Source organism: uncultured Flavonifractor sp. (assembly GCF_944387675.1).
In the GTDB taxonomy this organism is placed as follows: domain Bacteria; phylum Bacillota; class Clostridia; order Oscillospirales; family Oscillospiraceae; genus Flavonifractor.
This window is the reverse complement of record NZ_CALXFV010000004.1, coordinates 1-44,381: the sequence shown is the minus strand read 5'-3', so window position 1 is coordinate 44,381 and position 44,381 is coordinate 1. Positions and strand designations below refer to the sequence as shown.

General features: G+C 63.3%; 42 protein-coding genes and 2 riboswitches. Of the genes, 24 read left to right on the top strand and 18 right to left on the bottom strand.

Annotated elements, in window-relative coordinates; genetic code table 11:
- Positions 1-246 precede the first annotated feature (246 nt).
- Both Q0J74_RS01010 and Q0J74_RS01005 read left to right on the top strand, forming a co-directional pair.
- Positions 247-870, top strand: a complete 624-nt coding sequence (locus Q0J74_RS01010; RefSeq protein ID WP_297209246.1) for a TetR/AcrR family transcriptional regulator — start codon at positions 247-249, stop codon at positions 868-870.
- Between the two features lie 135 nt (positions 871-1,005).
- On the top strand, positions 1,006-1,491 hold the full coding sequence (locus Q0J74_RS01005) for a hypothetical protein (RefSeq protein ID WP_363315542.1): 486 nt from the start codon (positions 1,006-1,008) through the stop codon (positions 1,489-1,491).
- Positions 1,492-1,586: 95 nt separating this feature from the next.
- Here Q0J74_RS01005 and Q0J74_RS01000 read toward each other — a convergent pair whose 3' ends face one another.
- The 12 genes from Q0J74_RS01000 to Q0J74_RS00945 all read right to left on the bottom strand — a co-directional run bounded on the left by Q0J74_RS01000 (position 1,587) and on the right by Q0J74_RS00945 (position 10,841).
- Positions 1,587-2,642, bottom strand: a complete 1,056-nt coding sequence (locus Q0J74_RS01000; RefSeq protein ID WP_297209240.1) for a sulfate/molybdate ABC transporter ATP-binding protein — start codon at positions 2,640-2,642, stop codon at positions 1,587-1,589.
- Positions 2,642-3,340 (bottom strand): molybdate ABC transporter permease subunit, encoded by a 699-nt coding sequence (gene modB, locus Q0J74_RS00995; protein WP_297209237.1) that lies wholly within the window; start codon positions 3,338-3,340, stop codon positions 2,642-2,644. Before modB ends, Q0J74_RS01000 begins: the two co-directional genes overlap by 1 nt.
- Positions 3,341-3,383: 43 nt before the next feature.
- Positions 3,384-4,250, bottom strand: a complete 867-nt coding sequence (gene modA / locus Q0J74_RS00990; RefSeq protein ID WP_297209234.1) for a molybdate ABC transporter substrate-binding protein — start codon at positions 4,248-4,250, stop codon at positions 3,384-3,386.
- Positions 4,243-4,372, bottom strand: a riboswitch (molybdenum cofactor riboswitch). (Overlaps the previous gene by 8 nt.)
- 4 nt (positions 4,373-4,376) lie before the next feature.
- Entirely contained in the window at positions 4,377-4,589 is a 213-nt protein-coding gene (locus Q0J74_RS00985) for a TOBE domain-containing protein (protein ID WP_297209232.1), read from the bottom strand.
- 63 nt (positions 4,590-4,652) lie between these two features.
- Positions 4,653-5,138 carry a MogA/MoaB family molybdenum cofactor biosynthesis protein gene (locus Q0J74_RS00980; RefSeq protein ID WP_297209229.1) on the bottom strand — a complete coding sequence of 162 codons (486 nt, stop codon included), beginning with the start codon at positions 5,136-5,138 and terminating at the stop codon, positions 4,653-4,655.
- A gap of 5 nt (positions 5,139-5,143) precedes the next feature.
- A complete protein-coding gene (locus Q0J74_RS00975) occupies positions 5,144-5,581 on the bottom strand; it encodes an MOSC domain-containing protein (RefSeq protein WP_297209226.1) in 438 nt (145 codons plus the stop codon).
- A 4-nt stretch (positions 5,582-5,585) separates the two neighbouring features.
- Entirely contained in the window at positions 5,586-6,560 is a 975-nt protein-coding gene (gene moaA / locus Q0J74_RS00970; protein ID WP_297209223.1) for a GTP 3',8-cyclase MoaA, read from the bottom strand.
- Positions 6,553-7,059 (bottom strand): molybdopterin-guanine dinucleotide biosynthesis protein B, encoded by a 507-nt coding sequence (gene mobB / locus Q0J74_RS00965; protein WP_297209220.1) that lies wholly within the window; start codon positions 7,057-7,059, stop codon positions 6,553-6,555. The genes moaA and mobB overlap by 8 nt, the downstream gene beginning before the upstream one ends.
- The gene (gene moaC, locus Q0J74_RS00960; RefSeq protein WP_297209217.1) at positions 7,052-7,531 is read right to left on the bottom strand and encodes a cyclic pyranopterin monophosphate synthase MoaC; all 480 of its coding nucleotides are present in this window, start codon (positions 7,529-7,531) and stop codon (positions 7,052-7,054) included. Before moaC ends, mobB begins: the two co-directional genes overlap by 8 nt.
- Positions 7,532-7,544: 13 nt before the next feature.
- Positions 7,545-8,735 carry a molybdopterin molybdotransferase MoeA gene (gene glp, locus Q0J74_RS00955; protein WP_297209214.1) on the bottom strand — a complete coding sequence of 397 codons (1,191 nt, stop codon included), beginning with the start codon at positions 8,733-8,735 and terminating at the stop codon, positions 7,545-7,547.
- A complete protein-coding gene (locus tag Q0J74_RS00950) occupies positions 8,736-9,761 on the bottom strand; it encodes a molybdopterin-binding protein (RefSeq protein ID WP_297209210.1) in 1,026 nt (341 codons plus the stop codon).
- 89 nt (positions 9,762-9,850) lie between these two features.
- Positions 9,851-9,967: riboswitch (molybdenum cofactor riboswitch) on the bottom strand.
- A gap of 49 nt (positions 9,968-10,016) precedes the next feature.
- Positions 10,017-10,841 (bottom strand): MBL fold metallo-hydrolase, encoded by an 825-nt coding sequence (locus tag Q0J74_RS00945; RefSeq protein ID WP_297209206.1) that lies wholly within the window; start codon positions 10,839-10,841, stop codon positions 10,017-10,019.
- 94 nt (positions 10,842-10,935) lie between these two features.
- On the opposite strand from Q0J74_RS00945, the gene gluQRS reads away from it, so the two are divergent.
- Positions 10,936-11,877 (top strand): tRNA glutamyl-Q(34) synthetase GluQRS, encoded by a 942-nt coding sequence (gene gluQRS / locus Q0J74_RS00940; RefSeq protein ID WP_297209203.1) that lies wholly within the window; start codon positions 10,936-10,938, stop codon positions 11,875-11,877.
- Positions 11,878-11,891: 14 nt separating this feature from the next.
- Here gluQRS and Q0J74_RS00935 read toward each other — a convergent pair whose 3' ends face one another.
- Complete coding sequence (locus tag Q0J74_RS00935) at positions 11,892-12,464, bottom strand: uracil-DNA glycosylase (RefSeq protein ID WP_297209199.1); 573 nt, start codon at positions 12,462-12,464, stop codon at positions 11,892-11,894.
- Positions 12,465-12,872: 408 nt separating this feature from the next.
- On the opposite strand from Q0J74_RS00935, the gene aspS reads away from it, so the two are divergent.
- The 5 genes from aspS to spoVAC are packed head-to-tail and all read left to right on the top strand — an operon-like array spanning position 12,873 to position 17,854.
- Positions 12,873-14,171, top strand: a complete 1,299-nt coding sequence (aspS, locus tag Q0J74_RS00930) for an aspartate--tRNA(Asn) ligase (protein WP_297209196.1) — start codon at positions 12,873-12,875, stop codon at positions 14,169-14,171.
- A gap of 12 nt (positions 14,172-14,183) precedes the next feature.
- The gene (gene gatC / locus Q0J74_RS00925) at positions 14,184-14,471 is read left to right on the top strand and encodes an Asp-tRNA(Asn)/Glu-tRNA(Gln) amidotransferase subunit GatC (RefSeq protein ID WP_297209194.1); all 288 of its coding nucleotides are present in this window, start codon (positions 14,184-14,186) and stop codon (positions 14,469-14,471) included.
- Positions 14,472-14,481: 10 nt separating this feature from the next.
- Positions 14,482-15,942 (top strand): Asp-tRNA(Asn)/Glu-tRNA(Gln) amidotransferase subunit GatA, encoded by a 1,461-nt coding sequence (gatA, locus tag Q0J74_RS00920; RefSeq protein WP_297209192.1) that lies wholly within the window; start codon positions 14,482-14,484, stop codon positions 15,940-15,942.
- Entirely contained in the window at positions 15,943-17,361 is a 1,419-nt protein-coding gene (gatB, locus tag Q0J74_RS00915) for an Asp-tRNA(Asn)/Glu-tRNA(Gln) amidotransferase subunit GatB (RefSeq protein ID WP_297209189.1), read from the top strand.
- 58 nt (positions 17,362-17,419) lie between these two features.
- The gene (gene spoVAC, locus Q0J74_RS00910; protein ID WP_297209186.1) at positions 17,420-17,854 is read left to right on the top strand and encodes a stage V sporulation protein AC; all 435 of its coding nucleotides are present in this window, start codon (positions 17,420-17,422) and stop codon (positions 17,852-17,854) included.
- 49 nt (positions 17,855-17,903) lie between these two features.
- Here spoVAC and Q0J74_RS00905 read toward each other — a convergent pair whose 3' ends face one another.
- The 3 genes from Q0J74_RS00905 to Q0J74_RS00895 all read right to left on the bottom strand — a co-directional run bounded on the left by Q0J74_RS00905 (position 17,904) and on the right by Q0J74_RS00895 (position 21,656).
- Positions 17,904-19,943, bottom strand: a complete 2,040-nt coding sequence (locus Q0J74_RS00905) for a hypothetical protein (protein WP_297209184.1) — start codon at positions 19,941-19,943, stop codon at positions 17,904-17,906.
- A complete protein-coding gene (locus Q0J74_RS00900) occupies positions 19,943-20,281 on the bottom strand; it encodes a histidine triad nucleotide-binding protein (protein WP_297209180.1) in 339 nt (112 codons plus the stop codon). Before Q0J74_RS00900 ends, Q0J74_RS00905 begins: the two co-directional genes overlap by 1 nt.
- Positions 20,282-20,993: 712 nt before the next feature.
- A complete protein-coding gene (locus tag Q0J74_RS00895) occupies positions 20,994-21,656 on the bottom strand; it encodes an HD domain-containing protein (protein WP_297209177.1) in 663 nt (220 codons plus the stop codon).
- A gap of 273 nt (positions 21,657-21,929) precedes the next feature.
- On the opposite strand from Q0J74_RS00895, the gene larE reads away from it, so the two are divergent.
- The 11 genes from larE (at position 21,930) to Q0J74_RS00840 (ending at position 31,736) form a co-directional block, all read left to right on the top strand.
- A complete protein-coding gene (gene larE, locus Q0J74_RS00890) occupies positions 21,930-22,673 on the top strand; it encodes an ATP-dependent sacrificial sulfur transferase LarE (protein WP_297209174.1) in 744 nt (247 codons plus the stop codon).
- A gap of 4 nt (positions 22,674-22,677) precedes the next feature.
- Positions 22,678-23,436 (top strand): nickel pincer cofactor biosynthesis protein LarB, encoded by a 759-nt coding sequence (gene larB, locus Q0J74_RS00885; RefSeq protein WP_297209171.1) that lies wholly within the window; start codon positions 22,678-22,680, stop codon positions 23,434-23,436.
- A complete protein-coding gene (locus Q0J74_RS00880) occupies positions 23,433-24,710 on the top strand; it encodes a LarC family nickel insertion protein (RefSeq protein WP_297209167.1) in 1,278 nt (425 codons plus the stop codon). The genes larB and Q0J74_RS00880 overlap by 4 nt, the downstream gene beginning before the upstream one ends.
- Positions 24,711-24,721: 11 nt before the next feature.
- Positions 24,722-26,290 carry an ABC transporter substrate-binding protein gene (locus Q0J74_RS00875; RefSeq protein WP_363315541.1) on the top strand — a complete coding sequence of 523 codons (1,569 nt, stop codon included), beginning with the start codon at positions 24,722-24,724 and terminating at the stop codon, positions 26,288-26,290.
- A gap of 26 nt (positions 26,291-26,316) precedes the next feature.
- A complete protein-coding gene (locus tag Q0J74_RS00870) occupies positions 26,317-27,309 on the top strand; it encodes an ABC transporter permease (RefSeq protein WP_363315540.1) in 993 nt (330 codons plus the stop codon).
- Positions 27,306-28,130: an ABC transporter permease gene (locus Q0J74_RS00865; RefSeq protein WP_297209164.1), complete on the top strand. Its 825-nt coding sequence runs from the start codon at positions 27,306-27,308 to the stop codon at positions 28,128-28,130. The genes Q0J74_RS00870 and Q0J74_RS00865 overlap by 4 nt, the downstream gene beginning before the upstream one ends.
- Before the next feature lie 12 nt (positions 28,131-28,142).
- A complete protein-coding gene (locus Q0J74_RS00860) occupies positions 28,143-29,075 on the top strand; it encodes an ABC transporter ATP-binding protein (RefSeq protein WP_297209162.1) in 933 nt (310 codons plus the stop codon).
- The gene (locus tag Q0J74_RS00855) at positions 29,072-29,668 is read left to right on the top strand and encodes an ABC transporter ATP-binding protein (protein WP_297209159.1); all 597 of its coding nucleotides are present in this window, start codon (positions 29,072-29,074) and stop codon (positions 29,666-29,668) included. Before Q0J74_RS00860 ends, Q0J74_RS00855 begins: the two co-directional genes overlap by 4 nt.
- 79 nt (positions 29,669-29,747) lie before the next feature.
- Complete coding sequence (locus Q0J74_RS00850; protein ID WP_297209156.1) at positions 29,748-30,182, top strand: MarR family winged helix-turn-helix transcriptional regulator; 435 nt, start codon at positions 29,748-29,750, stop codon at positions 30,180-30,182.
- Positions 30,179-30,859 (top strand): YczE/YyaS/YitT family protein, encoded by a 681-nt coding sequence (locus tag Q0J74_RS00845; protein WP_297209153.1) that lies wholly within the window; start codon positions 30,179-30,181, stop codon positions 30,857-30,859. Before Q0J74_RS00850 ends, Q0J74_RS00845 begins: the two co-directional genes overlap by 4 nt.
- A gap of 88 nt (positions 30,860-30,947) precedes the next feature.
- The gene (locus Q0J74_RS00840) at positions 30,948-31,736 is read left to right on the top strand and encodes a ZIP family metal transporter (protein ID WP_297209150.1); all 789 of its coding nucleotides are present in this window, start codon (positions 30,948-30,950) and stop codon (positions 31,734-31,736) included.
- 51 nt (positions 31,737-31,787) lie between these two features.
- Here Q0J74_RS00840 and Q0J74_RS00835 read toward each other — a convergent pair whose 3' ends face one another.
- The gene (locus Q0J74_RS00835) at positions 31,788-33,779 is read right to left on the bottom strand and encodes a fructose-1,6-bisphosphatase (protein WP_297209147.1); all 1,992 of its coding nucleotides are present in this window, start codon (positions 33,777-33,779) and stop codon (positions 31,788-31,790) included.
- Positions 33,780-33,947: 168 nt separating this feature from the next.
- On the opposite strand from Q0J74_RS00835, the gene Q0J74_RS00830 reads away from it, so the two are divergent.
- From Q0J74_RS00830 to Q0J74_RS00820, 3 genes are read left to right on the top strand one after another with little or no spacing between them, the layout of a single operon-like run.
- The gene (locus Q0J74_RS00830; RefSeq protein ID WP_297209144.1) at positions 33,948-34,382 is read left to right on the top strand and encodes a MarR family winged helix-turn-helix transcriptional regulator; all 435 of its coding nucleotides are present in this window, start codon (positions 33,948-33,950) and stop codon (positions 34,380-34,382) included.
- Positions 34,379-36,142, top strand: a complete 1,764-nt coding sequence (locus Q0J74_RS00825; RefSeq protein ID WP_297209142.1) for an ABC transporter ATP-binding protein — start codon at positions 34,379-34,381, stop codon at positions 36,140-36,142. Before Q0J74_RS00830 ends, Q0J74_RS00825 begins: the two co-directional genes overlap by 4 nt.
- Positions 36,108-37,916, top strand: a complete 1,809-nt coding sequence (locus tag Q0J74_RS00820) for an ABC transporter ATP-binding protein (RefSeq protein WP_297209139.1) — start codon at positions 36,108-36,110, stop codon at positions 37,914-37,916. Before Q0J74_RS00825 ends, Q0J74_RS00820 begins: the two co-directional genes overlap by 35 nt.
- A 202-nt stretch (positions 37,917-38,118) precedes the next feature.
- On the opposite strand, the gene Q0J74_RS00815 is transcribed toward Q0J74_RS00820, so the two are convergent.
- Positions 38,119-40,482, bottom strand: coding sequence for a phosphoketolase family protein (locus Q0J74_RS00815; RefSeq protein ID WP_297209249.1), 2,364 nt, complete (start codon positions 40,480-40,482; stop codon positions 38,119-38,121).
- Positions 40,483-40,735: 253 nt separating this feature from the next.
- Between Q0J74_RS00815 and Q0J74_RS00810 the strand changes: the two genes are divergently transcribed.
- Positions 40,736-41,584: an undecaprenyl-diphosphate phosphatase gene (locus Q0J74_RS00810; RefSeq protein ID WP_297209137.1), complete on the top strand. Its 849-nt coding sequence runs from the start codon at positions 40,736-40,738 to the stop codon at positions 41,582-41,584.
- A 42-nt stretch (positions 41,585-41,626) separates the two neighbouring features.
- Complete coding sequence (locus Q0J74_RS00805; RefSeq protein ID WP_297209134.1) at positions 41,627-44,299, top strand: FtsK/SpoIIIE family DNA translocase; 2,673 nt, start codon at positions 41,627-41,629, stop codon at positions 44,297-44,299.
- Positions 44,300-44,381 lie beyond the last annotated feature (82 nt).

Here is a 44,381-nt window from a genome sequence, read left to right as displayed (position 1 = left end):
CAGTACCGGTCCGCCGGTACCTGCACCTCGCCCATGGAGTCGTGTTCCACGCGGTACTCCATTTCTTCTGCTCCTTTGCATTGGGATAAATTTGATTTTATCATGGTTTTAGAAAAAGGGAAGGGCCACCGGAAAAATTTCCGGATATACCCCTCTGAAAACCTTCCCGCGGCACTTGCGTGGGCCGGATTGCTGTGGTAAAATAAAAACAAATAAGTGAAATTATTTTTATGGGTGGGGTGTGGAATGCCGAAGGTGTCGTACTCGGAGGAAGAGCGGGAGCGAATTCGCGGGCTGCTGCTCACCGCCGCCCTGGAGCGGATGGCGCGTCAGGGAATTCAGCACACCACAGTGGAGCAGATTTACAGGGCGGTGGGGATTTCCCGCACCTTTTTTTATACCTTTTTTCCCACAAAAGAGGATCTGATTGTGGAGGCCCTGTATCTTCAGCAGCCCCGGATTTTGTCCTATGCCAGACAGCTGATGGCCGACCCGGCCCTGACCTGGCGGGAGGGGGTGGAGGAGTTCCTTCGCGCCTGCTGCTATGGGGAAAAGCACGGAATTGCCGTCCTGAGCGTGGAGGAGCAGCAGCTGATTTTCCGCCGCCTGTCGGCGGAGGGGAACAGGATCTTTCGGGAGCGGCAGCTGAAGCTGTTCGGCGATATCCTGACCTGTTTCGGGGTGCCGGCGGATCGGGAGACAATCAGTCTGTTCATCAACCTGAGCCTGGCGGCCATGGTGATCCGCCGGGCCATTCCACACACCATGCCCTTTCTCGTGCCGGAGGCGGCCGATGAGACGGTGCGCTTCCAGATTCGGGCCATTGCGGATTGCCTGGAGGAGCTGCGGGCTTCCGGCTCCGGCGGATAGCGTGCCGTTCAATCTGCCCGAAACCGGCGGCTGGATTCGGGCGGATTATTTTCCCCAAAATAAAGATAATTAGACGAAATAGTTTTTATTTTGCTCCTGCCATGGAGCGTATTTGAAAATCAGGAGGAGACGGCTATGGGATTGTTCAGCAAGCTATTGAAAGGACCGGAGGTAGACATGGAAAAGAGCAGCGCCAACGCGGCAAAGATGCGGACGCTGTTTGATCAGGTGGTGGAGGACGGAGAGCGATACCGGCTGATTTTTGGCTACACCGAGGATGTGAGCCGGTTCAACTTTGGGTTTGTCCACGGCAGCAGAACCAAAATCGGCAATCTGATTGTGGGCTGGGATGAGGACAGCCGCACCATTGTGGTCGTCCCCACCGTGCCTGACCTCTCCGGCTGCGGTGAACCCACCTACTATCGCCGGGATCAGATTCTCAAGGCCTATCGAAATAAGTATCCCACCGAGGCCTTTATCATCTATCCAGACCGGAAGGGCTACATCGGCATCAACGCCTACGACTGGCTGGAGGACGAGTCCCTGTATGTCTATGTCGCTCAGAAGGAGGAGCTGGCGGCCTTTACTGACTTCTTTCTGAACCGGTTTGCCACCAAGTAGGGCGGTTTTTTTGAAGAAGAGGCGGACAGAGAAACGGAGACCGCGCAAACGGCCCAACTCCGCGTGCGGAGTTGGGCCGTAAATCCGGGGTGCCGTTATTGGGCAGTGAGCAGCAGCAAGTCCTTGGCGGGCAGCTCCAGCCACAGGGGATCTCTGCCTGCCAGGGCGGGCCAGGCGTCCTTTTCCAGCTCGATGCGCAGCCGGGAGAAGCCCTGGTTGCCGCCGGGGGTGGACAGCATCACCACCGTGGAAAATACGTTCTCCACCACCCGCTCTACCCGGCAGGGCAGCCGGTTGGGACCCGGCCCATCCACCGGGCAAATGTAGTGCGCCCGTACGCCCAAATGGGTGAGATGCTCGGGCAGGGGCCGGCCGGGGTTCAAAACCACACCCCAGTCCAGGGCCTCCACCTGGCCGTCCCCTGCGGCCCTGACCCGGGAGATGTTCTTGCACCCGGACAGCAGGCAGGCGGAGAGGGTATGGGGCGCCTCAAAGAGTTGGTTCACCGGCATCACGGCCTGGGAGGTTCCCTGGTCCAGTACGCACACCCGCTGACACAGCCGCCGCACCTCGTCCCGGCTGTGGGTGACAAAGAGCACCGGACCGGGGAAAGTGGTGAGCAGGTCGGCCAGCTCCAGCTCCACCTGCCATTTCAGATAGCTGTCCAGAGCGGAAAAGGGTTCATCCAGCAGCAGCACCTCCGGCGCACTGGCCAGAATCCGGGCCAGAGCCACCCGCTGCTGCTGGCCCCCGGAGAGCTGTCTGGGGTATTTGTCCTCCTGCCCCTCCAGATAGAGGGTGCGCACCAGCCGTGCCACCGTCTCCGCCCTGGTCTTCTTGTCCGCCACCCCCACGGCGATGTTCTGGGCCACGGTCATGTGGGGGAAGAGGGCGTAGTTTTGGAATAAGTAGCCCACCCGCCGCTTCTGGGGCGGGAGATTGATTCCCCGTTCCCGGTCGAAGAGCACCCTGTCGTCCAGGGTGATGCGGCCCAGATCGGGTGTTTCGATGCCTGCGATGCACCGCAAAGTCATGCTCTTGCCGCAGCCGGAGGCCCCCAGCAGGCCGGTGAGCTGTCCCCGCTCCGTCTCAAAGGCCACGTCCAGCCGGAAGGTGCCGAAATCCTTATGGATATCCACCGACAGGGCCATCACGCCACCTCCCCGGATACGGGAACCGCCGTACGGCGGCTGCGCCGGTCCTTTTTCTCCAGCATATTGACGCTCAGCAGCACCACGGCGGAGATGGCCAGGTTGACCAGCACCCATTTCATGGCCCCCGCGTCGTCCCCGGTGCGCCAGAGCTGGTACACCGTGGTGGAGATGGTGGCGGTTTTGCCCGGCGTATACCCGGCGATCATGGCGGTGGCGCCGTATTCTCCCAGCGCCCGTGCAAAAGCCAGCACCGTTCCGGCAATGATCCCCTGCTTGCAGCATGGCATCATCACCCGCCAGAAAATCCAGGTGTTGGAGCGGCCCAGGGTGCGTCCGGCGTGAGCAAGGGTGTGATCAAAGGACTCGAAGGCGCCGCGGGCGGTGCGGTACATCAGGGGGAAGGCCACCACCGCCGAGGCAAAGATGGCGGCATACCACACCATGGTGAGCCGCAGATCAAATACCTCCAGAAACCACAGGCCAAGCACCCGCTTGGGACCCATCAGCCGCAGCAGAAAGTAGCCCACCACTGTGGGGGGGAGTACCAGGGGCAGGGTGAGCACCACGTCCAGCACGCCCTTCACCAGCCGGGGCAGCTTTGCCACATAATAGGCGGCGAAGATCCCCAGGAAAAAAATGATGAGGGTGGAGATGGCGGCAATGCGCAGAGAATTGAAAAGAGGATACCAGTCCAAGACCATTCACCGTCCTGTCAGATAGGTGTAAGGCATGGCCCGTTTACAGAACGGTAAAACCAACGCCCTCCAGCACCGCTACAGCGCTTTCATCGGTGTGCAGATAGTCCAGGAAGGCCTGGGCGGCGGTCTGGCTGGTCTCGCTGCCGCCGCATTTCATCACGGCGGCGGGGTAGATGACCTGGTCGCACATGTCGGCGGTGGCCTGGTCCACCACATTGAGCTCATAGGTAAAGGCGTCGGTGGCGTAGATGATGCCGCAGTCCACCGCCCCCTCCTTCACCTGGGTAGCCACCTCGGACACGTTGGAGGCGTAGGTCACTTTTCCGTCGGCCTCCAGACCGGCGATGTCAATGCCCAGGGTATCCAAAATCTGGAGGGAGTAGGCCCCTACCGGCACGTCGTCGTTGCCCAGGCAGAGCAGCTCCAGCTTATCGCTGCTCAGATCCTGGAAGTTCTCAATTCCTTTGGGGTTGTCGTCCGGCACTGCCAGCACGACTTTATTCTCCACAAAGTCGATGCGGGTGTCGGACAGCACAAAGTCCAGCCCCTCGTTGGTGCCGGTGGTGTCGGCGCTGTCCAGCTGGTTCATCTGTTTCTGAGCCGCCGAGATGAACAGGTCGCACACCGCCCCCTCCTCAATCTGGGTTTTCAGAGTACCTGAGGAATCAAAGGTGAAGATCAGGTTTACATTGGGGGCCACATCCTGGTAGAGTTGGGCGATTTGGGTGAGGGTGGCCTCCATGGAGGCGGCGGCGAACACCACCACGTCCACGGTTTCCGCCTGAGCTTCCGGGGTCTCACTGCTCTGGGCTGCCGGGGTGTTGGCGGTACCGGTGTTACCGCTTCCGCAGGCGGCGAGACCCAGAGCCAGTGTCAGGGCCAGGGTCAGGGACAGTACTTTCTTCATGGTGAAAACTCCTTTACAAATACGGTAGGCATATCCGTTTCCAGATATACCCCGGCCCGCCGCCGTAGGCGCGCCGGACAGGCGCGCCCTTAGGCGATACGGGCTCGAAGTGAGCTTTACGGGAAGTTAGTCGTCTACAGCCATCATGACTGAAGTGGCTTTGATGACGGCGTAAGCTGTGCAGCCAACCTTTAGGCCAAGCTCTCGGATAGAGGCCATGGAGATGGTAGAGGTGATCACATTTCCACCGCCGATATCCAGCTTGACAATGCCGTTGACTGCGCCTTCCTCCACGGATACGACTGTACCCTTCAGCTGATTGCGCGCACTGAGCTTCATTTTGACCCTCCTTTCTTTGGGGTGATTATTCCAAACCCCGATATTCCGGGGGCGGAACCAAATCTATCGGGCGCAGTTGTGGGCCGTCTCCCTTAAAATCTCCAGGCCGTGGCCCAGGGCGGGGAGTGCGTATTCCAGGCATTCCCGCACCGCCTTGGGGCTGCCCGGCAGGTTCACGATTAGGGTGCGTTTGCGGATGCCCGCGGCGGCCCTTGAGAGCATGGCTCTGGGAGTGATCTGGAGGGAGCGGTACCGCATGGCCTCGGCGATGCCGGGAGCGGGGCGCTCCGTCACGGACCGGGTGGCCTCCGGGGTCAGGTCGGTGGGAGAGAAGCCGGTGCCGCCGGTGGTGAGAATGAGGTCGGCGATATCCCCGTCGCACAGCCGCTTCAGTTCGGAGGCCAAGGGTTCCATCCCGTCGGGCAGCAGGGCGGTGTACACCACCCGGTAACCCGCCGCCTCCACCAGTTTCCGGATGGCCGGGCCGCTTTTGTTCTCCCGGACCCCGGCATAGCCGGAGTCGCTGAGGGTGAGAATAGCCACTCGCATACTTATTATCTCTCCTCCACAATGTCGAGGGTATCCCCCACAGAGATGGTACCCCCGTGGAGCACACGGGTAAAGACCCCCTCCCGGGGCATAATGCAGTCTCCCATTACCTTGTAAATTTCACAGTGGCTGTGGCACTGTTTTCCCACCTGGGTCAGCTCCAGCACCACATCGTTGCACCGGAATTTCGTCCCGATGGGCAGGGTCTTGAAGTCGTACCCCGTCACCACCAGGTTTTCCCCAAAGGCACCATCATCTACCACGGCCCCTCTGGCCCGGAAGGCCTCCACCTGTTCGTGGGAGAGCAGGGATACCTGCCGGTGCCACTTGCCAGCGTGGGCGTCTCCCTGGATACCCCAGTCCTCCACAAAGTGGGCCGAGCCTACGTTTTGCTTTTGGGTACCCTTTTCCCTGCTGACGCAGACGGCAAGTACCTTACCCATAGCATTAGCCTCCAATTTGATTCATATTCCGGCCCTCGTCCCGGCGGGTGGGGGCCTGCCCGAAGTGATGCCCCTCCGGCTTTTGGGCAATGGCCCTCCGAATGGCCGCCGTGAGGGCGCCGTTGTCGGCGCCGGCGTCCAACAGAGCTTTCAGATCCACCCCGCAGTCGTATTGCAGGCAGGTTTTGAGAAATCCCGCGGCGGTAAGCCGCACCCGGTTACAGCTCTGACAGAACTGGTGGCTCACCGCACTGATGAAGCCCACCTTGCCCTGGAAGCCGGGAAAGGTGACATACCGGCCCGGCCCGCCGTCTCCCTCCTGGGAACAGGGGAGGGCGGGGCCGAAGGCCTGCTCCAGCATGGTCAGCACCTCTTCCTCGGTACGGCGGGGGAGGGCGGACCCCAGACCGATGGGCATCAGCTCGATAAAGCGCACCGACAGCGCCCGGTCTCTGGCCAGGGCGGCCAGGGGGACCAGCTGACGGTCGTTTTCCCCACAGGGGACACAGTTGACCTTTACCCGCAGGCCGGGGGCGGCCAGGGCGGCCTCCAGCCCCTCCAGCGCCCGGGGCAGCTCATCCCGGCGGGTAAGGGAGGCGTACTGACTCCGGTCCAGGGTATCCAGACTGAGGTTGACCCCGTCCAAACCCGCTGCCAGCAGGCCGGGCAGCTGCCCGGCCAGCAGCAGGCCGTTGGTGGTGAGGTATACCCCTTTGATGCCCGCTACTGCCTTGATGCCCGCCACCAGCCGGTCCAGTCCCCGGCGCACCAGGGGTTCCCCGCCGGTGAGGCGCACCTTGTCCACGCCCAGGGCGGCGAACAGGCCGGTCAGGCGCACCACCTGCTCGTAGGTGAGAATGGCGGTGTGGTCCACCCAGGCCACCCCCTCCGCTGGCATGCAGTAGCGGCAGCGCAGGTTACACCGGTCTGTGACGGAAATGCGCAGATAGCGGATGTTCCGCCCCAGGGCGTCAAGCATGGCGTTTTCTCTCCTTTTGGATATAATCCAGCAGCAGGCCGGCAGCCGCCTTCGGATTCCCCAGGGGCAGGGTGGGGATGCCGGGCAAATGCAGCTCCAGGTCGGTGACCAGGGCCAGCAGGGTGGCGGGATCGGATATCGGGGCCTGGGATACCGCCCCCCGCACCACTTCCACCTTGGGCCAGGCGGTGTGCTTGAAGCCCTCCAGCAAAATCAGGTCGGCTTCCGGGAATTGGCTGATAAGCATATCCGCCGCCACCGGCTGCTTTTTCACAATTTTGAATTTCTCGCCGTCAAAAATGGCAGTACCCGCCGCCCCGGCGGCCATAAACCGGCCGGTATCGGTGCCGGGCGGGTCCGGGTCAAACTGGTGGCCGTCATGCTTGATGACTGCCACGGTAAGCCCCGCCTCTGTCAGCTGCGGGAGCAGAGCCTGGATCAGGGTGGTTTTGCCCGCATTTTTCACCCCGGAAACGGCGACTACCACGGGCCTATTCACGGTCATACACCCCCGACTTGCCGCCCTGCTTGTGAACCAGGTGAATCTCCCCCAGCTCCATGCCCTTACCCATGGCCTTGCACATATCGTAGATGGTGAGCAGAGCCACAGAGACTCCGGTGAGAGCCTCCATCTCCACCCCGGTTTTACCGGTGAGCTTGGCGGTGCAGGTGGCCTGGACGGCACATTCCGCCTCCAGAACTTCAAAGTCCACCGACAGATGGCTGAGGGCCAGGGGGTGGCACAGGGGGATGAGCTCGGAAGTGCGCTTGGCGGCCAGGATGCCGGCCACCCGGGCCACACCCAGCACGTCTCCCTTGGCGGCGGCGCCTCCGGTGATGGCATCCAGAATGGGCCGGGTGACGAAAATTTTCCCCTCAGCCACCGCGGTACGGAAGGTGGAGCTTTTCTCGGTGACATCTACCATAATGGCGTTGCCCGCCTTGTCAAAGTGATTGAAACCAGGTTCCATAACAACCTCCAGATTACAGCAGCAGGATTCGTACCCGCGTACCCGCCTCCGCCGGCGGGGACCCCGCCGGCAGCTCCGCCAGGCAGTTGCATCCCACCAGGGAGGAGAGCATCCCGGAGGCATGACCCTCCGGCAGGGTGACGTGTCCATGCACATATGTTCCCCGGACAAACCGCCGCCTGGGGCTGGCCTTGGGGAATGGGGTGTCCAGCACCCCCTCCGTCCACCGGGGACCCTCCTCGCCGGACAGGGCGGCCAGCAGGGGCCGGGCCAGCAGTTCAAAGGTGGTAAAGGCGGCAAAGGGATTGCCGGACAGGGATAAAATGGGCTTCCCCCGCCAGGTGGCGTACATGGCTGGGGTACCCGGCTTCAGGTCCACCCGCCAGAACACCCGCTCCGCCCCCAGCAGGGGGAGAGCCTGGTGGAAGATATCCCTGTCCCCCACCGAAACGCCCCCGGTGGTGATGAGCACGTCGCAGTTTTGCAGCAGTTCCCGCATGGCCTCCGCCACCATATCCGGATTGTCTCCTTGATGGGTGGCCTGTACGGGAAACCCAAGCTCCGACAGCCGGGCGGCCAGCAACACCTGGTTGGCCCCGTAAATCTTTCCGGCGGGGCGGGGACTTCCAGGGGAGATCACCTCGTCGCCGGTGGTGAGCAGACCCACTTTGGGTCTGCGGCAGACCTCCACTTCTGTGAGTCCGGCACCGGCCAGCACCCCCAGAGCGGCGGCGTCCAGACGGGTGCCTGCCGCCAGCAGCAGGGCGCCCCTTCGGTAGTCCTCGCCTTGGTAGACATAATTCTGAAAGGGTTTCAAGGAGACAAACACCGACACCGGGCTGCCCCGGTCGGTGTCCTCCTGGGCCGCCACGCAGTCACAGCCGGGAGGCAGCATGGCCCCTGTCATAATGCGGATGGCCTGACCGTTCTCCAGGGGCCGGCGGGCCTCGTCTCCAGCGTATAGAGTGTCCACCACCGGCAGGCGGACCGGATGCGCCCGGTCCGCCCCGGCGATGTCGGCGGAGCGGAGGGCGTAGCCGTCCAGGGGAGAGCGGTCAAAGGGGGGCTGATCCAGAGGGGCGGCAAGATCCACCGCCAGGGTGCGGCCCAGGGCCTGCCCCACCGGCACGGCCTCTGTCCCCAGAGGGGAGAGGGGGGCGGTTATCCGGGCCACCGCCTCTTCCAGCGAAATCCCGGTGACCACTTACACACCCTTCCCGAAGGGGCAGATGGGATAGCGGCACTCCCCGCAGCCCAGGCACAGCCCGCCGTGGCCCAGACCCCGCAGCTCCGCTCGGCTCACCCGCACTCCCGCGGCGATTCGGGGGAGCATCAGGTCGAACACCGTGGCCTTGGCGTACATGACGCAGCCGGGCAGGCCCAGAATGGGGGTGCCGTCCTGAAAATAGCCCAGCAGGAACATGGCCCCCGGCAGCACCGGCGCACCGTAGGACACGATTTCCGCCCCGGTATCCCGGATGGCGCCGGGCGTACGGTCGTCCGGGTCCACACTCATCCCCCCGGTACACAGAATCAGGTCCACGCCCCTGGCCTTGTAGTCCAGGGCGGCGGCGGTGATAGCGGCCCGGTCGTCCCCGGGCAGGCAGTGCTCTGTCACTTCAATGCCGTAGGATGCCAGCTTCTGGACAATAACCGGGGTGAAGCTGTCTGCAATCAAGCCCTTGGCCACCTCGCTGCCGGTGGTAATAAGGCCGCAGGTTTTCAGCTTCCAGGGGGTGAGGGTGAGCAGGGGGGCCTCCCCCGCCAGCGCCTCCGCCGCCCGCAGCTTCTCCTCAGCAATGACCAGGGGAATGATCCGGGTGCCGGCCAGCTTGTCCCCCTTGTGAACGGCGGTATTGGTGTGGCGGGTGGCAATCATCAGCTCGTCCGCCCCGTTGACGGCATTGAGCCGCTCCACATCCACCTGGAACAGGCCGTCGCAGTCGGCGATGAGTTCAATCTTGCCCTCCTTCACCGCCGTGGGGTGCATGTGCTCATTTTGGCACAGCGCCCGCAGCCGCTGGGCCGCTTCGTCCTCATGGAGCATGCCCGGCTGCTTTTCCCACACATAGAGGTGCTCCTTCCCCATGCTCAGCAGCACCGGAATGTCCGCCTGGGTGACCACATGGCCCTTGCGGAACCGGGCGTCCTTGGTGACGCCGGGGATGATCTGAGTCAGGTCGTGACAGAGCACATGACCCGCCGCCTGCCGGGTTTCAATCAGCTTCATGGATGAAGATACCTCCTTATCACGATCACGTCAAAAGGGGAGCGCCGCTCTCAAAACGGCGCTCCCCCTGAGGAGGGCATACGCCCCCCTGGCAGATGAAAGCGGCCCCTTTTCAAAGCGGAAGGTCGGCCCGTTTCCAGGCCGGCCCAGGCGGCGCGTCATAGGCGACAGCCCTTAGACGGAGCCGCTCGGAGCGGATATGGATCTGATGTTGTCTAGTATATCAGATATGGAGGAAAAAGCAACTGAAAACGTTCAGTTCTGATACACGGAGGGATAAAGTGCCATCACCGCCTCCGCCCGGTCCGCCATCAGGGCGGGCCACACCTCCGGGTCCACAAAGGGGGTGAAGTCCATAGGGTCCTCCGGCAGGTTAGCGGCCAGATTGATCTGGTTCAGATGGCTGGGCAGGCAGATGTCCACCGGCTCCCGGGCCAGCTCCCGGCAGGTGCGGACAAAGGTGTGGGCCAGGGACTGGGGCAGGTCCAGCGCCGCCAGGGCTGCGGGACGCATGGTGTCAATTCCCACCCCGCCGTGCATGGCCAGCCGATAGGTCCGTCCGGTGGTCTCATCGGTATCCGTAAAGAAAAAGGAAGTGGTGCCGGGGGTGTGGCCCGGAGTAAAGCGGGTGCGGATCTGAAACCGGCCCAGGGAGAAGCAGCCGCCGTCCGTATAGTGGTGGTGGACGGGGAAGGGGACCACGCCCAGCTCCGCAATGGGATGCTGCTGATAGAAGCGCTCATCCACCGCGCTCAGCCAGATTTCCGCCCCGCTGAGGGCGTGGAGCGGCATGGCCCCGTTGCAGTGGTCCCCATGTCCGTGGCTGAGAAGAATGGCCCGGATGTCTCTGGGGTCAAAGCCCAGCCGGTGGATGGAGTCCACGATCAGATAGAGCAGCTCCCGCATGCCGGTGTCCAGCAGGATCAGTCCTTCTCCGCTGTCCAGCAGATAGACGCTCACATCGTTGTTGCCGCCCACTCCGTAGACATGGGGTGCCATGCGATAGGGGGGCAGGGCATAGTTCCAGATATGCTCCAGGTCGTGGATCGCCCCGGAGGGGGGTACCCGGGAAAACTTCATAGGTCTGCACCTCCTGTCCGGTCAAGCCGGTCTGTGTCCAGTATGGCGGAACGGGGAACCCTGTGGTAAAATAGCGCAAGAAGGAGGGAGCGGTATGAAAAAGCTGCGGGGACGGTTTGCCCCCAGCCCCAGCGGGCGGATGCACCTGGGCAACCTGTTTTCCGCCCTGCTGGCCTGGCTGTCGGTGCGGGCCGCCGGAGGCGTCATGGTGCTGCGGATGGAGGATTTGGACCCGGACCGGTGCCGGGAGGAGTACGCCGCTCAGTTGGCCGACGATCTGCGCTGGCTGGGCCTGGATTGGGACGAGGGATATGAAAGGGGAGGCCCTCACGGCCCGTACCGCCAGAGCCAACGCACCCGGCAGTACGCGCAGGCCTTCCAAAACCTGGCCAGCCAGGGGCTGGTCTACCCCTGCTTCTGCACCCGGGCCGAGCGCCTGGCCGCCTCCGCCCCTCATCGCGCCGACGGACAGGCGGTTTATTCCGGAAAGTGTAAATACTTGACAGATGGAGAGCGGAAGGTGCTGTCCAAAACGCGCCGCCCCGCCTGGCGTTTGAGCGTACCAGACAAGGAAATTTGCTTTACAGATGGAGTGCAGGGAAACTTTGGGGAAAACCTGCTGCGGGACTGCGGGGACTTCATCCTCCGCCGCTCCGACGGGGTATATGCCTATCAGCTGGCGGTGGTGGTGGACGACGGCGCCATGGAGATCAATCAGGTGGTGCGGGGCGGGGACCTGCTGGACTCCACGCCCCGGCAGCTTTACCTGTATGGGCTGCTGGGGCTGACCCCGCCCGCCTTTTGCCACGTTCCCCTGCTGGTGGCCCCAGACGGGCGCCGGCTGTCCAAGCGGGAACGGGATCTGGATCTGGGCGCGCTGCGGCGGCGGTACACCCCCCAGGCCCTCACCGGGCTGTTGGGGTATTGGGCCGGCCAGCTGGACCGGCCGGAGCCGGTGGAACCGGCGGCGCTGGCAGCGGCCTTCTCCTGGTCCAAGGTTCCCAGGGGTGACGTGGTGGTGGGGCCAGAGATCTGAGGGGGAAGAACGGTTCAGCCCGGATAGGTGTGGGTGCAGCACTCCCGGATTTTACGCTGGAGGATTTTCAAGTCCACGAAGGCGTCGGGCCGCTTGGACGGATCCCGAAGCAGGGCGGAGGGGTGGTAGGTGGCCATCATCCACACCCCCGCCTTTTCCATCCACTGGCCGTGCTCCCGGGTGATTTTAAAGTCCTCCCGCATCAGCTTGAGGGCGGCGATGCGGCCCAGGCAGACGATGATTTTGGGCCGGATCAGGGCCACCTGATTGCGCAGGTAGCCGATGCAGGCCTCCTGTTCGATATTCAGCGGGTCCCGGTTTCCCGGCGGGCGGCATTTGACAATGTTGCCGATGAATACCCGCTCCCGCTTCAGGTCGATCATGGTGAGCATGTTGTCCAGCAGCTGGCCCGCCCGGCCCACAAAGGGGCGGCCGGTCAGGTCCTCCTGCTCGCCGGGACCCTCCCCGATGAACATGACCTCCGCATCCCTGGCCCCCTCGCCGAAGACCACATGGTGTCTGGTGTCCGCCAGGGCGCAGTTTTTGCAGTTCATGCACGCGCTGTACAGCGCATCCCAATCTCTCATCGTGTTCACCGCCTGTTTGCCCTTTTTTGACATTGTACCATAGGCGGCCCCAGGATACAATGCGGGGATTCTGTCAAAATTGACAGTTGCAATTTGACGGGAAAGCGCATATACTACCCACATCAAAGGCAATGAGAACGACCGCCCCCCGTGAGAGCCGCCAGAGAATCCGGGTCACCGACTGAGAGCCCGGTTCGGCAGGATGGGACGGCGCAACACGTTTGAGCCGGCGGCCCGAGTCCCGCCCGGGAGGTAGGTCCGCCCGTCCCGCCTGCGTTAGGGGCTCCGAGTGGCGCGCGTTGCACACGACGGCGCAATTTTGGGTGGTACCGCGGAGTTTGTTCCGTCCCGAAGTCGTATTGTACGGCTTCGGGATTTTTTATTTTACTCGGAAAGGTTGTGAACGGTATGGTATTCTTGACCAAGCAGAAAAGCGTGCGGGTGGGGGGCCGGAATAACCAGGCCGTCACCCTGCACGGGGCGGTACACGCCCTGCGGGATATGGGAGGCATCACCTTTTTCACCCTGCGCACCCGCTCTGGACTGGTCCAGTGTGTGTGTACCCGCCGGGAGGCGCTGGACGGCGCCGCCGAGGGCTGCGCCGTGTCTGCCGCTGGCCACTGGCGGGCTGAACCGCGGGCGCCCGGGGGGCGGGAACTGGCCGACGCGGCCGTTACCGTGCTCTCCCGCCCCGCAGCCCCCGCTCCGGTGCCGCTGTCCAGGCCAAAGCTGGAACTGCACCTGGACACCGAGCTGGCGCTACGGCCGGTGGTGCTGCGGACCCCCCGGCAGCAGGCGGTGTTTCGGCTCCAAGCCGCCATCTGCCGGGCCTTCCGGGACTATCTCCAGGCGGAGGGCTTTACCGAAATCCACACCCCCAAAATCGTACACGCCGGGGCGGAGGGGGGCGCCAACATCTTCCGCCTGGACTACTTTGGGAAAAAGGCCTTTCTGGCCCAGTCCCCCCAGTTTTACAAACAGACCATGGTGGGGGCCTTCGAGCGGGTGTACGAGGTGGGTCCGGTGTTCCGGGCGGAAAAGCACGCCACCCCCCGCCATCTGAACGAGTACACCTCCCTGGACTTTGAGATGGGCTATATCCAATCCTTCACCGACGTGATGGAGATGGAGCAGGGCTTTCTCCAAAATCTGATGGGACTGCTGAGACGGGAATACGCCGCCGAGCTGGACCTGCTTGGGGTGGAGCTGCCCCGGGCGGACAAAATTCCCGCCGTCCGCTTTGACGAAATCAAGGCTATGGCGGCGGAGCAGTACGGATACTCCATCCGGGACCCCTACGATCTGGAGCCGGAGGAGGAGCAGGCCATCGGCCGGTATGTCAGGGAGCGGTGGGGGAGCGAGTTTGTGTTTGTCACCCACTATCCCAGCAAAAAGCGGCCCTTCTACGCCATGGACGACCCGGAGGACCCCAGGTTCACCTTGTCCTTCGACCTGTTGTTCCGGGGCATGGAGGTGACCACCGGCGGCCAGCGCATCCACGACTATGCCGCCCAGGTGGCCAAAATGGAGCGGCTGGGCATGGACCCGGCGGAATTTGAGAGCTATCTGATGATTCACAAATACGGTATGCCCCCCCACGGGGGTCTGGGTATCGGGCTGGAGCGGCTGACCATGCAGCTGTGCGGGCTGGACAACATCCGCCGGGCCTGCCTGTTTCCCAGAGACCGCACCCGGCTGGAGCCATAAGGAGGAAGAAAAATGAAAATTACCGAAGCATTGGTGGACTATATCTCCCAGCTCTCCCGACTCCGGCTGCCGCCGGAGGAGAAACGGGCCATGACGACGGAACTGGAGGGTATTGTGGCCTATATGGACGTACTGGACGGCCTGGACACCGCCGGGGTGGAGCCCATGAGCCACGTCTTCCCCCTGAAAAACGTCACCCGGCCCGACCAGACCGCCCCTTCTCAGGATGGGGAAGAGCTGCTGGCCAACGCGCCGGCGTCCAAGGAGGGGGCCTTCCTGGTCCCAAAAGCGGTGGAATGAGGTGAAAAGCATGGAACTGTGGAAGCTGACAGCCCTGGAACTGGGGGAGGCGCTTGGCTCCGGCTCAGTGACCCGGGCGGCGGCGGTGCAGGCCGCCCAGGCCCGGATTGCCTGGATTCAGCGGAGCTGCAACGCCTTTCTCACCGTTACCGATCCCCAAACTCCCCAGAAAGCGGGGGACTCCCCCCTGGCGGGGGTTCCCATGGCCTATAAAGACAACATCTGCACCAAAGGGGTCCGCACCACCTGTGCCAGCCGGATCCTGGAGAATTTCATCCCCTGCTATGACGCCACAGTGGTGGAGCGGCTCGCCGCCGCCGGGGCGGTGAGCCTGGGCAAGCTGAACATGGACGAGTTCGCCATGGGCTCCACCTCCGAGACCTCCTGCTTCGGACCGGTACGCAACCCCTGGGATCTGACCCGGGTAGCGGGCGGCTCCTCCGGCGGGGCGGCGGCGGCGGTGGCAGCCGGAGGGGTGTGGTACGCCGTCGGATCGGATACCGGCGGCTCCATCCGCCAGCCCGCCGCCTACTGCGGGGTCACCGGAATGAAGCCCACCTACGGTACTGTGTCCCGGTACGGCCTTGTGGCCTACGCCTCCTCCCTGGACCAGATAGGTCCCATCGCCCGCTCCGCCGCCGACTGCGCCGCCGTACTGGACGTAATGATAGGGCGGGACGCTCGGGATTCCACCAGCCTGGATCGTCCGGCGGACGGCCTGCTGGCCGGCCTTACCGGCGAGCTCCGAGGGAAGCGGATCGGTCTGCCCGCCGACTGCTTTGGAGACGGTCTGGACCGCCCGGTGGCCTCTGCCGTGCTGGCCGCCGCCGATGTGCTTCGGGCGCGGGGGGCGGAGGTGGAGGAGTTTCACCTGCCGGTGATGAAATATGTGGTGCCGGCCTATTATATCATCGCCTGCGCCGAGGCATCCTCCAACCTGTCCCGGTTTGACGGGGTGAAATACGGCTGGCGGGCGGAGTCCTATGGGGATCTGGGAGAGCTGTACACCAGCACCCGCACCCAGGGCTTCGGTACCGAGGTGAAGCGGCGGATTTTGCTGGGTACCTTCGTGCTCTCCTCCGGCTACTACGATGCCTACTACAAAAAGGCCCTTCAGGCCAAGGCGGTAATCAAGGCGGCTTTTGACCGGGCGTTTGCGCGGTACGACCTTCTGCTCACCCCCGTAACGCCCTCCACCGCCCCCCGGCTGGGGGAGAGCCTCAGCGATCCGCTGAAAATGTACCTGAGCGATATCTACACCGTGTCGGTGAATCTGGCGGGGCTGCCCGCCCTGTCCATGCCCTGCGGCTTTGATCCCCAGGGACTGCCCATCGGCGCCCAGCTCATCGGACCGCCCCTGGGGGACGGGGAGGTGCTGAACGCCGCCCACGCCTTCCAACTGGAGACCGACTGGCATCGCCGCCATCCGGGCGGACAGTATGCGCCCGCCGCGGCGGAAGGGGGGATTTAAATGACCTGGGAAACCGTGATCGGCCTGGAGACCCACGTGGAGCTGGCCACAAAAACAAAAATCTTCTGCTCCTGCACCACGGAATTCGGCGGCGCGCCCAACACCCACTGCTGCCCGGTGTGCATGGGCATGCCCGGCACCCTGCCGGTACTCAACCAGAAGGTGGTGGAGCTGGCGGTTACCGCCGGACTGGCGCTGAACTGCGCCATCACCCCCCACAGCCGGTTTGACCGGAAGAACTATTTCTATCCCGATCTGCCCAAGGCCTATCAGATCTCCCAGCTCTATCTGCCCATCGCCCGGAACGGGCGGGTGGACATCGGCGAAGGCAAAACCATCCGCATCCATGAGCTGCACATGGAGGAGGACGCGGGCAAGCTGGTCCACGACCCCTGGCTGGATCAGACCCTGGCCGACTACAACCGCTGCGGAGTCCCCCTCATCGAGATCGTCACCGAGCCGGATTTTCGCTGCGCCGAGGAGGTCATCGCCTACCTGGAAAAGCTGAAGGAGACCCTGCAATACCTGGGGGTGTCCGACTGCAAGATGCAGGAGGGTTCCCTGCGGTGCGACGTAAACCTGTCGGTGCGCCCGGCGGGTTCGGCGCAGCTGGGCGTCCGCACGGAGATGAAGAACCTCAATTCCTTCAAGGCCATCTCCCGGGCCATCGTCTACGAGGCCCGGCGGCAGATCGAGCTGCTGGAGGAGGGAAAGCCGGTAGTACAGCAGACCCGCCGGTGGGATGAGAACAAGGACGCCACCTACGCCATGCGCTCCAAGGAGAACGCCCAGGATTACCGCTACTTTCCCGACCCGGATCTGCCCCCGGTGGAGTTGAGCGGAGCATATCTGGACCGGCTGCGGGCCGCCCTGCCCGAGCTGGCGGAGGCCAAGCGGGTCCGGTACCAGACCCAGTGGGGCCTGCCCGCCTATGACGCCAAGATGATTACCTCCCAAAAGCCCCTGGCGGACTTTTTTGAGGCGCTGGTGAGCCTGGGGACCAAGCCCAAACAGGGGGCCAACTGGATTATGGGCCAGGTGCTGGGCCAACTCTCCGCCCACGGCCTGGAGGCCGGGGACATGGCCCTCACTCCGCCCACCCTGGCCCGGCTTATCGCCCTGGTGGAGGCGGGAAAGCTCAACCGCAACACCGCCGTCAAGGTCTTTGAGGCGGTGTTTGAGACCGATGGCGATGTGGACGCCTACGTGGCGGCGCACGGGCTGGAGCAGGTCTCCGATGCCGGACTGGTGGCGGAGGCGGTGGAGCAGGTGCTCGCCGCCAACGAAAAATCCGTGGCGGACTACAAGGCGGGCAAGGAGAAGGCCTTCGGCTTTTTGGTGGGCCAGGTGATGCGCCGGCTGAAAGGGCAGGCCTCCCCGGCGATGGTGAATCAGGTTCTGCGGGACCGGCTGGGCTGACCGCCGCTGCATAGCTTTTCCCAAACTGGGAAAGCTGTGGGTAAAAGGAGGCGGAAGCATGACCAATGAAGAATATCAGCGCCTGGTGGATGCCAAGGCCAGGCCGTCCCCCATGGGGAAAAACCTGCTGTGGGCCTTTCTGGTGGGAGGCGCCATCTCCACCCTGGGCCAGGGTCTGCTGAATCTGTACCTGGGCTGGGGGCTGGACCGGGATCAGGCTGGTACCGCCGTGTCGGTGACGCTGATCTTTCTGTCCGCCCTGTTCACCGGACTGGGTTGGTTTGACAGGCTGGCCAAGCACGCCGGGGCGGGTACCCTGGTACCCATCACCGGCTTTGCCAACGCGGTGGTGTCCCCCGCCCTGGAGTTCCGCAGCGAGGGCCTGGTGATGGGGGTGGGCGCCAAGCTGTTTGTCATCGCCGGTCCGGTGCTGGTGTATGGCATTTCCGCCAGCGTGGTCTACGGCCTGCTGCTGGTACTCTTCGGCGGCTGAACGAAGCAGCAGCGCCCGTCCCGTTTGGGATGGGCGCTGCTGCTTCTGCTCAGGAAAACAGTCCGGCGGGTACCGCGTAGAGGTCGGCGTAGTCCGGATAGAGGGCGGTGAGGGTGAGGGAGATATCCTGGTATTCCGCCTGGGTGAGATCCCGGGTCCGCTTATAGACGTAAACGGTGACCCCGTCCTCCAGAGGGAAGGATGTCTCCAGCCGCCTGTAGGCGGTGCCGATCCCCGTACCGTCCAGCACCGGCTGGGCCAGCACGGTGAGGATGTGCTGGTTGTCCGCCCCCAGATGGGTCTGCACCGGGTCGGCCACGATGAGGTAGTCGGCGGTAAGGCAGGACCAGGAGAATCCGTCCCGCTTGTCCACCGTGGCGAAGTAGAGCAGGGAAGTGGCGGGTCCGCCGGAGGAGGGAATATTCAGAGAACGCAGGGTATTGTCATAGATGCTGGAATTAAAGGTAAAGGAGGAGGCGATCACCGCCGCCGTCTTCTGTTCCTCCGCCGACAGGCTGTCCACATACACCCGCAGGGCCACCAGCTGGGCCAAATCAGTGCGCTGGCCGGGGACATAGGTGAAGGCGGGCAGGGGGTCTGGTACCGCGATTTCCGAGGGATGGGAAGGCTGTGGACGGGGCAGCAGGGAACTGACCAGTGCGCTCAGAGCCAGCGCCCAGGGGACCCACCTCACCGCCGCCCTTTGGGGCAGCAGCTCCGCGCCCCCCGCCAGGGCATAGCAGAAGGCGGGCAGGTAGAGCAGCAGGTGCTGCTGCCCGTGGGACTGGATGCGGGTGAAGAGGAACAGGCACAGCACCGGCTGACACAGGCAGAGCAGGGCGCCGTACCGGCTTTTGGGCCGGAGCAGCAGACAGATGACGCACACCAGGGCGGCGGCCAGCAGCACATAGCCGTAGTAACGGCACAGCATCACCAGATCAATCCACCGGCCCTGGTTATAGGCGGAGTAGGTGTCGGCATAGTTGGCGGAGAGCACCTGACTCACCACAAAGCTCTGGCCGAAGAAGAGACTGAACCCCAGCCCCGTCACCGCCAGGGCGAGAAAGGACTTCCACTGGCTGCGCCGGACCGCAAGGGCCAGCAGAGCCGCCAGACCGAAGGAGACGGTAAAAAAGAAGAAGTACCGCCGGAGCAGAAAGACCAGGGTGAGCAGACCGCCGGCAAGGATGCCCCGGGCGGTCTGGGGCCGGGACTCGTCCGTATAGAGGAGAAAGGCCCAGATTCCCGCCCCGGCGGCGGCCACATCTACAAAGCCGGTGAGGGCGGTGTAAAGCAGCATGGGGGTGGCGCAGCACAGGAGAATCCCGCCCTGGCGGGTCCGTCCGCCCAGCACCAGCATACCCAGCAGAGTGGGCAGAACATACAGGTTGACCGCGGCGAAGAGGAAGACGTAGCGGTTGGTTCCCAGTACCCGCATCACCAGGGAGAGCGGGAAAGAGAGCAGATAGTTGTACTCCTGGGTGATGACGCTCTCCGCCACCAGCCGCAGCTGGGCCAGGCCCAGGCTCTGCTCCGCCAGCATGGTGCTGGAACTCCAGTAGATATTGGTATCCCAGTAATACACCGTGGCACTGCCGGTGCAGTAGAGGGCGGTGACGATGTTGACCACCAGCGCGATGGTCAAGAAAACGGTTCCCCGCGGCATGGACAACCTGCCGAAGGACCTGCCCGCCTGTATCAGCGCCAGAACCGCGCAGGCCAGAAACAGTCCGCTGCCCGCGCCGCACAGCAGGCGGAAGGGGAGATGCCCAATGGCCATGTCCCCCACGGAAAACAGCTGATAGCTGGTGTCCAGCATCAGGCCGGCGGCAAAGGCGGCCCCGGCCGGCAGGGCGGTTTTCCAGGTGGGACCAAAGGGGAGGAGAAACCGGCGTACCACCCCCAGACGCCGACCGGCCAGTAGCGCCGCCCCGGTCAAAAGGGCAGCCAGAGCCGGAATGGCCAGGCTGGGGACGCGGCCGTAGAGCAGCGCCCACAGCCGCACCAGGACAAGGCCGGACAGACAAACCCAGGCCCCTCCCCAAGCCAGGCATGGGAGGGGCCGGATGGAGAAGCCGCGCTTGTTCATCAGCCGGGAGGCCAGGTCATATCCCGCCCGGCCAGGACGTGGAAATGGAGGTGGGGGACGCTCTGCCCCGCCTGAGGACCGCAATTGGAAACCACCCGGAAATCAGTGATGCCCATCTGACGGGTCACCTGGGAGATGATCTCAAAGGCATGGGCCACCACCGCGGAATTCTCCGGGGTAATCTCCCCGCAGGAGCCGATGTGGGCCTTTGGAATCACCAAAAAATGGGTGGGCGCCTGGGGATCGATGTCCAAAAAGGCATAGACTAAATCATCCTCATAAACCTTGCTGGACGGGATTTCACCCGATGCAATCTTGCAGAACAGACAATCGCTCATAAGCAGCCTCCTTTTACCGGAATTGGGGAGAAAAAAGCCCCGCTTTTTTTATTTTATACCAAATCCGGCCAAAGAGCAAGAGCAATAAACAAAAAGGGATAGGAAGAAAAAATAAGTAAATTCATACAAAAAGGTATTGACAAACCAGGAGCAAGGTAGTACAATATAGCCAGAAAGAAAGAGAAAGAGGTGTCCCCGATGTACTAAGAAATCTGAGCTCCCAAATGAGAGAATGGAGTTCATCTCTTGTGAAAGGCAGACCGGTTGCATCTTTTCAGGAAACAGCCAGTGGCTCAGTTCAAATGAAAGAATCATTCAGGAACCTTTCAAAAGACAATGAGTTAAATCTCATATTGGGCAAGCAGATTTCAAACCTCGATCTCCTTCTTTTTTATATACCGGATCGCGGCGGTCGGAGAAACCTGAAGTTCCAGTTTCCCACGTATTCCCAACCGATTCATTGAAGAGAAGCGCACCAAAGGAAAACCTCTGACGCGAAGTTTGCTGAAGACGGAATCCAGTGCCAAGGCGTTGTGAGAAACAAGAGAACCGTGGAAATTTCAAGGAATCTCAACCAAAGCGCGGTAAATCTGCAGAAAGTAAGAGGTAGCAAAAGTGATTGAACCCCAGGTCGAAAAGTAACCCCCCGGTCACGTTGGATGGCCGGGGGGTTGTGCTGTGTATTGGGAGTTTGCCGGGGGACACTCGCTTTTTATAGAAGGGCCAGACCGTTGATGTCCAGCTTGAAGGTGAGCTTTAGGTGGGCGGCGGCCCGGCGGCACAGGAGCATCCGCTCCAGAAAAATTTCGAAGTAGTCCATCACGGCGCAAAACTCGGTATTGATGGACAGGGAGAGGGTGATGGTGCGGGCGTCCGGGTCCAGGGTGAGCTGGGAGCGCTCGGCGGCGAAATTCACCCGGTCGTGGATGTCGAAGCTCTTGTGGTCCTTGTTGCGTACCCGGCTGCGGCGTACATCGGTCTTGTCGGCCAGAATGAGGGCGGCGGCCACCGGGTTGACCGGGAAGGCGGTGGGGTCGTCATGGTGTCCGATAGCGGTGATGACAGCGGCCACCCCCGCTGGTTCCATGCCCATCTTGTCCAGGATGCGGAAGGCCATCACCGCGCCGGTTTCGGCGTGGTCGTGGCGGTTGACCACGTTGCCGATGTCGTGCATAAAGCCGGCGATGCGGGCCAGCTCCTGCTCCTGCGCGCTGTACCCCAGCTGCTCCAGAATGTGGGCGGCCAACTGGGCGCAGCGGGTGACGTGGGGAAAGCTGTGCTCGGTAAAGCCCAGAGCGGAGAGAGACTGGTCGGCCTGGGTGATATAGGTGCGGATCTCTTCCGACTGGCGCACCATGTCGTAGGTTACATGCAAGGAACGGCCCCTCCTTTTTTGGTGGTTGTGTATTCTATGATAGCGAAACCCGTCCTGCTTTGCAACTGCTTTTAGGGGAAAAACAGCACTTGCCAGGGCGGGGAGAAGCTGGTATAATAAAGCTCTCAGCTGAAGCTGGGAAGGGGATCTGAAGATCCCGCGGCAGAAATTTAAAATGTGATTGTTGCTTGTATCCGTCTGGAACGGCGGGTGTGATGCCAGAAGGCATACCGGATTTTGGTATGCCTTCTTTTTTTGCAAAGGAGCGGCGCGATGACGTTAGAGGAATTTTTTGTCCGCAATTCCAAGGCGGCGGTGGCCTTCTCCGGCGGGGCCGACTCCGCTCTGGTGCTGTGGGCGGCCCGGCAGTACGGCCGGGAGGTGGGGGCCTACTATGTGCATACGGCCTTCCAGCCTGCCTTTGAGCTGGCGGATGCCCGGCGGCTGGCGGCGGAGCTGGAGGTCCCCCTGAAGGTGGTGGAGGTGGATGTACTGGCGGTGCCGGAGGCGGCGGCCAATGGACCCGGACGCTGCTACTACTGCAAGCGGACGCTGTTTAGCGCTCTGCGGCAAGCGGCGGAAGCGGATGGATACACGGTGCTGCTGGACGGCACCAACGCCTCCGACGACGCCGGAGACCGACCGGGGATGCAGGCCCTCCGGGAGTTGGAGGTGCGCTCCCCTCTGCGGGAGTGCGGCCTGACCAAAGACCAGGTGCGGCAGCTGTCCCGGCAGGCAGGGCTGTTTACTTGGGACAAGCCGGCCTATGCCTGTTTGGCCACTCGGGTTCCCACCGGCACGGCCATTACGGCGGAGACTCTGGCCAGGGTGGAGCGGGGGGAGGAGGTCCTGTTCCGGCTGGGCTTTACCGACTTCCGGCTGCGCCTGCTGGGGGACGCCGCCCGGGTCCAGGTGCCGGCGGACCAACTGGAGCGGGCCGCCCGGCTGAACCAGGAGATCACCCGGGGGCTGGCGGCGGACTTTTCCGCCGTACTGCTGGATCTACAGGGGAGGTAGCGAGATGGACAACAAGCATGAGATTCTGGAGCTGCTCCGGGGGGTGCAGCGGGGGACGACCACACCGGAGCAGGCTCTGCTGGAGCTGAAACGACAGCCCTTTGAGGACCTGGGCTATGCCAAAGTGGACTTTCACCGCACGGTGCGCCAAGGGGCGGCGGAGGTCATTTACGGCGCGGGCAAGACGGCGGAACAGATCGCGGGGATTGCCGCCGCCATGGGGGCGCGGGGATGCAAAAACATCCTCATCACCCGCATGGGGGAGGAGGCCGCCCAGGTGGTGGAGCAGTCGGTCCCCCTGGACTACCGGCCCATCCCCAGGCTGGGTATCGCCTTCCCTGGGGAGCGGACGGAGCTGGGCCACATTGTGGTGGCCACCGGCGGTACCAGCGACATGCCGGTGGCGGAGGAGGCCGCCCTCACCGCCCAGGTGATGGGGAACAAAGTCACCCGCCTGTATGACGTGGGGGTGGCGGGACTGCACCGGCTGCTGAGCAACCTGGAACCTTTGATGAGCGCCCGGTGCGTGGTGGCTGTGGCAGGCATGGAGGGGGCGCTGGCCTCGGTTATCGGGGGCCTGGTGGACTGTCCGGTGGTTGCGGTCCCCACCAGCGTGGGCTACGGAGCCAGCTTCGGCGGCCTGTCCGCCCTGCTGGCCATGCTCAATTCCTGCGCCTCCGGGTGCAGTGTGGTCAACATCGACAACGGGTTCGGCGCCGGCTATCTGGCCAGTATGATCAACCAAATGGAGGGGTTACAGTGAAAACACTTTACATCGAATGCCATATGGGCGCGGCGGGGGACATGCTCCTGGCCGCTTTGTATGAACTACTGGAGGACAAGCAGGGTTTTCTGGACACCATGAACGGCCTGGGCCTGCCCGGGGTGAGGGTGGAGGCGGAACGGGGTGCCTCCGGCGGTATCGCAGGTACTCATATGCGGGTGAGCGTCCACGGCCTTGAGGAACTGGAGCACGAACACGGCCATGAACACTCCCACGATCATGAACATCCCCACGATCATGAACACCCCCATGGCCATGAACATCCTCACGATCATGAACACCCCCATGATCACCAGCATCCCCACCACCATGCCACTCCCGGTCAGATTGGCGGACTGATTGATACCCTGCCGCTGCCGGAGGAGGTGCGGGCCAATGCCCGTGGGGTATACGACGCCATTGCCCGGGCGGAGGCCAAGGCCCACGGCTGTCCGGTGGGTGAAGTCCACTACCATGAGGTGGGGGCGCTGGACGCGGTGGCGGATGTGACGGGGGTGTGCTATGCCATGTATCTGCTCCGGCCGGACCGGGTGGTGGTTTCACCCGTCCACGTGGGCAGCGGAACAGTGCGCTGCGCCCACGGGATCATGCCGGTGCCTGCCCCTGCCACCGCCAATCTGTTGGCTGGCGTGCCGGTATACGGCGGGGAGGTGATGGGGGAGCTGTGTACGCCCACCGGGGCGGCGCTGCTCACCCACTTTGCCCAGTCCTTCGGCCCCATGCCCTCCATGGCGGCGGGGGCAGTGGGCTGCGGGGTGGGCAGCAAGGTGTTTGCCGGCCGGGCCAACTGTGTTCGGGCTTTCCTGGGAGAGGAGGAGGGCGAAGCCAACGGCCGGATCAGTGAGCTGGTGTGCAACATCGACGACATGACTCCGGAGGCCCTGGCCTTTGCCGCCGCCCGTCTGCTGGAACTGGGCGCCCTGGATGTGTACACCATTCCAGGCACCATGAAGAAGGGCCGTTCCGGCCACCTGCTCACTGTGCTGTGTGAGGTGGAGAAGGAGGGAGAGCTGGCCCGGGCAGTGCTGGCGCAGACCACCACCAACGGCCTGCGGGTGCGCCGGTGCGGCAAGTATTTTCTCACCCCCGGCGCCCGGACGGCGGAGACCCCCTGGGGTACGGTACAGATGAAAACCGCCAGCGGCTTCGGCGTGAACCGGGTAACCCCTGAGTACGAGTCGGTGGCCGCCCTGGCCAGGGCCAACGGCCTGCCCATCCAGACTGTACTCCATGAAGTGAACAAGAGCCTGTGAAAGGAGCTGCTGTGAGACGTTTTTTTTCGCTGAGCCTGGCCGCTCTGGTTGCCCTTGGCCCGCTGTCCGGCTGCGGCGGCGGACCTGCGCAGGAGCAGGAGGGCGGAGTGGGGAAGGATCAGGTGGTCATCGCCATGCCCACCACCTCCGAACCGGAGGCGGGCTTTGACCCAGCCTACGGCTGGGGGGCGGGGGAGCATGTCCACGAGCCTCTGATCCAGTCCACCCTGACGGTGACCAACGCCGATTTGACCATCGGCTACGATTTAGCCACCGGGGTGACGGCCAGCCAGGACGGCCTGACCTGGACGGTAACCATCCGGGACGACGTGGTGTTCACCGACGGTGTTCCCCTGACCGCCGCCGACGTGGCCTTTACGTACAACACCGTCAAGGAGGCCAGCTCGGTGAACGACTTCACCATGCTGGATTACGCTGAGGCTGTCGATGACACCACCGTAATCTTTCATATGGCAACCCCCTTTTCCATCTGGCCCTACACCATGGCCAATGTGGGCATTGTCCCCGAGCACGCCTATGACCCCGCCACTTACGGCCAGAATCCCATCGGCTCCGGACGCTACCTCCTCAAGCAGTGGGACCGGGGCCAGCAGGTGATTCTGGCGGCCAACCCGGACTACTACGGCCAGGCCCCTCAGATGAAGCAGGTGACCATTCTCTTCCTGGAGGAGGACGCCGCCTTCCTGGCGGTCCAGGCGGGCCAGGCGGATGTGGCCTACACCTCCGCCACCTATTCCGAACAGGACCCCGCCGGGTACGTTCTGGCCGCCTATACCAGCGTGGACAACCGGGGCTTCAACCTGCCGGTCATCCAGGGCGCCCTCACCGGGGATGTGCTGGTGCGCCGGGCCATCAACATCGGGATTGACCGGCAGGAGATGATTGACCATGTTCTAAGCGGCTACGGCACTCCGGCCTACAGCGTGTGCGACGGCCTGCCCTGGTACAGCGAAGCCTCGGAGGTAGCCTATGACCCCGCCGCTGCCGCCGCGCTGCTGGAGCAGGCTGGGTGGGTGCTGGGGGCCGACGGGGTCCGGGAAAAGGACGGGGAGAGGGCGGAGCTGAATCTGCTCTATCCCACCGGAGACTCCGTGCGCCAGGCCTTGTGCGCCGACTTCGGCAACCAACTGGGGGAGCTGGGCATCTCCTGCACCATAGAGGGGGTGGGCTGGGACACCGCCTATGACCGGGCGCTGACTCAGCCGCTGATCTGGGGCTGGGGCGCCCACACCCCCATGGAGCTGTATAACCTCTACCACACGGAGGAGGATACCGGCTCCGCCCGGTACTCCCCCTACGCCAATGCCGCCGTGGACGAATGGATGGACCAGGCCCTGGCCTGTACCGATTTGGAACAATCCTACGCACTGTGGCAGAAGGCCCAGTGGGACGGCACCGCCGGTGTCACCCAGGACGGGGACATCCCCTGGGTGTGGCTGGTGAATGTGGACCATCTGTACTGGGTACGGGCGGGCCTCCAGGTGGCCCAGCAGAAAATCCACCCCCATGGCCACGGCTGGTCCATCGTCAACAATGTGGACCAGTGGAGCTGGACCTGATATCCAACCGGAAAGAAGGAATCTCCTTGAAACACCGCCTGCTCTTTACAGGCAAAAAGTTCTTCCGTATGGCGCTGCTGCTGCTGGGCGTCAGTCTGGCGGCCTTTCTGCTCATGTCCGCATCTCCCCTGGACCCGCTGCAAACCAACGTGGGCCAGGCCGCCCTGGGGACCATGAGCCAGGAGCAGATTGCCCGGCTGGAGGAGTACTGGGGGGTGAACGAGCCGCCCCTCCGGCGCTATCTGGGCTGGTTGGGGGACGTGATCCGGGGCGATCTGGGCGTCTCCCTTCTCTACCGCCAGCCGGTGACTCAGGTGATCGGCCAGCGGCTGCAAAACTCCCTGTGGCTGATGGCCGCCGCCTGGGTGCTCTCCGGGCTGTTGGGCCTGACTTTGGGGGTGTTGGCGGGCGCCCGCCGGGGCAGGGCGGTGGATAAGCTGATCCGGGGCTGGTGTCTGCTGCTCTCCAGCACGCCGGCCTTCTGGCTGGCGCTGGTGCTGCTGATGATATTTGCGGTGTGGCTGAAGGTGCTGCCCAGCGGTCTGGCGGTTCCCATCGGGGTGGACGCCGCCAGCGTCACCCTGGGGGACCGGCTGTATCACGCCGTACTTCCCGCCCTCACCCTGAGCATGACGGGGATGCCCGGCATCGCCCTCCACACCCGGGAAAAGATGATTGACGTGCTGGAGTCGGACTACGTGCTCTTCGCCCGGGCCAGGGGAGAGTCGAACCGCTCCATTCTTCTGCGCCACGGCCTGCGCAACGTGGCTCTGCCCGCCATCACCCTGCAATTTGCCGTCATCAGCGAGATCTTCGGCGGCTCGGTGCTGGTGGAGCAGGTGTTTTCCTATCCGGGTCTGGGTCAGGCCGCCGTCACCGCCGGACTGGGGGGCGATCTGCCCCTGCTGCTGGGGATCACGGTGGTGAGCGCCGCCATCGTCTTCAGCGGCAATCTGATTGCCGACCTGCTGTACGGTGTGGTGGACCCCAAGATCAGAAGGGGGGCGGCCAGAGCGTGAACGGCTTCAACCGCAGGCGGGCGGCCCTGTGCCTGCTGGTCCTTACCCTGGGACTGCTGTGCGCCGTGACGGCGGCAGGGACGCTGCTGGCCGGACAGGCCATGGTCACCGACTTTACCCGGAAAAATCTTCCTCCCTGCGTTCCCTTCCTCTTCGGTACCGACTGGATGGGCCGGGATATGCTCTCGCGCACCCTGACGGGCCTCTCCCTGAGTATCCGCATCGGCCTGCTCACCGCCGCGGTGAGCGCCGGGATCGCCCTGCTGGTGGGGGCCTGCTCCGCCCTGCTGGGCGGGTGGGTGGACGGCGCCCTCTCCTGGTTTGTGGATCTGGTGATGGGAATCCCCCACATTTTGCTGGTCATCCTCATCTCTCTGGCCTTCGGCAAGGGCTTTGCCGGAGTGGTGGCAGGCGTGGCCCTGAGCCATTGGACCTCCCTGGCCCGGGTAGTGCGAGGAGAGGTTCTCCAGGTCCGCGCTATGCCCTATGTGCAGGTGGCGGAGAAGCTGGGGCTGTCCCGGTGGGCCATCCTCCGGCGGCACCTGCTGCCCCACCTGCTGCCCCAGTTTCTCACCGGGCTGGTGCTCCTTTTTCCCCACGCCATTCTCCATGAGGCCAGCGTCACCTTTCTGGGCTTCGGCCTGCCGCCGGAGCAACCCGCCATCGGGGTTATTCTGTCGGAGAGCATGGGCTATCTCACCACCGGAAAATGGTGGCTGGCGGTCTTTCCCGGCCTGTCCCTGGTGGGGGTGGTGGTCCTCTTCGCCCTGCTGGCCGATCAGCTCCGCCGCCTGCTGGACCCTGCCAGCGTCCATGAATAGGAGGGAAGTGTGATGCAGCCTGTTTTGGAGGTCAGGGACCTGTCAATTTCCTTTACCCAGTATCAGGGCGGCACCCGCCGCCGGGTGCTGCCGGTGATCCGCCGGCTCTCCCTCACCGTGACCGCCGGAGAGGTGGTGGCGGTGGTGGGGTCCAGCGGCTCGGGCAAGAGCTTGCTGGCCCACGGCATCCTGGGCATCCTGCCCTACAACAGCCAGATGGAGGGAGAGCTGATCTATCAGGGTCAGCCCCTCACGCCCCAACGGGCGGCGAGACTCCGGGGCCGGGAGATTGCCCTGGTTCCCCAAGGCGTAACCTATCTGGACCCGCTGATGCAGGTGGGTCCCCAGCTCCGGCGGGGCCGGCGGGACGCCGGGGCCAGGGCGGAGAGCCGGGCGGTGCTGGAGCGGTACGGCCTGGGCCGGGAGACCGAGGAGCGCTATCCCTTTGAGCTGTCCGGCGGTATGGCCCGGCGGGTGCTTATCGCCTCCGCGGCCCTCCAGGCCCCAAAGCTGCTCATCGCTGACGAGCCCACTCCCGGTCTGGACGCCAGGGCAGCCGGGCGCATTCTGGGCCACTTCCGGGAGCTGGCTCAGGAGGGGGCGGGGGTGCTGCTTATCACCCACGATTTGGAGCTGGCCCTCACCATCGCCCACCGGGTGGCGGTGTTTTACGCCGGGGAGACAGTGGAGGAGGCCTTTGCCGCCGACTTTCCGGCGGGCCGGCTGCGCCACCCCTACACTCAGGCCCTGTGGAACGCCTTGCCCGGCAACGGGTTCACTCCCATTTCCGGTACCCAGCCCGGGCCGGGGGAGGAGGGGCCGGGCTGCCCCTTTGCTCCCCGCTGTCCCCGCCGGGCGGCGGATTGCGCCGGGGACATCCCCTTGATTGAGGCGGCGGGAGGCCGGGTCCGCTGCCTGCACCCGGAGGGAGGGAAGACGCCGTGAGTCTGGAAGGAAAGAATCTGTCCTTTGCCTACCGCAGACAAGGGCGGGTGCTGGAAAAGCTGTCCCTGACCTTGGAGCCGGGGGAGCGGGTGGGGCTGACCGGCGCCAGCGGACGGGGCAAGACCACCCTGTGCAGGCTCCTGGCCGGCTACGAGCGGCCGGACAGGGGGGAGGTGCTGCTGGACGGCCGCCCGCTGGGACGCTGGCGGGGGCTGTGTCCGGTGCAGATGATCTGGCAGCACCCGGAGACGGCGGTGGACCCGCTGCTCAGGCTGCGGGATACCCTGTCCGAGGCTGGAGGGGTGGAGGCGGGCCTGCTGGAGGCCCTGCACATCCAGCCCGGCTGGCTGGACCGCTACCCCGCCGAACTCTCCGGAGGAGAACTCCAGCGCTTCTGCATCGCCCGGGCGCTGACGCCGGGGGTGCGGTACCTGCTGTGCGATGAGATGACCGCCATGCTGGACCCCATCACCCAGGCCCAGATCTGGAAGCTGCTGCTGGAGCAGGCGGAGGGCCGCAGATTGGGTCTACTCATCGTCAGCCATGATTCCTCCCTGCTGCAGCGGCTGTGCACCCGCGTCCAGACTTTGTGAGGGGGATTGACAAAGATGAAATCTCTGTATATAATTTGATTACAAACTGTTTGTATACAAATTATATGCGGAGGCAACCATGGATCAAAGTTTTCATTATCTCCTGATGGCCGCCCAGGGGCTGTTTCAGCGGGCGGTGATGGGGGAATTGAGCGCAGCAGGGCTGACGGCGGGCCAGCCCAAGGTGCTGGACTATCTGGGACTCCACGACGGCAGCATGCAGAAGCACATTGCCGCCGGGTGCCAGATTGACCCGGCCACCCTCACCGGTCTGCTGGGGCGGATGGAGGAGAAGGGCCTGATCGAACGGCGCAGCCGGGACGGAGACCGGCGGTCGCTGCATGTCTATCTGACGGCGGAGGGCTGGGAAAAGCAAAGGCTGGTCCGTTCCACATTGGAGCGGCTGGAGGGAGAGGTACTCCGTTCCATGACGCCGGAGCAGGGCGCCGCCCTGTCGGCGGGCCTGCTGCAAGTCTGCCTTATTCTGGCGGAGAACCAGGAGGTTTTGCAATGAGTAGACGCGAACTGGTCCGCCGGTATGTCTTTTTTATTGCGGGGCTGTTTGTCAACTCCCTGGGTATTGCCCTCATCACCAAGGGGGATCTGGGAACCTCTCCCATTTCCAGTATTCCCTATACGTTGAGCATCGGTTTTGCCCCCACGCTGGGGATGTTTACACTGTATTACAGCCTGCTGCTCATTGTGCTTCAGCTGGTCATTCTCCGGAGGCGGTTTCCAAAGGCCTTCTGGCTCCAGATTCCGGTGTCCCTGGGCTTTTCCTATTTCATTGACCTGTCTATGGCCATGCTGGGTTTTCTCTCTCCCCAAAGCTATCCCGCCAAGGCGGCTCTTCTGCTGGTGGGCTGTCTGGTGCTGGGCCTTGGTGTATTTATGGAAATGGCGGCCGATGTGGTTATGTTGCCCGGAGAGTGTACGGTAAAGGCCATTTCCACCACCTGGCATACCGATTTCGGCAAGACCAAGGTGGCGGTGGATGTGACCATGGCGGCCACGGCGGCGGTGCTGGGCCTGATTCTCTATCAGCGGCTGACCGGCGTGCGGGAGGGTACCTTTGTCTCCGCCCTGCTGGTGGGTGCCATTGCCCGCGCTGTCAATCAGCAAGTGGGCGGCGATATCCAGATTCTGCTGAAGGGCCGCTCCACGGTTGACATCCCCCAGAGGACACGGTAGAATAAGAGCCGCGCCCGACCCATAGGGGCCGGGCGCGGCTTTTCCACATCGGTTAGTAAAAACTAATTTTTGATATAGAGGTGATCGGATGACAGTTGATTGGGTTGTATTTGCAGGGCTGATGCTCCCGCTGGTGGGAACCAGCCTGGGGGCGGCCACCGTGATGCTGATGCGGGGTGGACTGCGGCGGGAGGTGCAGCGGGGACTCACCGGCTTTGCAGCGGGGGTGATGACGGCGGCCTCGGTGTGGAGTCTGCTGCTCCCCGCCATCGGCCAGTCGGAGCATTTGGGCCGGTGGGCCTTTCTCCCCGCCGCCGGAGGAGTGTGGGCGGGGGTGCTCTTCCTGCTGCTGCTGGACCACGCGATACCACACCTCCATCTGGGCAGTCAGGAGGCGGAGGGACCCAGAAGCTGCCTGGCCCGAACCACCATGCTGGTGCTGGCAGTGACCATCCACAACATTCCGGAGGGGATGGCGGTGGGGGTGGTGTTTGCCGGCTGGCTCTCCGGCGAGACTGCCGTTACCTTTGGCGGGGCGCTGGTATTGGCCGCCGGCATTGCCATCCAGAATTTCCCGGAAGGGGCCATTATTTCTCTGCCCCTGCGGGCGGAGGGCATGCGTCGCGGGAAGGCTCTGCTGTGGGGCGTGCTGTCCGGGGTGGTGGAGCCTGTGGCCGCGGTTCTGACCCTGTGGGGTGCGAGCCTGCTGGTGCCGGCGCTGCCTGTTCTGCTCAGCTTTGCCGCCGGGGCGATGCTCTACGTGGTGGTGGAGGAGCTGATTCCCGAGATGTCGGAGCCGCCCCACTCCAACGTGGGGGTACTTACCTTTGCTCTGGGCTTTACCGTGATGATGGCCCTGGACTCCGCTCTGGGCTGACCTACCCAACAGAAAGCCGGGACCCCGCATACCGCGGGGTCCCGGCGCGTTTCAGTCCTTGTGATCCTCCACAATCTCGCCGCTGCGGAAGGCCTGCACCAGGGCCGTCAGGTCGTCGATCTGTTCCTTGAGCTGGCGGCCCACATCGGTGCTGGCAATTTTCAGCCGGGACTCCAGCCGCTCGAACACCACCGAGGAGGAGGCGATGTCCTGATTTTCCCGAATGGCGTTGGCCCGGCCGGCGAAGGGTTCATGGGATACCAGGCGGAAGCAGGCGGAATTGTAGATCAGGGTATATCCGGCAATGCCGGTGGTCTTCTGATAGGCCTTGCAGAACCCGCCGTCGATGACCAACAGCTTGCCCCCGGCCTTCATGGGGCTCTCCCCCTTCTTGGACTTCACCGGCACATGGCCGTTGATGATGTGGCAGTGGGGACCCTCCAGGCCGAACTCCTTCAGCAGGGCCTCGCACACCGCCGGGTCGTTGTACAGCTGGTAATAGGCGTTTTTGGGTTCCGTCCAGGTGGACTCGTCGGCGATGAGCCGCCGCTCGAAGGTGGTCATCCGGTCCCGGCCGAAGATGGGGCTGTTCCGCCCCGCCCACAGGAACCAGAGGAAGTCCATGCCGAACTCCCGCTCCTCGGTCCCGCGCTTGTTGTAGTAGGCCTGGCGGGCGTTCAGGTCGGCGTAGTCCAAAAAGGCCTTGCCAGACAGCTCCTTGCCGCCGATGGAGAAGCTGAGCAGAGAGCCGTCCTCCGCCATGGGGATGCAGCCGTGGAAGAGCAGGTTGCCGTTGTAGATTTTGTACAGGCTTCCCTTGGAGTAGAGGAAGCGGACGTGGCGCTGGAGTTTTTCACTGTGAAGGAAGGAGGCGGTGAGCTGATTGATGAGGGCGCTCTCCTCCTCGGTCAGGGTATAGGGGTCCCTGGGGTCCACGGTGGGGAAGTCGGTGTCCTCCAGGGGATAGGTCTTCTCCCCGATGGTGATGCACTTGTTCTCATAGTCGATCTTGTCCAGCAGCAGCCGGTCGGACATGTTGAAGCAGGGGTTGCGGAGGATTTTCTGCCCCTCCAGTTTGAAGAGGATGACGGTGATGGCCTTGTGCATCCGTGCGGAGAGCAGCTTGTCCTTCTCGGTGTAGTGGGCGGCGTCCTCATTGGTGAGCTTCACCTCAAAGCAGTGGGTGTCGCAGTCCTTGTACACCTCGTTGGCAAACACCGACAGGGGCCGCAGGGAGATGCCGTAGCCGGTCTCAATGACCTCCAGGTTGTTGTACCGCAGGGAGTTGGCCAGCACCGTGGCCACCAGAGTGCGGGAACCGGAGGCCGCCCCCATCCACAGCACGTCGTGGTTGCCCCACTGAATGTCTACGCTGTGGTATTCCATCAGGGAGTCCAGAATGATGTCTGCCCGGGGTCCCCGGTCAAAGATATCCCCCACCAGATGGAGGTGATCCACCGCCAGACGCTTGATAAGCTCACACAGCTGGGTGAGGAAATTGGAGGCCCGGTCAATGTCAATGATGGTGGAGATGATGTTCTCGTAATAGTCCCGCTTGTCCTTGTCCTCATAGTGGGTGTGAATCATTTCGTCGATGATGTAGGCGTATTCCGGGGGCATGGCCTTGCGGACCTTGGAGCGGGTGTATTTGGAGCTGACCAGTCGGCATATCTCAATGAGCCGGTGAAAGGTGATGCGGTACCACTCCCGCATGTCGGCGGTCTCCCGCTCGATCTCCTCCAGTTTCTCCTGGGGGTAGTAGATCAGGGTGGCCAGCTGGTCCAGATCGGATTTGGAGACAGTGGTGGCAAACAGCGTGTCCAGCTTCTCCCGCACCACGCCGGAGGCGGAGTTGAGGATGTGGAGGAAGGCCTCATACTCCCCGTGGACGTCGGAGATGAAGTGCTCCGTGCCTTTGGGCAGATTGCGGATGGCCTGGAGGTTGATGATCTCGGTGCTGGCGGCCTGTACGTTGGGATACTGGCGGGCCAGCATTTTTAAGTAGTGCAGGTTTTCCGGGCGATAGGCCTTGGTGGACTCCATGGCGGGGGACCTCCTTTTTTATCCTGTGCAGTTTATCTTTTCCCATTATCCCACGTTCCGCCTCCGCTTGCAAGGGGAAAAGCTGCGGGTCGGGAAAGCACTTGACAAGGGAGGGGAAATGGATATAATTGACGTGTCAATTGTTGATATATCAAAGGAGGCGAGGGAATGGAGCGCACCTTTCACATGCTGCTCTACCGGGCCTTTCACGCCCAGCGCAACGCCCTGCGGCCCCATCTGGGGGAGCTGGGGCTGGGGTCGGGTCAGCCCAAGGTGCTCAATTACCTGATCCAGAACGGGGCCAGCCGGCAGCGGCAGCTGGCGGACTACTGCGAGATTGATCCGGCGGCGGTGTCCCGGATGCTGGACTCCATGGAGAAGGGGGGCTTTGTGCGCCGTCAGGCGGACGCGGACAACCGCCGGTGTGAGCGGATTGTGGCGACGGACCGGGGCCGGGCGGTCTATGAGCGCTGGCAGGGCTTCTGCGGCGAAATGGAGGAGAAGATGCTTGCCGGCTTTTCCCCGGAGGAGCGGGCGCAGTTTGCCCAGTATCTGCTCCGGGCCTACCGCAACCTCAAGGGAGAAGGGGAGGCCGGAGTATGAGGGATTTGAGGTGCCTGTTCCGCTATCTGGGACCCTATCGGAGGGATCTGCTCATCGGCGGACTGCTGGTGCTGGTGGAGACGGTGTTCGAACTGACCATTCCGGTGTTTATGGCCGACCTCATCGACGTAGGGGTGGCCCGGGAGGATGTGGCGTACATCGTATATAAGGGCGTGCAGATGGGGATCTGCGCCCTGCTGGCCCTGGTAACCGGCCTGCTGTACGCCCGGTTTGCCGCCCGGGCGTCCTACGGCTGGGGCGCCCAGGTGCGCCAGGCGGAATTTGAACGGGTGCAGGAGTATGCCTTTTCCAACCTGGACCGGTTTGAGACGGCCTCCCTGGTTACCCGGATGACCACCGACGTGACGGTGCTGCAAAACGCCGTCAACGGCGGCCTGCGGCCCCTGGTGCGCAGTCCGGTGATGCTGGCCATGGGCCTGGGCCTGTCCTTCTGGATGAATCCCCGGCTGGCGCTGGTGTTTGTGGTGTGCGCCCCCGTGCTGGCGGTGATTCTGCTGCTGGTGGTGCGGCAGGTGGCCCCCATGTACGGCCGCCTCCAGAAGGCGGTGGACGGCCTGAACAATGTGGTACAGGAGGGGCTGACCGCCATTCGGGCGGTGAAGGCTTTTGTCCGTGGGGAGTACGAGGAGGAGAAATTCCGCACGGTGAACGGAGAACTGCTGTCCGCCAGCCAGCGGACCTTCCACTTCGCGGTACTCAACCTGCCCGCCTTCCAGCTGGTGATGTACACCAGTGTGGTGCTCATCTTCTGGTTCGGCGGGGGCATGATCCTCCGGGGCGAGCTGCTGGTGGGGGAACTCACCGGATTTCTCAGCTATGTGCTCCAGGTGATGAACTCCCTGATGATGATTTCCAATGTGTTCCTCCTGCTTACCCGGTCTCTGGCCAGCGCCCACCGCATTGTGGAGGTGCTGGAGGAAAAACCCGCCCTGACCGCTCCGGCCCGTCCGGTGGAAGAGGTGGCCGACGGCAGCGTGGACTTTGAAACTGTGTCCTTCAAGTACCATGCCGACGCCCGGGAGTACGCCCTGGCCGGAGTGGAGCTGCATATCCGCTCGGGGATGACGGTGGGTATTCTGGGGGGGACCGGTTCGGCCAAGACCACCCTGGTACAGCTCATCCCCCGGCTGTACGACGCCACGGAGGGTACCGTGAAGGTGGGGGGCGTGGATGTGCGGGATTACGATCTCACCGTCCTGCGGGACGCGGTGTCCATTGTGCTCCAAAAAAACGAGCTTTTCTCCGGTACCGTGCGGGAAAACCTTCAGTGGGGCGCCCCCGGCGCCGATGATGAGACCCTGTGGGCGGCCTGCCGGGCGGCCCGGGCAGAGGAGTTCCTGCGCAGCATGCCCCACGGCCTGGACACGGATCTGGGTCAGGGAGGCGTCAACGTCTCCGGCGGCCAGAAGCAGCGGCTGTGTATTGCCCGCGCCCTGCTGAAGCGGCCCAAGATCCTGATTTTTGACGACTCCACCTCCGCCGTGGATACCGCCACCGAGGCTGGAATTCGGGCCGCCCTGGCCGAGCTCACCGGGGTGACCAAGCTGATTATCGCTCAGCGGGTGACCTCGGTGATCAACACCGACCTTATTGTGATTCTGGAGGATGGCAGAATCCACGCCGCCGGCACCCATGCCCAGCTGCTGGCCTCCGATCCCATTTACCAGGAGATCTATACGTCCCAGATGAAAGGAGGGGAGGAGCATGGCGGCCCGACAGCTCAGTGCCAAGAAGCCTAAGCATCTGCGGTACACCCTGCGCACCTTCCTGTCCTACCTGGGGCGGCACAGGCTGCTGCTGTTGGCGGTGGCGGTGCTGGTGAGTATCAGCGCCACCGCCAACCTGCTGGGTACCTACATGATCCGCCCGGTGGTCAACAGTCTGGCCGCCGGGGACTGGGACGATCTGCGGGCCGGTGTGGCCCTCACCGCGGGGATCTACCTGGTGGGAGTGCTCACCGCCTACGGCTACACCCAGGCCATGGTGAAGGCGGCCCAGAAGGTGCTCTACGACATCCGCCGGGACCTGTTTGCCCACTTGCAGACCCTGCCGCTGAAATTTTTTGACACCCACCGCCACGGCGAGGTGATGAGCTACTTCACCAACGACGTAGACACCATCTCCGACGCGCTGAACAACAGCTTTGCCATGGTGATTCAGAGCTTTATCCAAGTGGTGGGTACCATGACCCTGCTGTTCATTCTCAACTGGCGGCTCAGCCTGGTGATGGTGGTCTGCTATCTGGTGATGTTTCTTTACGTCCGTTTCAGCGGGAAGCGGAGCAAGGCCTATTACAATAAACAGCAGGCATGTCTGGGGGAGCTGGACGGTTACATCGAGGAGATGATGGGGGGCCAGAAGGTGGTAAAGGTCTTCAACCACGAGGGGGAGTCTCTGCGTGCCTTCCGGGAGAAGAACGAGGCCCTGCGCCGGGCGGGAACCGGCGCCCAGGGCTATGCCGCCACCATGATTCCCGCCGTGGTGAGCCTGTCCTACATCAACTACGCCCTGGTAGCCGTCCTGGGCGGCATCATGGCCATGAAGGGTATGACCGACGTGGGCAGCCTGGCCAGCTACCTGGTGTTTGTCCGGCAGTGCACCATGCCCATCAATCAGTTTACCCAGCAGACCAACTTCATGCTGGCCGCCCTGGCGGGGGCGGAGCGGGTGTTTGAGGTGCTGGATCTTCCCGCCGAAACCGATGAGGGTACGGTGGATCTGGTGGCGCTGGAGGGCGGCGGCTGGGTTTGGGAGCGGCCCGACGGGACGCGAACCCTCCTGCGGGGTGATGTGCGGTTTGAGGACGTGGCGTTCGGCTATACCGACGGACACCCCATTTTGAAAGGCGTCAGTCTCTTCGCCAAGCCGGGGCAGAAGATTGCCTTTGTAGGTTCCACCGGGGCGGGAAAGACCACCGTTACCAACCTGATCAACCGCTTTTACGACGTACAGAAGGGGCGGGTGACCTACGACGGCATCGACGTGAAGGACATCAAAAAGAGCGCCCTGCGCCGCTCCCTGGGCATGGTGCTCCAGGACACCCATCTCTTTACCGGCACCATTGCCGACAACATCCGCTTCGGCAAGCTGGACGCCACCCAGGCGGAGGTGGAGCGGGCGGCCCGCATCGCCAACGCCGACTCCTTTATCCGCCGCCTGCCCCAGGGCTACGACACCATGGTGACGGCGGACGGGGCCAACCTCTCCCAGGGTCAGCGGCAGCTGCTGGCCATCGCCCGGGCGGCGGTGGCCGACCCGCCGGTTCTCATCTTGGACGAGGCCACCTCCTCCATCGACACCCGTACCGAGGCGCTGATTGAAAAAGGTATGGACCAGCTGATGGAGGGCCGGACGGTGTTTGTCATCGCCCACCGGCTGTCCACCGTCCGCAACGCCGACGCCATTCTGGTGTTGGAGCACGGCCAGGTGGTGGAGCGGGGCAGCCATGAGGATCTGCTGGCCCAGAAAGGAGAGTATTACCAGCTCTACCACGGCATGTTTGAGCTGAATTGAGGAGAAAGAGGCTGTCGAAAAAGTAGCAGAGCCACTTTTTCGAGTAGGATGCAGGCCGCTGTACACAGGATTTGTCCGCCTGCGGGCGCGAACTCTGCGAGGCTTTTTCGACAAGCTGAGGCAAAAGCACCGGGCCTGCCGCGCATCGCGGCAGGCCCGGTGCTTTTGCCTGAAAATGTCTTGGTCCGGCTGTAAGTGCGCCTCAGATCCCGGCCCCGCCGTTCCACTTCCACTCCCGGATTTCGGGCAGATCACAGCCGTGGGCGGTGATATACTGGTTGTGCTCCACCAGCTTATCCTTCATCAGCTGGATGAGGAAGGCACCCCGGTTGCCCAGCTGAGGCAGGCGCTTGACCACGTCGATCACCAGGTCGAACCGGTCGATGCAGTTCTGCACCCGCATGTCAAAGGGGGTGGTGATGGTTCCCTCCTCAATGTAGCCCCGGACGTGGAGATTTTTGTTCCGGCGGCGGTAGGTCAGCTCATGGACCAGGGAGGGGTAGCCGTGGAAGGCGAAAATGATGGGCTTGTCCCGGGTAAAGAGCACGTCGTAATCCTCATTGGTCAGGCCGTGGGGGTGCTCGGTGTGGGGCTGGAGCTTCATCAGGTCCACCACATTGATGACCCTTACCTTCAGTTCGGGCAGATAGCGGCGGAGGATGGTGACGGCGGCCAGAGTCTCCAGGGTTGGAGTCTCCCCGCAGCAGGCCAGCACCGCGTCCGGCTCCGCTCCCTGGTCATTGGAGGCCCACTGCCAGATACCAATGCCGTGGGTACAGTGCTTGATGGCCTCCTCCATGGTGAGCCACTGGGGACGCATATGCTTGGAGGTGACCAAAACGTTGATGTAGTTGCGGCTTTTGATGCAGTGGTCGAAGCAGGAGAGCAGGCAGTTGGCGTCCGGGGGCAGATAGAGCCGCACCACGTCCGCCTTCTTGTTGGACACATGGTCCAGGAAGCCGGGGTCCTGATGGGTGAAGCCGTTTTGGTCCTGCTGCCACACGTTGGAGGAAAGCACGTAGTTCAGGGAGGCGATGTCCTGCCGCCAGGGGAGCTGGCCCGCCACCTTCAGCCATTTGGCGTGCTGGCTCACCATGGAGTCCACAATGCGGATAAAAGCCTCATAGCTGTTGAGAAACCCGTGCCGGCCAGTGAGCAGATAGCCCTCCAGCCAGCCCTGGCACATGTGCTCGGAGAGCATGCCGTCCATAATCCGCCCATGGGGAGAGAGGGCCTGGTCGGTGGGCAGCGCCGCCGCGTTCCAGCGGCGCCCGGTGACCTGGAAGGCGGCATGGAGCTTGTTGCTCATGGCCTCATCCGGGGCGAAGACGCGGAAATTTCTGGCCTTTTGGTTGAGCTTGAGCACGTCCCGGACATAGTTGGCCAGCTCCGCCATATCCTCCGCCTCCACCGCTCCGGGTGCGGGGACCTCCACCGCGTATTTGGAGAAGCTGGGGGTGCGCAGGTCCCGGAGGAGCAAGCCGCCGTTGGCGTGGGGATTGGCGGCCATGCGCCGGTCCCCCTGGGGGGCCAGCCCCCGGAGAGCGGCCACCGGCGCGCCGGTCTCGTCAAAAAGCTCCTCCGGCCGGTAGCTGCGCAGCCAGGTCTCCAGTTCCGCCAGCTGCTCCGGATGGGCCTCGTCAATTGCCAGGGGCAGCTGATGGGTCCGGCAGGTTCCGTCAGGCTGGATGGGTCCGGTCCAGCCTTTGGGGGAGCGGAACACCACCATGGGCCAGCGGGGCCGCTCCGTCTCCCCCAGCTCCCGGGCGCCCTGCTGGATACGCAGGATCTCCCGCACCGCCCAGTCCAGGGCGGCGGCCATTTTCTGGTGCATCTGGGCCGGGTCCTCCCCCTCCACAAACCTGGGGGTCCATCCGCAGCCCTTGAAGAAGTCCTCCACCTCTTCCGTGGTGATCCGGGCGAAGAGGGAGGGGGTGCCGTTTTTGTAGCCGTTGAGGTGAAGAATGGGGAGCACCGCCCCGTCGCCCACCGGGTCCAGAAACTTGTTGGAGTGCCAGGCGGTGGCCAGCGGCCCGGTCTCCGCCTCTCCGTCCCCCACCACACAGGCGGCGATCAGGTCCGGGTTATCCATCACTGCCCCAAAGGCGTGGGCCAGGGAGTAGCCCAGCTCCCCGCCCTCGTTGATGGAGCCGGGGGTGTTGGGGGCGCAGTGGCTGCCGATACCGCCGGGGAAGGAGAACTGCCGGAAGAGCTTGCGCATCCCCTCCTCATCCTGGCTTACGTTGGGGTAGACCTCACTGTAGGTCCCCTCCAGATAGGCCTGGGCCACCACCGCACTGCCGCCGTGTCCGGGGCCGCATACATAGATCATGTTCAAATCGTACCGGGTGATGACCCGGTTGAGGTGGGTATAAATAAAATTCTGCCCCGGCACCGTTCCCCAGTGGCCCACCGGCGTGGGCTTTAAATTGCTGGGGCGCAGGGGCTGGCGGAGCAGGGGATTGTCCCGCAGGTAGAGCTGCCCTGCGGCCAGATAGTTGGCCGCCCGCCAGTAGGCGTCGATCTTGCGCAGCAGCTCCGGGGTGAGCGGGCCTTTTTTGGACATGCGGGTGGAGGTCTTGATGACTACCTTGGTTTTTTCGTTGGATTGCTTTGCCACGCTGGCACCCTCCTTACGGCAAACTCAGGATAAAATATATGATGGTATGTCCCATTATATCGGAATGGGGTAAGGTGTCAAGAGAAGGGGGAGTAAACCGGTCAGTTCTGTTGACATAAGAGAAAAGGATGGAAATCTTCCGCAGCCTGTGATAAGATAACACTGTATGTCCAAACCTATCGTTATGGAGGGAATTACATTGACCTATCTGTTGTCTGTTCTCATGGGAATTATCCAGGGCGTGGCAGAGTTCCTGCCCATCTCCAGCTCCGGCCATCTGGCTCTGTTTCAGACCTTTTTCGGCATGGAGAACATGGAGGAGAAGTACATGCTCTTTACCGTCCTGCTCCACTTCGGCACCCTGATTTCGGTGTGTGTGGTATACTGGCGGGACATTGTGGAGATGATTCGGGAGTTTTTTCTGGGCATTGCGGCCCTGGCGGGAAAGAGGGACACCGGTGTGGCCCCCCCACCGGCCCGGCGAATGGTGATGCTCATCATTGTGGCCACCCTGCCCCTGTTTGTGATGGTGCTGCTCCAGGATGTGATCAACCAGCTGTTTTCCAATTCCATTATGGTGTCCTGCGCCCTGCTGGCCACTGGCTTCATCCTGTTCTTCTCCGACCGGCTGGCCAAGGGACACAAGACAGCCAGAAACGCGACCCTGGTGGACGCCCTCATCGTGGGCTGCGGCCAGGCGCTGGCGGTGATTCCCGGCCTGTCCCGCTCCGGCACCACCATTTCCGTGGGGATGCTCCGGGGCTTTGACCGTTCCTTTGCCGTGCGCTTTTCCTTCCTCATGTCCCTGCCCGCCATTCTGGGGGCCAACATTCTGGAGGTCAAGGACGCGGTGGACGCCGGTTTCAACGTGGAGGAGCTGCCCATGTACCTGGTGGGAGTGGCGGTGGCCGCCGTGGTGGGCTACTTTGCCATCCGGCTGGTGAAGAGCCTGTCCGACAAGGGCAAGTTCGGCAAGTTCGCCTATTATTGCTGGGCGGTAGGTCTGGGCAGCTTGATTGCCGGCGTGGTCAAGCTGGCCATGGCCTGAGGCTGTCCGGCGAAGAAATACCCTGGAAAGGATTTGATCGAGTTGGCCACAGCACCGAAAAAAACAACAGGCGGGAAGCGCGCCTCCGCCGGAAAGGGGAAAACCGCCTCTTCTGCCCGCACCTCCGGCAGCCGCAAAAAAGCGCCCGCACCCAAGCCGATCCGGCGGGAGGTGGGGGCGGTGATCTGCCTGCTGCTGGCGATCTTTTCCACCTTCGGATACTTTCACATTCAGGCCATTTTCATTGACTTTTTCTGCGGACTGGTGAAGGGCCTGATCGGATACGGCTATTGGCTGCTGCCCCCCATGCTGCTGGCAGCCAGCGGCATTCTGCTCTTCCACCGGGGCCGGCCGGTGCGCTTCCGGGTGTGCTGCGCCCTGCTTACCCCGGTGCTTTTCGGGTGCCTGCTCCACCTGATCCTGGCTAAGGGGGCCTACGCCTGGAACCTGGAACTGGTGAAAACCCTGTGGAGTCAGGGAGAGGCGCTGAACAGCGGCGGTGTGGTCAGCGGTGTGCTGGCCCTGGGACTGACGGCGGTGTTCAGCAAAATCGGGGCGGGCGTTGTTCTGGCGCTGATCGCCGTGATTATGCTGCTGGTGGCCTTCCGCATCTCCCCGGTGGAGCTGGTGGACCAGCTCCGCGCCCGGCCCAGGGCGGAGTATGAGGAGGAGGAGCTGCCTGAGCCCCGCCCCAGAGAGCCGCGGCGGCGGCCCGCCCCTGAGCCGGAGCCGGCTCCCGTATCCAGACGGCAGGAGACCCCGCAGATCGACATTCCGGTGGACGACGGTCCGCTGGTGGGCAAGCGGGCGGAACCCAAGCCGGTGGAGAAGAAGGAGCGCTTTTTCAACCGCAAGCCCTCGGTTCCCACGCCCGACCAGGTATTGGCCGGAACGGTGGAGAAGCAGGAGGAGGCGCCCCCCACTCCGGCGGAGACAGCGCCGGAGGTCCCGGCGGAGCAGGCCGCCGCCCCGGCACTTCTCGCCGCCCCGACGGAGCCGGAGGTTCCCCCCGCCCCCCTCCCGGAGATCCAGCGGGAGCCGGCGGTGTCCACAGCCAAGGCCAAGCGGGAGGAGACCGCCCAAGCCGCTGCGGAGGTGGCGCAGGATATTGCCCGGAATCTGGAAGAGGGGCCGGTGGCCTATCAGTATCCTCCCGTCTCCCTGCTGAAGGAGGGAGAGGGGTTGTCCGGGGCCGATGTGGCGGGAGAGCTGCGGGCCAATCAGGCCCGTCTGTCCGACACCATCCGCTCCTTCGGCATCGACGCCGCCATTGCCAACGTCACCCGGGGACCCTCGGTCACCCGGTACGAGGTGGAACTGGATCAGGGAGTCCGGCTGAACAAGCTGACCAACCTGGCCGACGACATCGCCCTGGCCCTGGGGGCCACCGGAGTGCGCATCGCCCCCATTCCGGATAAGATCTCCATGGTGGGCATTGAAGTACCCAACAAGCTGGTCTCTCCGGTACACATCCACGAGGTGATTGATTCCCGGGAGTTCCGGGACAATCCCTCCAAGGTGTCCTTCGCCGTGGGCAAGGACATCGGGGGCAACAACATCGTGGGCAACATCGCCAAGCTGCCCCATCTGCTCATCGCCGGTACCACCGGCTCGGGCAAGTCGGTGTGTACCAACTCCCTCATCATCTCCCTGCTGTACAAGGCCACGCCGGAGGAAGTCCGGCTTATCATGGTGGACCCCAAGATGGTGGAGCTGGGCATCTACAACGGCATCCCTCATCTGCTCATCCCCGTGGTCACCGACCCCAAGAAGGCCGCCGGCGCCCTGCAATGGGCGGTGGTGGAGATGATGAAGCGCTACCGGGCCTTCTCCGAGGTGGGAGTGCGGGACCTGGCCAGCTACAATGCCCACGCCACCAAGACCGGGGAAATGGAGAAGATGCCCCAGATCGTGGTGGTCATCGACGAGCTGGCCGACCTGATGTTGGTGGCGGCCAAGGAGGTGGAGGAATCCATCTGCCGGGTGGCCCAGATGGGCCGTGCCGCCGGCATGCACCTGATTATCGCCACCCAGCGGCCCTCCGCCGACGTGATCACCGGCCTGATGAAGGCCAACATCCCCAGCCGCATCGCCTTTGCCGTGGCCTCCTCCCTGGAATCCCGCATCATTCTGGACACCACCGGCGCTGAAAAGCTGGTGGGCCGGGGCGATATGCTCTACTTCCCCCTGGGTACCGGCAAGCCCCAGCGGGTCCAGGGCTGCCTTATCTCCGATGAGGAGGTGGCCGCTGTGGTGGGCTTCATCAAGCAGAACAGCGGCACCGCCGAGTACGACCAGGAGATTATCCACGACATCGAGCAGCACGCCGCCGAGAAGGAGAAGGGCGCCAAGGGCGTGGGCGGCTCCGCCCCGGAAGAGGTGGGAGACGAGTACGACGAGCTGCTCCCCTCCGCCATCGAAGTGGTGGTGGAAACCGGCATGGCCTCGGTGTCTATGCTCCAGCGGCGGCTGAAGCTGGGCTACTCCCGGGCCGCCCGTCTGGTGGACCAGATGGAGGAAAAGGGCGTGGTGGGTCCTTTCGAGGGCTCCAAGCCCCGTCAGGTGCTCATCACCAAGGAGCAGTGGCAGGAAATGCAGTTCAAACAGGACATGGCGCCCGGCGGACCGCCGGAGCCGGTACCTGACGAGCTGGAGTTTGAGGGGGACGCCATCCCCCAGAGCCGGGACCTGCCCCCCTTTGACATGGATAGCTGACAAAAAGGCGTCCGGCCATGCGGCCGGACGCCTTCCACGTCCCTTTATTCCGGTTCCTCCAGCAGGGCCTCCAGCACCCGGT

Bases quoted from the DNA above. Each gene is read 5' to 3' on its own strand.
- Q0J74_RS01010 (WP_297209246.1), top strand. From the start codon at position 247: ATGCCGAAGGTGTCGTACTCGGAGGAAGAGCGGGAGCGAATTCGCGGG.
- Q0J74_RS01005 (WP_363315542.1), top strand. From the start codon at position 1,006: ATGGGATTGTTCAGCAAGCTATTGAAAGGACCGGAGGTAGACATGGAA.
- Q0J74_RS01000 (WP_297209240.1), bottom strand. From the start codon at position 2,642: ATGGCCCTGTCGGTGGATATCCATAAGGATTTCGGCACCTTCCGGCTG.
- modA (WP_297209234.1), bottom strand. From the start codon at position 4,250: ATGAAGAAAGTACTGTCCCTGACCCTGGCCCTGACACTGGCTCTGGGT.
- Q0J74_RS00985 (WP_297209232.1), bottom strand. From the start codon at position 4,589: ATGAAGCTCAGTGCGCGCAATCAGCTGAAGGGTACAGTCGTATCCGTG.
- Q0J74_RS00980 (WP_297209229.1), bottom strand. From the start codon at position 5,138: ATGCGAGTGGCTATTCTCACCCTCAGCGACTCCGGCTATGCCGGGGTC.
- Q0J74_RS00975 (WP_297209226.1), bottom strand. From the start codon at position 5,581: ATGGGTAAGGTACTTGCCGTCTGCGTCAGCAGGGAAAAGGGTACCCAA.
- moaA (WP_297209223.1), bottom strand. From the start codon at position 6,560: ATGCTTGACGCCCTGGGGCGGAACATCCGCTATCTGCGCATTTCCGTC.
- moaC (WP_297209217.1), bottom strand. From the start codon at position 7,531: ATGGAACCTGGTTTCAATCACTTTGACAAGGCGGGCAACGCCATTATG.
- Q0J74_RS00950 (WP_297209210.1), bottom strand. From the start codon at position 9,761: ATGAAGCTGATTGAAACCCGGCAGGCGGCGGGTCATGTGCTCTGTCAC.
- Q0J74_RS00945 (WP_297209206.1), bottom strand. From the start codon at position 10,841: ATGAAGTTTTCCCGGGTACCCCCCTCCGGGGCGATCCACGACCTGGAG.
- gluQRS (WP_297209203.1), top strand. From the start codon at position 10,936: ATGAAAAAGCTGCGGGGACGGTTTGCCCCCAGCCCCAGCGGGCGGATG.
- Q0J74_RS00935 (WP_297209199.1), bottom strand. From the start codon at position 12,464: ATGAGAGATTGGGATGCGCTGTACAGCGCGTGCATGAACTGCAAAAAC.
- aspS (WP_297209196.1), top strand. From the start codon at position 12,873: ATGGTATTCTTGACCAAGCAGAAAAGCGTGCGGGTGGGGGGCCGGAAT.
- gatC (WP_297209194.1), top strand. From the start codon at position 14,184: ATGAAAATTACCGAAGCATTGGTGGACTATATCTCCCAGCTCTCCCGA.
- gatA (WP_297209192.1), top strand. From the start codon at position 14,482: ATGGAACTGTGGAAGCTGACAGCCCTGGAACTGGGGGAGGCGCTTGGC.
- gatB (WP_297209189.1), top strand. From the start codon at position 15,943: ATGACCTGGGAAACCGTGATCGGCCTGGAGACCCACGTGGAGCTGGCC.
- spoVAC (WP_297209186.1), top strand. From the start codon at position 17,420: ATGACCAATGAAGAATATCAGCGCCTGGTGGATGCCAAGGCCAGGCCG.
- Q0J74_RS00905 (WP_297209184.1), bottom strand. From the start codon at position 19,943: ATGAACAAGCGCGGCTTCTCCATCCGGCCCCTCCCATGCCTGGCTTGG.
- Q0J74_RS00900 (WP_297209180.1), bottom strand. From the start codon at position 20,281: ATGAGCGATTGTCTGTTCTGCAAGATTGCATCGGGTGAAATCCCGTCC.
- larE (WP_297209174.1), top strand. From the start codon at position 21,930: ATGACGTTAGAGGAATTTTTTGTCCGCAATTCCAAGGCGGCGGTGGCC.
- larB (WP_297209171.1), top strand. From the start codon at position 22,678: ATGGACAACAAGCATGAGATTCTGGAGCTGCTCCGGGGGGTGCAGCGG.
- Q0J74_RS00860 (WP_297209162.1), top strand. From the start codon at position 28,143: ATGCAGCCTGTTTTGGAGGTCAGGGACCTGTCAATTTCCTTTACCCAG.
- Q0J74_RS00850 (WP_297209156.1), top strand. From the start codon at position 29,748: ATGGATCAAAGTTTTCATTATCTCCTGATGGCCGCCCAGGGGCTGTTT.
- Q0J74_RS00845 (WP_297209153.1), top strand. From the start codon at position 30,179: ATGAGTAGACGCGAACTGGTCCGCCGGTATGTCTTTTTTATTGCGGGG.
- Q0J74_RS00840 (WP_297209150.1), top strand. From the start codon at position 30,948: ATGACAGTTGATTGGGTTGTATTTGCAGGGCTGATGCTCCCGCTGGTG.
- Q0J74_RS00835 (WP_297209147.1), bottom strand. From the start codon at position 33,779: ATGGAGTCCACCAAGGCCTATCGCCCGGAAAACCTGCACTACTTAAAA.
- Q0J74_RS00830 (WP_297209144.1), top strand. From the start codon at position 33,948: ATGGAGCGCACCTTTCACATGCTGCTCTACCGGGCCTTTCACGCCCAG.
- Q0J74_RS00825 (WP_297209142.1), top strand. From the start codon at position 34,379: ATGAGGGATTTGAGGTGCCTGTTCCGCTATCTGGGACCCTATCGGAGG.
- Q0J74_RS00820 (WP_297209139.1), top strand. From the start codon at position 36,108: ATGGCGGCCCGACAGCTCAGTGCCAAGAAGCCTAAGCATCTGCGGTAC.
- Q0J74_RS00815 (WP_297209249.1), bottom strand. From the start codon at position 40,482: ATGTCCAAAAAAGGCCCGCTCACCCCGGAGCTGCTGCGCAAGATCGAC.